41 protein-coding genes, 1 tRNA gene, 3 rRNA genes and 1 riboswitch (1 of these 46 only partly in view) are annotated in these 57,671 nt (G+C 53.0%); of the genes, 29 read left to right on the top strand and 16 right to left on the bottom strand.

Annotation, left to right across the window (positions count from 1 at the left end; translation table 11 throughout):
* The 9 genes from tuf to rpoC all read left to right on the top strand — a co-directional run.
* A protein-coding gene (gene tuf / locus GKC68_RS21450) for an elongation factor Tu (protein WP_013027471.1) crosses the window boundary here: on the top strand, window positions 1-356 show its end. The gene continues 829 nt to the left of window position 1, outside the view; only the last 356 of its 1,185 coding nucleotides appear in the window; the start codon falls outside the window, past its left edge; it ends in the stop codon at window positions 354-356.
* 229 nt (window positions 357-585) lie between these two features.
* Window positions 586-969 (top strand): preprotein translocase subunit SecE, encoded by a 384-nt coding sequence (gene secE / locus GKC68_RS21445; RefSeq protein WP_014606967.1) that lies wholly within the window; start codon window positions 586-588, stop codon window positions 967-969.
* A gap of 1 nt (window position 970) precedes the next feature.
* Complete coding sequence (nusG, locus tag GKC68_RS21440) at window positions 971-1,516, top strand: transcription termination/antitermination protein NusG (protein WP_003848088.1); 546 nt, start codon at window positions 971-973, stop codon at window positions 1,514-1,516.
* Between the two features lie 148 nt (window positions 1,517-1,664).
* Window positions 1,665-2,093, top strand: coding sequence for a 50S ribosomal protein L11 (gene rplK / locus GKC68_RS21435; RefSeq protein WP_006121495.1), 429 nt, complete (start codon window positions 1,665-1,667; stop codon window positions 2,091-2,093).
* Between the two features lie 3 nt (window positions 2,094-2,096).
* Entirely contained in the window at window positions 2,097-2,801 is a 705-nt protein-coding gene (gene rplA, locus GKC68_RS21430) for a 50S ribosomal protein L1 (RefSeq protein ID WP_028722877.1), read from the top strand.
* A gap of 423 nt (window positions 2,802-3,224) precedes the next feature.
* Entirely contained in the window at window positions 3,225-3,722 is a 498-nt protein-coding gene (gene rplJ, locus GKC68_RS21425; RefSeq protein WP_028722878.1) for a 50S ribosomal protein L10, read from the top strand.
* A gap of 63 nt (window positions 3,723-3,785) precedes the next feature.
* Window positions 3,786-4,148, top strand: coding sequence for a 50S ribosomal protein L7/L12 (gene rplL / locus GKC68_RS21420; protein ID WP_009092660.1), 363 nt, complete (start codon window positions 3,786-3,788; stop codon window positions 4,146-4,148).
* A 330-nt stretch (window positions 4,149-4,478) separates the two neighbouring features.
* Window positions 4,479-8,507, top strand: a complete 4,029-nt coding sequence (rpoB, locus tag GKC68_RS21415) for a DNA-directed RNA polymerase subunit beta (RefSeq protein ID WP_089529272.1) — start codon at window positions 4,479-4,481, stop codon at window positions 8,505-8,507.
* A 119-nt stretch (window positions 8,508-8,626) separates the two neighbouring features.
* Complete coding sequence (gene rpoC, locus GKC68_RS21410; protein WP_028722880.1) at window positions 8,627-12,850, top strand: DNA-directed RNA polymerase subunit beta'; 4,224 nt, start codon at window positions 8,627-8,629, stop codon at window positions 12,848-12,850.
* 58 nt (window positions 12,851-12,908) lie between these two features.
* On the opposite strand, the gene GKC68_RS21405 is transcribed toward rpoC, so the two are convergent.
* Window positions 12,909-13,088, bottom strand: a complete 180-nt coding sequence (locus GKC68_RS21405; RefSeq protein WP_110957534.1) for a DUF1127 domain-containing protein — start codon at window positions 13,086-13,088, stop codon at window positions 12,909-12,911.
* A gap of 174 nt (window positions 13,089-13,262) precedes the next feature.
* Between GKC68_RS21405 and GKC68_RS21400 the strand changes: the two genes are divergently transcribed.
* Window positions 13,263-14,786 carry a PLP-dependent aminotransferase family protein gene (locus GKC68_RS21400; RefSeq protein WP_047714176.1) on the top strand — a complete coding sequence of 508 codons (1,524 nt, stop codon included), beginning with the start codon at window positions 13,263-13,265 and terminating at the stop codon, window positions 14,784-14,786.
* A 113-nt stretch (window positions 14,787-14,899) separates the two neighbouring features.
* Here the strand turns inward: GKC68_RS21400 and thiE are convergent, their stop codons facing one another.
* From thiE to GKC68_RS21385, 3 genes are all read right to left on the bottom strand, one after another.
* A complete protein-coding gene (gene thiE, locus GKC68_RS21395; protein WP_047714177.1) occupies window positions 14,900-15,532 on the bottom strand; it encodes a thiamine phosphate synthase in 633 nt (210 codons plus the stop codon).
* A complete protein-coding gene (gene thiC / locus GKC68_RS21390) occupies window positions 15,533-17,455 on the bottom strand; it encodes a phosphomethylpyrimidine synthase ThiC (protein ID WP_013024120.1) in 1,923 nt (640 codons plus the stop codon).
* Between the two features lie 85 nt (window positions 17,456-17,540).
* A riboswitch (TPP riboswitch) is annotated at window positions 17,541-17,639 on the bottom strand.
* Window positions 17,640-17,819: 180 nt separating this feature from the next.
* Window positions 17,820-18,323 carry an Rsd/AlgQ family anti-sigma factor gene (locus GKC68_RS21385; RefSeq protein ID WP_047714178.1) on the bottom strand — a complete coding sequence of 168 codons (504 nt, stop codon included), beginning with the start codon at window positions 18,321-18,323 and terminating at the stop codon, window positions 17,820-17,822.
* 196 nt (window positions 18,324-18,519) lie between these two features.
* Here GKC68_RS21385 and nudC point away from each other — a divergent pair, with 196 nt between their 5' ends.
* The 6 genes from nudC to GKC68_RS21355 all read left to right on the top strand — a co-directional run bounded on the left by nudC (window position 18,520) and on the right by GKC68_RS21355 (window position 22,914).
* On the top strand, window positions 18,520-19,290 hold the full coding sequence (gene nudC / locus GKC68_RS21380) for an NAD(+) diphosphatase (protein ID WP_028722884.1): 771 nt from the start codon (window positions 18,520-18,522) through the stop codon (window positions 19,288-19,290).
* Window positions 19,291-19,330: 40 nt separating this feature from the next.
* Window positions 19,331-20,401: a uroporphyrinogen decarboxylase gene (gene hemE, locus GKC68_RS21375; RefSeq protein ID WP_028722885.1), complete on the top strand. Its 1,071-nt coding sequence runs from the start codon at window positions 19,331-19,333 to the stop codon at window positions 20,399-20,401.
* Window positions 20,401-21,069: a deoxyribonuclease V gene (gene nfi / locus GKC68_RS21370; protein WP_028722886.1), complete on the top strand. Its 669-nt coding sequence runs from the start codon at window positions 20,401-20,403 to the stop codon at window positions 21,067-21,069. The genes hemE and nfi overlap by 1 nt, the downstream gene beginning before the upstream one ends.
* A gap of 62 nt (window positions 21,070-21,131) precedes the next feature.
* Window positions 21,132-21,722: a YjaG family protein gene (locus tag GKC68_RS21365; protein ID WP_028722887.1), complete on the top strand. Its 591-nt coding sequence runs from the start codon at window positions 21,132-21,134 to the stop codon at window positions 21,720-21,722.
* Window positions 21,723-21,910: 188 nt separating this feature from the next.
* Complete coding sequence (gene hupA / locus GKC68_RS21360) at window positions 21,911-22,183, top strand: nucleoid-associated protein HU-alpha (RefSeq protein ID WP_006121511.1); 273 nt, start codon at window positions 21,911-21,913, stop codon at window positions 22,181-22,183.
* Window positions 22,184-22,251: 68 nt separating this feature from the next.
* Entirely contained in the window at window positions 22,252-22,914 is a 663-nt protein-coding gene (locus tag GKC68_RS21355) for a DUF1481 domain-containing protein (RefSeq protein WP_014595039.1), read from the top strand.
* Window positions 22,915-22,950: 36 nt separating this feature from the next.
* On the opposite strand, the gene purD is transcribed toward GKC68_RS21355, so the two are convergent.
* Together purD and purH are read right to left on the bottom strand one after the other, a co-directional pair.
* Window positions 22,951-24,231, bottom strand: coding sequence for a phosphoribosylamine--glycine ligase (gene purD / locus GKC68_RS21350; protein WP_342656487.1), 1,281 nt, complete (start codon window positions 24,229-24,231; stop codon window positions 22,951-22,953).
* Between the two features lie 16 nt (window positions 24,232-24,247).
* Window positions 24,248-25,837 (bottom strand): bifunctional phosphoribosylaminoimidazolecarboxamide formyltransferase/IMP cyclohydrolase, encoded by a 1,590-nt coding sequence (gene purH, locus GKC68_RS21345; RefSeq protein ID WP_047714181.1) that lies wholly within the window; start codon window positions 25,835-25,837, stop codon window positions 24,248-24,250.
* 633 nt (window positions 25,838-26,470) lie between these two features.
* Here purH and GKC68_RS21340 point away from each other — a divergent pair.
* The 5 genes from GKC68_RS21340 (at window position 26,471) to rrf (ending at window position 31,619) form a co-directional block, all read left to right on the top strand.
* Window positions 26,471-28,012 (top strand): 16S ribosomal RNA (locus GKC68_RS21340).
* A 92-nt stretch (window positions 28,013-28,104) separates the two neighbouring features.
* Window positions 28,105-28,179, top strand: a tRNA-Glu gene (locus GKC68_RS21335).
* Between the two features lie 212 nt (window positions 28,180-28,391).
* A 23S ribosomal RNA gene (locus GKC68_RS21330) occupies window positions 28,392-31,295 on the top strand.
* 78 nt (window positions 31,296-31,373) lie between these two features.
* The gene (locus GKC68_RS21325; protein ID WP_158541463.1) at window positions 31,374-31,517 is read left to right on the top strand and encodes a hypothetical protein; all 144 of its coding nucleotides are present in this window, start codon (window positions 31,374-31,376) and stop codon (window positions 31,515-31,517) included.
* A 5S ribosomal RNA gene (gene rrf, locus GKC68_RS21320) occupies window positions 31,504-31,619 on the top strand. Before GKC68_RS21325 ends, rrf begins: the two co-directional genes overlap by 14 nt.
* The 16S, 23S and 5S rRNA genes sit together here with 1 tRNA gene alongside, the layout of an rRNA operon.
* Window positions 31,620-31,992: 373 nt before the next feature.
* On the opposite strand, the gene GKC68_RS21315 is transcribed toward rrf, so the two are convergent.
* Window positions 31,993-32,208, bottom strand: a complete 216-nt coding sequence (locus GKC68_RS21315; protein ID WP_014606960.1) for a DUF1471 domain-containing protein — start codon at window positions 32,206-32,208, stop codon at window positions 31,993-31,995.
* Window positions 32,209-32,807: 599 nt separating this feature from the next.
* On the opposite strand from GKC68_RS21315, the gene GKC68_RS21310 reads away from it, so the two are divergent.
* The 6 genes from GKC68_RS21310 (at window position 32,808) to aceK (ending at window position 40,724) form a co-directional block, all read left to right on the top strand.
* Window positions 32,808-33,878, top strand: a complete 1,071-nt coding sequence (locus tag GKC68_RS21310) for an ABC transporter substrate-binding protein (RefSeq protein WP_047714725.1) — start codon at window positions 32,808-32,810, stop codon at window positions 33,876-33,878.
* A complete protein-coding gene (locus GKC68_RS21305; RefSeq protein WP_247101187.1) occupies window positions 33,847-34,572 on the top strand; it encodes a substrate-binding domain-containing protein in 726 nt (241 codons plus the stop codon). The genes GKC68_RS21310 and GKC68_RS21305 overlap by 32 nt, the downstream gene beginning before the upstream one ends.
* A gap of 179 nt (window positions 34,573-34,751) precedes the next feature.
* Window positions 34,752-35,681: a homoserine O-succinyltransferase gene (metA, locus tag GKC68_RS21300; RefSeq protein ID WP_013024132.1), complete on the top strand. Its 930-nt coding sequence runs from the start codon at window positions 34,752-34,754 to the stop codon at window positions 35,679-35,681.
* A 261-nt stretch (window positions 35,682-35,942) separates the two neighbouring features.
* Complete coding sequence (gene aceB, locus GKC68_RS21295; protein ID WP_342656486.1) at window positions 35,943-37,541, top strand: malate synthase A; 1,599 nt, start codon at window positions 35,943-35,945, stop codon at window positions 37,539-37,541.
* A gap of 17 nt (window positions 37,542-37,558) precedes the next feature.
* Complete coding sequence (aceA, locus tag GKC68_RS21290; protein WP_028721869.1) at window positions 37,559-38,860, top strand: isocitrate lyase; 1,302 nt, start codon at window positions 37,559-37,561, stop codon at window positions 38,858-38,860.
* Between the two features lie 58 nt (window positions 38,861-38,918).
* The gene (gene aceK / locus GKC68_RS21285) at window positions 38,919-40,724 is read left to right on the top strand and encodes a bifunctional isocitrate dehydrogenase kinase/phosphatase (protein WP_110983312.1); all 1,806 of its coding nucleotides are present in this window, start codon (window positions 38,919-38,921) and stop codon (window positions 40,722-40,724) included.
* On the opposite strand, the gene uxuR is transcribed toward aceK, so the two are convergent.
* From uxuR to GKC68_RS21270, 3 genes are all read right to left on the bottom strand, one after another.
* Window positions 40,682-41,452 carry a Uxu operon transcriptional regulator gene (gene uxuR / locus GKC68_RS21280; protein ID WP_247101189.1) on the bottom strand — a complete coding sequence of 257 codons (771 nt, stop codon included), beginning with the start codon at window positions 41,450-41,452 and terminating at the stop codon, window positions 40,682-40,684. The two genes, aceK and uxuR, sit on opposite strands and share 43 nt — an antisense overlap.
* Window positions 41,453-41,658: 206 nt before the next feature.
* Window positions 41,659-42,921, bottom strand: coding sequence for a glucuronide uptake porin UidC (uidC, locus tag GKC68_RS21275; RefSeq protein ID WP_342656485.1), 1,263 nt, complete (start codon window positions 42,919-42,921; stop codon window positions 41,659-41,661).
* Window positions 42,922-43,041: 120 nt separating this feature from the next.
* Window positions 43,042-44,571, bottom strand: a complete 1,530-nt coding sequence (locus GKC68_RS21270; protein ID WP_028721873.1) for an MFS transporter — start codon at window positions 44,569-44,571, stop codon at window positions 43,042-43,044.
* Window positions 44,572-45,162: 591 nt separating this feature from the next.
* Here GKC68_RS21270 and GKC68_RS21265 point away from each other — a divergent pair.
* The gene (locus GKC68_RS21265; RefSeq protein ID WP_342656484.1) at window positions 45,163-46,335 is read left to right on the top strand and encodes a serine hydrolase domain-containing protein; all 1,173 of its coding nucleotides are present in this window, start codon (window positions 45,163-45,165) and stop codon (window positions 46,333-46,335) included.
* A gap of 132 nt (window positions 46,336-46,467) precedes the next feature.
* Here the strand turns inward: GKC68_RS21265 and iclR are convergent, their stop codons facing one another.
* The gene (gene iclR, locus GKC68_RS21260; protein ID WP_014595049.1) at window positions 46,468-47,298 is read right to left on the bottom strand and encodes a glyoxylate bypass operon transcriptional repressor IclR; all 831 of its coding nucleotides are present in this window, start codon (window positions 47,296-47,298) and stop codon (window positions 46,468-46,470) included.
* A 191-nt stretch (window positions 47,299-47,489) separates the two neighbouring features.
* Here iclR and metH point away from each other — a divergent pair, with 191 nt between their 5' ends.
* On the top strand, window positions 47,490-51,173 hold the full coding sequence (gene metH / locus GKC68_RS21255) for a methionine synthase (RefSeq protein ID WP_342656911.1): 3,684 nt from the start codon (window positions 47,490-47,492) through the stop codon (window positions 51,171-51,173).
* A 32-nt stretch (window positions 51,174-51,205) separates the two neighbouring features.
* Here the strand turns inward: metH and GKC68_RS21250 are convergent, their stop codons facing one another.
* The 5 genes from GKC68_RS21250 to pgi all read right to left on the bottom strand — a co-directional run bounded on the left by GKC68_RS21250 (window position 51,206) and on the right by pgi (window position 57,336).
* Window positions 51,206-53,296, bottom strand: coding sequence for a YjbH domain-containing protein (locus GKC68_RS21250; RefSeq protein WP_028722829.1), 2,091 nt, complete (start codon window positions 53,294-53,296; stop codon window positions 51,206-51,208).
* Window positions 53,296-54,039 (bottom strand): capsule biosynthesis GfcC family protein, encoded by a 744-nt coding sequence (locus tag GKC68_RS21245; protein ID WP_342656483.1) that lies wholly within the window; start codon window positions 54,037-54,039, stop codon window positions 53,296-53,298. Before GKC68_RS21245 ends, GKC68_RS21250 begins: the two co-directional genes overlap by 1 nt.
* Window positions 54,036-54,683, bottom strand: coding sequence for a YjbF family lipoprotein (locus GKC68_RS21240; protein WP_342656482.1), 648 nt, complete (start codon window positions 54,681-54,683; stop codon window positions 54,036-54,038). Before GKC68_RS21240 ends, GKC68_RS21245 begins: the two co-directional genes overlap by 4 nt.
* Before the next feature lie 193 nt (window positions 54,684-54,876).
* Window positions 54,877-55,125 carry an exopolysaccharide production protein YjbE gene (gene yjbE / locus GKC68_RS21235; protein ID WP_026020991.1) on the bottom strand — a complete coding sequence of 83 codons (249 nt, stop codon included), beginning with the start codon at window positions 55,123-55,125 and terminating at the stop codon, window positions 54,877-54,879.
* A 564-nt stretch (window positions 55,126-55,689) separates the two neighbouring features.
* The gene (gene pgi / locus GKC68_RS21230) at window positions 55,690-57,336 is read right to left on the bottom strand and encodes a glucose-6-phosphate isomerase (protein WP_342656481.1); all 1,647 of its coding nucleotides are present in this window, start codon (window positions 57,334-57,336) and stop codon (window positions 55,690-55,692) included.
* Window positions 57,337-57,671: the final 335 nt, after the last annotated feature.

Below are 57,671 nucleotides of genomic sequence, written 5' to 3'. Positions count from 1 at the left end.
TTCTGCTGCGCGGTATCAAGCGTGAAGACATCCAGCGTGGTCAGGTTCTGGCGAAGCCAGGCTCAATCAAGCCACACACCAAGTTCGAGTCAGAAGTTTACGTTCTGTCTAAAGACGAAGGTGGCCGCCATACTCCGTTCTTCAAGGGCTACCGTCCACAGTTCTACTTCCGTACCACAGACGTGACCGGTTCAGTAGAGCTGCCAGAAGGCGTTGAAATGGTTATGCCAGGCGACAACATCAAAATGGTTGTTACCCTGATTCACCCAATCGCGATGGACGAAGGTCTGCGCTTCGCAATCCGCGAAGGTGGCCGTACCGTTGGCGCGGGTGTTGTTGCCAAAGTTATCGCTTAATTACCGATAATATTTGACGCAATGCACGTGGAAAGGGCATCATTTGATGCCCTTTTTGTACGCTGTTTCATAGAACCTGACTCATCAGTGATTTTGAACCATAATCATTGCTGAGACAGGCTCTGTTATGCGGCGCCGGATACCGAGTTACGCCCCAAAAGCTCATTCGGTTTGGATGCCTCGCAATGCGGGGCAGAATAGTTTCTGAATTATTGTGGCAGGTTGGTTTATGAGTGCGAATACCGAAGCTCAAGGGAGCGGGCGCGGCCTCGAAGCGCTGAAGTGGGTAGTGGTAGTCTTATTACTGCTTGCGGCGATCGTAGGTAACTACCTCTATCGCGATGTGACGCTGCCTTTACGCGCGTTAGCTGTGGTTGTACTGATTGCGGCAGCAGGCGGCATTGCGCTTTTGACGACAAAAGGCAAAGCAACCGTGGCCTTTGCACGTGAAGCAAGAACCGAAATGCGTAAAGTTATCTGGCCAACCCGCCAGGAAACACTGCATACCACGTTAATCGTTGCCGCGGTTACTGCCGTGATGTCACTGATTTTGTGGGGGCTGGATGGTATTCTGGTCCGTCTGGTATCGTTTATCACTGGCCTGAGGTTCTGAGATGTCTGAAGCTCCAAAGAAACGCTGGTACGTCGTGCAGGCGTTTTCCGGTTTTGAAGGCCGCGTAGCACAGTCGCTGCGTGAGCACATCAAACTGCACAACATGGAAGAGCTGTTTGGCGACGTCATGGTTCCTACAGAAGAAGTTGTTGAGATCCGTGGTGGTCAACGCCGCAAGAGCGAGCGCAAATTCTTCCCTGGCTACGTTCTGGTACAGATGGTAATGAATGACGCCAGCTGGCACCTGGTGCGCAGCGTTCCGCGCGTGATGGGCTTTATTGGCGGTACCTCTGACCGTCCTGCGCCGATTAGCGACAAAGAAGTCGATGCGATTATGAATCGCCTGCAGCAGGTGGGCGACAAGCCGCGTCCAAAAACGCTGTTCGAGCCGGGCGAAATGGTACGTGTCAACGATGGTCCATTTGCCGACTTTAACGGTGTGGTTGAAGATGTGGACTACGAAAAGAGCCGCCTGACGGTTTCTGTTTCCATCTTTGGACGCGCAACGCCAGTCGAACTCGACTTCGGTCAGGTTGAGAAGGGCTAACCTTTTCCGACATACAATTTGGCTGTTGCAGCAGGCGCGAAATTTAACTATAATTTCGCGCCTTTTGTTTTTATGCGCTGGCAACAGCGTGTAAATCGTTACCACGGGGAGCCTTTTACAGGCGCTATAACCCAATTGAGGAATTATCATGGCTAAGAAAGTACAAGCCTACGTCAAGCTGCAGGTTGCAGCTGGTATGGCGAACCCAAGTCCACCGGTTGGTCCAGCTCTGGGTCAGCAGGGTGTTAACATCATGGAATTCTGTAAAGCGTTTAACGCCAAAACAGAATCACTGGAAAAAGGTCTGCCGACTCCAGTTGTTATCACCGTATACAGCGACCGTTCTTTTACCTTTATTACCAAAACGCCTCCGGCTGCCGTTCTGCTGAAAAAAGCAGCAGGCATCAAGTCTGGTTCTGGTAAGCCGAACAAAGATAAAGTCGGTAAAGTGACTCGTGCTCAGGTACGTGAAATCGCAGAAACTAAAGCTGCGGACATGACTGGTTCTGACGTTGAAGCGATGACTCGCTCAATCGAAGGTACTGCTCGTTCCATGGGCCTGGTTGTAGAGGACTAAGAAATGGCTAAGCTGACCAAGCGCATGAGCGTAATTCGCGACAAAGTTGACGCGACCAAGCAGTACGATATTGCTGAAGCAATCGCTTTACTGAAAGAACTGGCTACTGCCAAGTTCGTCGAAAGCGTTGACGTTGCTGTTAACCTCGGCATTGATGCACGTAAATCTGATCAGAACGTCCGCGGTGCGACCGTTCTGCCACACGGTACTGGTCGTTCAGTACGTGTAGCTGTCTTCACCCAGGGCGCAAACGCTGAAGCTGCTAAAGCAGCTGGCGCTGAGCTGGTAGGTATGGAAGACCTGGCCGATCAGATCAAGAAAGGCGAAATGAACTTTGACGTTGTTATTGCATCTCCAGATGCAATGCGCGTTGTTGGCCAGTTAGGCCAGGTTCTGGGTCCACGTGGCCTGATGCCAAACCCGAAAGTTGGTACTGTAACACCTAACGTTGCTGAAGCGGTTAAGAACGCTAAAGCAGGTCAGGTTCGTTATCGTAACGACAAAAACGGCATCATCCACACTACCATCGGTAAAGTGGACTTCGATGCTGACAAACTGAAAGAAAACCTGGAATCTCTGCTGGTTGCGCTGAAAAAAGCAAAACCTGCTCAGGCGAAAGGCGTGTACATCAAGAAAGTTAGCATCTCTACCACCATGGGCGCCGGCGTAGCCGTTGACCAGGCGGGTCTGAGCGCAGCGGCAAACTAATTGCTGCTTGAAACGGGCGAAAAATTCACCTAGAATCTTACGCCCGTTGTTCTGCATTAATGCAGACGTTGATGTGGGTTATTCAGAACGTGGTAAGACGGTGGCCGGGTCAGCAACCTGAAGCACAGTGAACTGTGCGGCGGGTGAGGGTAAAGACAGCCAGCGCAATGCGGTTTGAGTAGTAACACACGACACAAATTTTAGGTTGGAGCCAGGCCTTATCCTGGCCTCCGTCCAAGACCGCAGGAGCGGAACATCCTCGGATGTAATGCTTAATCCCCTGCGTAGACGGTGACAGAACCAAAAGATTTTTTCTTAACTGGATTCTGCTCACCGTGTATTAGCGCTTATTTTCCTTCGGGCGAGTGAGTGAAGTGAGTTCCGGGGAAATCCTTCCCCGGTCAAATCCAGGAGCTAAAGCTAATGGCATTAAATCTTCAAGACAAACAAGCGATTGTTGCTGAAGTCAGCGAAGTAGCCAAAGGTGCGCTTTCAGCGGTTGTTGCGGATTCTCGTGGCGTTACCGTTGATAAAATGACCGAACTGCGTAAAGCAGGTCGTGAAGCTGGCGTTTACATGCGTGTTGTTCGTAACACCCTGCTGCGCCGCGTCGTTGAAGGTACTCAGTTCGAGTGCCTGAAAGACACGTTTGTTGGTCCGACCCTGATTGCATATTCTTTGGAACACCCGGGCGCTGCTGCTCGTCTGTTCAAAGATTTCGCGAAAGCGAATGCAAAATTCGAGGTCAAAGCTGCAGCCTTTGAAGGTGAGCTGATCACGGCGGCCAATATTGACCGTCTGGCAACTCTGCCGACCTACGAAGAAGCACTGGCACGTCTGATGTCGACCATGAAAGAAGCCGCTGCCGGCAAACTGGTTCGCACTCTGGCTGCTGTTCGCGATGCAAAAGAAGCGGCTTAAGGCCTCTCTTTTCTTCGCACTTGCTAACGTATAAACTTTTTCTGATTCTTAGGAACAATTGTTATGTCTATTACTAAAGACCAAATTCTGGAAGCCGTTGCTGCTATGTCCGTAATGGAAGTAGTTGAGCTGGTTTCTGCTATGGAAGAAAAATTCGGCGTTTCTGCTGCTGCTGCTGTAGCTGTTGCTGCTGGCCCAGCTGAAGCTGTTGAAGAGAAAACTGAATTCGACGTCGTTCTGAAAGCTGTTGGCGCGAACAAAGTTGCAGTAATCAAAGCCGTACGTACCGCAACTGGTCTGGGCCTGAAAGAAGCCAAAGATCTGGTTGAAGCAACTGGCGTGATCAAAGAAGGCATCAGCAAAGATGACGCAGCTGCACTTGAAGCTGCTCTGAAAGAAGCTGGCGCTGAAGTTGAAGTTAAGTAAGACAACCCTCGGGTTGCAGTCTGAGTAGTTTCAGACTGATGGCTGGTGACTTTTTGGTCACCAGCCTTTTTGCGCTCCAGGGCCTCAATGGGGTTTCGCACTGTTTGTCCATTGTTGCTCATCAATATCTTTCTCTATCGACGACTTAATATACTGCTTTCCCGTGCGGGTTCCCTGCCCACGCTGAAGCAATGAAATGATTTAAGCGTGATAGAAAGAGGTATTGCACGTACTGCAGAGCAGTGCGTGAATCAAACAAAATCGTGTTGCATGAACTGTCCTGTCAGGACGGACAGCGTGGGTCGACTTGTCAGCTAGCTGAGGAACCCTATGGTTTACTCCTATACCGAGAAAAAACGTATTCGTAAGGATTTTGGTAAACGTCCGCAAGTTTTGGACATACCTTATCTCCTTTCTATCCAGCTTGATTCGTTTCAGAAGTTTATCGAGCAAGATCCAGAAGGTCAGTACGGACTGGAAGCTGCCTTCCGCTCTGTATTCCCTATTGCGAGCTACAGCGGCAACTCTGAGTTGCAGTATGTCAGCTATCGCTTAGGTGAACCTGTCTTTGACGTGAAAGAGTGTCAGATCCGTGGCGTGACCTATTCGGCACCGCTGCGCGTCAAACTGCGTCTGGTGATCTATGAGCGCGAAGCGCCAGAAGGCACAGTAAAAGACATTAAAGAACAAGAAGTCTACATGGGTGAAATTCCACTCATGACAGACAACGGTACCTTTGTTATCAACGGTACTGAACGTGTTATCGTTTCTCAGCTGCATCGTAGTCCTGGCGTGTTCTTTGACAGCGATAAGGGTAAAACCCACTCCTCGGGTAAAGTGCTGTATAACGCACGTATCATCCCTTACCGTGGTTCATGGCTCGACTTCGAGTTTGACCCGAAAGACAACCTTTTCGTCCGTATTGACCGTCGTCGTAAGCTGCCGGCCAGTATCATTCTGCGCGCACTGCATTACACCACTGCTCAAATTCTCGACGTATTCTTCGAGAAAGTGGTGTATGAAATTCGTGACAACAAGCTGCAGATGGAACTGGTGCCAGAGCGCCTGCGCGGTGAAACCGCGACCTTCGATATCGAATCGAATGGCACGGTCTACGTTGAGAAAGGGCGTCGCATCACTGCGCGTCATATTCGTCAGCTGGAAAAAGACGGTATCCAACACATTGAAGTCCCAGTGGAATACATCGCGGGCAAAGTGGTCTCTAAAGACTACATCGATGAGAATACCGGTGAGCTGATCGTTGCGGCCAACATGGAACTGTCGCTGGATCTGCTGGCGAAGCTGAGCCAGTCGGGTCACAAGCGCATTGAAACGCTGTTCACCAACGATTTGGATCACGGCCCATACATCTCCGAGACGCTGCGCGTTGACCCAACCAACGATCGCCTGAGTGCACTGGTTGAGATCTATCGCATGATGCGTCCTGGTGAGCCGCCAACGCGTGAAGCTGCAGAGAACCTGTTTGAGAACCTGTTCTTCTCTGAAGATCGTTACGATCTTTCTGCAGTTGGCCGCATGAAGTTCAACCGTTCATTGCTGCGTGATGAGATCGAAGGTTCAGGTATCCTGAGCAAAGAAGACATCATCGAAGTGATGAAAAAACTGATCGACATCCGTAACGGTAAAGGCGAAGTGGACGATATCGACCACCTCGGTAACCGTCGTATTCGTTCAGTCGGTGAAATGGCTGAAAACCAGTTCCGCGTCGGTCTGGTCCGTGTAGAGCGTGCAGTGAAAGAGCGTCTTTCTCTGGGCGATCTCGATACGCTGATGCCACAGGACATGATCAACGCCAAGCCAATTTCGGCGGCGGTGAAAGAGTTCTTTGGTTCCAGCCAGCTGTCTCAGTTTATGGATCAGAACAACCCCTTGTCAGAGATTACGCACAAGCGTCGTATCTCTGCTCTCGGCCCGGGTGGTTTAACCCGTGAGCGTGCCGGCTTCGAAGTGCGTGACGTACATCCAACGCACTACGGTCGTGTCTGCCCAATCGAAACCCCTGAAGGTCCGAACATCGGTCTGATCAACTCCTTGTCTGTGTACGCGCAGACGAACGAGTACGGTTTCCTGGAAACTCCTTATCGTCGCGTCATCGACGGCGTGGTTTCCGATGAAATTCATTACCTTTCTGCAATCGAAGAAGGCAACTACGTTATCGCGCAGGCGAACACCAATCTGTCAGAAGAAGGTGCGTTCGTTGATGACCTGGTCACCTGCCGTAGCAAAGGTGAATCGAGCCTGTTCAGCCGCGATCAGGTTGACTACATGGACGTTTCGACCCAACAGGTCGTCTCTGTCGGTGCGTCACTGATCCCGTTCCTGGAACACGATGATGCTAACCGTGCCCTGATGGGTGCGAACATGCAACGTCAGGCCGTTCCTACTCTGCGTGCCGATAAGCCGCTGGTAGGTACCGGTATGGAGCGCGCTGTAGCCGTTGACTCCGGTGTCACCGCTGTTGCGAAACGTGGCGGTACCGTTCAGTACGTTGATGCATCACGTATCGTTATCAAAGTTAACGAAGACGAGATGTACCCGGGCGAAGCGGGTATCGACATCTACAACCTGACCAAATACACCCGTTCTAACCAGAACACCTGTATTAATCAGATGCCGTGTGTTTCTCTGGGTGAGCCCGTTGAACGTGGTGATGTGCTGGCTGACGGCCCGTCTACCGATCTCGGTGAGCTGGCGCTGGGTCAGAACATGCGCGTCGCGTTCATGCCGTGGAACGGTTATAACTTCGAAGACTCCATCTTAGTCTCCGAGCGCGTGGTGCAGGAAGATCGCTTCACCACCATCCACATTCAGGAACTGGCCTGTGTGTCTCGTGACACCAAGCTGGGGCCAGAAGAGATCACAGCTGACATCCCGAACGTGGGCGAAGCTGCACTCTCTAAACTGGATGAGTCCGGTATCGTTTATATCGGCGCTGAAGTGACCGGCGGTGACATTCTGGTTGGTAAGGTGACGCCAAAAGGCGAAACCCAGCTAACGCCAGAAGAGAAACTGCTGCGTGCGATCTTCGGTGAGAAAGCGTCTGACGTTAAAGACTCTTCTCTGCGTGTGCCGAACGGTGTTTCCGGTACCGTTATCGACGTCCAGGTCTTCACCCGCGATGGCGTGGAAAAAGACAAACGTGCGCTGGAAATCGAAGAGATGCAGCTGAAGCAGGCCAAGAAAGACCTGTCTGAAGAGCTGCAGATTCTGGAAGCGGGCCTGTTCAGCCGTATCCAGTCTGTCCTGATTTCTGGTGGCGTTGAAGCAGACAAACTGGACAAGCTGCCGCGTGAGCGTTGGCTGGAACTGGGTCTGACTGACGAAGCCAAGCAAAACCAGCTTGAGCAGCTGGCAGAGCAGTACGACGAACTGAAGCACGAGTTTGAGAAAAAACTCGAAGGCAAGCGTCGTAAAATTACCCAAGGCGATGATCTGGCACCTGGCGTGCTGAAAATCGTTAAGGTTTATCTGGCCGTTAAACGTCAGATTCAGCCTGGTGATAAGATGGCAGGTCGTCACGGTAACAAAGGTGTTATCTCTAAGATCAACCCGATCGAAGACATGCCTTACGATGAGAACGGTACGCCGGTCGATATCGTACTGAACCCGCTGGGCGTACCTTCACGTATGAACATCGGTCAGATCCTTGAGACTCACCTGGGGATGGCAGCGAAAGGTATCGGCGAGAAAATCAACGCGATGCTGAAGAAGCAGGAAGAAGTCGCCAAACTGCGCGAATTCATCCAGCGTGCTTACGATCTGGGCACAGATGTGCGTCAGAAAGTTGACCTGAATACCTTTAGCGATGACGAAGTTCTGCGTCTGGCTGAAAACCTGAAAAAAGGTATGCCGATCGCCACGCCAGTGTTTGATGGTGCGAAAGAGAGCGAAATCAAAGAGCTGTTAGAGCTCGGCGGTCTGCCTTCTTCCGGTCAGATTACCCTGTTTGATGGTCGCACTGGTGAGCAGTTCGAACGTCAGGTAACCGTTGGTTATATGTACATGCTGAAACTCAACCACCTGGTTGATGACAAGATGCACGCACGTTCTACCGGTTCCTACAGCCTCGTTACTCAGCAGCCGCTGGGTGGTAAGGCACAGTTCGGTGGTCAGCGCTTCGGTGAGATGGAAGTATGGGCACTGGAAGCATACGGTGCGGCATATACCCTCCAGGAAATGCTTACCGTTAAGTCTGATGACGTCAACGGCCGTACCAAGATGTATAAGAACATCGTGGATGGCAACCATCAGATGGAACCTGGCATGCCAGAATCGTTCAACGTACTGTTGAAAGAGATTCGCTCGCTGGGTATCAACATCGAGCTGGAAGACGAGTAACCCTCAGTAGCAGGCCTCGGCCTGTAAGCGCAGGGTTAACGCGCTCGCATTTGTACTGGTTATGGGGCGTTCAATTTCGGTTGGACGCCCCTGAGTCTCACTCCGACGGGAGCTAATCCGTGAAAGACTTACTTAAGTTTCTGAAAGCGCAAACTAAGACCGAAGAGTTTGATGCGATCAAAATTGCGCTGGCTTCGCCAGACATGATCCGTTCATGGTCTTTTGGTGAAGTTAAAAAGCCGGAAACCATTAACTACCGTACCTTCAAGCCAGAGCGTGACGGTCTTTTCTGTGCCCGTATTTTTGGACCGGTAAAAGATTACGAATGCCTGTGCGGTAAGTACAAGCGTTTAAAACATCGTGGCGTAATCTGTGAAAAGTGTGGCGTAGAAGTTACACAGACCAAAGTACGTCGTGAGCGCATGGGCCACATTGAGCTGGCATCACCGACTGCGCACATTTGGTTCCTGAAATCACTGCCATCGCGTATCGGCTTGCTGCTGGATATGCCGCTGCGTGATATCGAGCGCGTGCTGTACTTCGAATCTTATGTTGTGATCGAAGGCGGCATGACCAACCTGGAAAAACGTCAGATTCTGACGGAAGAGCAGTACCTTGACGCGCTGGAAGAGTTCGGTGACGAATTCGACGCGAAAATGGGTGCAGAAGCTATCCAGGCGCTGCTGAAAAATATGGATCTGGAGCAAGAGTGCGAGCAGCTGCGTGAAGAGCTGAACGAAACCAACTCCGAGACCAAGCGTAAAAAACTGACCAAGCGTATCAAGCTGCTGGAAGCGTTCGTTCAGTCTGGTAACAAGCCAGAGTGGATGATCCTGACCGTTCTGCCGGTTCTGCCGCCAGATCTGCGTCCGCTGGTACCGCTGGATGGTGGTCGTTTCGCTACATCGGATCTGAACGATCTGTATCGTCGCGTGATCAACCGTAACAACCGTCTGAAACGCCTGCTGGATCTGGCTGCGCCAGATATCATCGTGCGTAACGAAAAACGTATGCTGCAGGAAGCGGTTGATGCCCTGCTGGATAACGGTCGTCGCGGTCGTGCGATCACCGGTTCTAACAAACGTCCTCTGAAATCTTTGGCCGATATGATCAAAGGTAAGCAGGGTCGTTTCCGTCAGAACCTGCTCGGTAAGCGTGTTGACTACTCCGGTCGTTCTGTAATCACCGTAGGTCCATACCTGCGTCTGCATCAGTGCGGTCTGCCGAAGAAAATGGCACTGGAGCTGTTCAAACCGTTCATTTACGGCAAGCTGGAACTGCGTGGCCTGGCCACCACCATCAAAGCCGCTAAGAAAATGGTTGAGCGTGAAGAAGCTGTCGTTTGGGACATCCTGGACGAAGTCATCCGTGAACACCCGGTCCTGCTAAACCGTGCACCAACGCTGCACCGTTTAGGTATTCAGGCCTTTGAACCGGTTCTGATCGAAGGTAAAGCAATCCAGCTTCACCCGCTGGTTTGTGCGGCCTATAACGCCGACTTCGATGGTGACCAGATGGCTGTTCACGTACCGCTGACGCTGGAAGCCCAGTTGGAAGCGCGTGCGCTGATGATGTCGACCAACAACATTCTGTCACCGGCGAACGGCGAACCAATCATCGTTCCTTCACAGGACGTTGTACTGGGTCTGTACTATATGACCCGCGACAAAGTGAATGCCAAAGGTGAAGGCATGGTGCTGACCGGCCCGAAAGAAGCTGAGCGTGTATATCGCGCTGGCCTGGCCGAGCTGCATGCGCGCGTTAAAGTGCGTATCACTGAGTACAGCAAAAACGAGCAGGATGAGTTCGTTGCGAAAACCAGCTTGATCGACACCACCATTGGTCGTTCGATTCTGTGGATGATCGTACCGAAAGGTCTGCCTTTCTCCATCGTCAACCAGGCGCTGGGTAAAAAGGCTATCTCTAAAATGCTGAACACCTGTTATCGCATTTTGGGCCTGAAGCCGACCGTTATCTTTGCTGACCAGACCATGTACACCGGTTTCGCCTACGCCGCCCGTTCAGGTGCGTCTGTGGGTATCGACGACATGGTTATCCCAGCCAAGAAAGTGGAAATCATCTCTGAAGCGGAAGCCGAAGTGGCCGAAATTCAGGAACAGTTCCAGTCTGGTCTGGTTACCGCCGGCGAACGTTACAACAAAGTCATCGATATCTGGGCTGCCGCGAACGAGCGCGTAGCGAAGGCGATGATGGAAAACCTCTCAACCGAGACCGTGATTAACCGTGACGGCGAAGAAGAGAAACAGGTTTCCTTTAACAGCATCTTTATGATGGCCGACTCCGGTGCGCGTGGTTCTGCTGCACAGATTCGTCAGCTGGCCGGTATGCGTGGTCTGATGGCTAAGCCAGATGGCTCCATCATTGAAACGCCTATCACCGCGAACTTCCGTGAAGGTCTGAACGTACTTCAGTACTTCATCTCGACGCACGGTGCACGTAAAGGTCTGGCGGATACCGCACTGAAAACCGCGAACTCCGGTTATCTGACGCGTCGTCTGGTTGACGTTGCGCAGGATCTGGTTGTGACCGAAGACGACTGTGGTACACACGAAGGCATCATGATGACGCCGGTCATCGAAGGTGGCGACGTGAAAGAACCGCTGCGTGAGCGTGTTCTGGGTCGTGTGACTGCGGAAGACGTGCTGAAGCCTGGTACGGCTGACATTCTGGTTCCACGTAACACCCTGCTTGATGAGCACTGGTGTGACGTGCTGGAACTGAACTCAGTAGACAGCGTGAAAGTGCGTTCTGTTGTTGGTTGTGAAACCGACTTTGGTGTGTGTGCGCATTGCTATGGTCGCGACCTGGCACGTGGTCACATCATCAACAAAGGCGAAGCAATCGGTGTTATCGCGGCACAGTCCATCGGTGAGCCGGGTACACAGCTGACGATGCGTACGTTCCACATCGGTGGTGCGGCATCACGTGCGGCTGCTGAATCCAGCATTCAGGTGAAGAACAAAGGTACCATCAAGCTGACCAATGCCAAGTCGGTAACGAACTCGGCAGGCAAGCTGGTGATCACCTCGCGTAACGTTGAACTGAAAATGATCGACGAATTTGGCCGTACGAAAGAGAGCTATAAAGTTCCTTACGGTGCGACCATGGCGAAAGGTGATGGTGAGCAGGTTGCTGCGGGCGAAACCGTTGCAAACTGGGATCCGCATACCATGCCGGTTATCACGGAAGTGGGCGGTTTCATTCGCTTCACCGACATGATCGACGGTCAGACCATTACGCGTCAGACTGACGACTTAACCGGTCTGTCATCGCTGGTGGTCCTGGATTCTGCTGAGCGTACCTCAGGTGGTAAAGACCTGCGTCCAGCCCTGAAAATCGTTGATGCCAGCGGCAATGATGTTCTGATCCCAGGTACCGATATGCCTGCTCAGTACTTCCTGCCAGGCAAAGCGATTGTACAGCTGGAAGATGGCGTGAAGATCAGCTCGGGTGATACCCTGGCGCGTGTTCCGCAGGAATCGGGCGGTACCAAGGATATTACCGGTGGTCTGCCACGCGTTGCTGACCTGTTCGAAGCGCGTCGTCCGAAAGAGCCAGCAATTCTGGCGGAGATCAGCGGCATCATCTCCTTCGGTAAAGAAACCAAAGGTAAGCGTCGTCTGGTGATTACACCGTTGGATGGTAGCGATCCGTACGAAGAGATGATTCCGAAATGGCGTCAGCTGAACGTGTTCGAAGGTGAACGTGTTGAGCGCGGTGACGTGGTTTCCGATGGCCCAGAGTCACCACATGACATCCTGCGTTTACGTGGCGTGCATGCGGTTACTCGTTACATCACTAACGAAGTGCAGGAAGTTTACCGTCTGCAAGGCGTTAAGATTAACGACAAGCACATCGAAGTCATCGTTCGTCAGATGCTGCGTAAAGCAACCATCATGAGCGCGGGTAGCACCGAGTTCCTGGAAGGTGAGCAGGCTGAATTCTCTCGCATCAAGATCTCTAACCGTGAACTTGAAGCGAACGGAAAAGTTGGCGCAACCTTCATGCGTGACCTGCTGGGTATCACTAAAGCGTCACTGGCAACCGAATCGTTCATCTCTGCTGCATCGTTCCAGGAAACTACACGTGTCCTGACTGAAGCGGCAGTAGCAGGCAAGCGCGATGAACTGCGCGGTCTGAAAGAGAACGTGATCGTGGGTCGTCTGATCCCGGCTGGTACCGGTTACGCTTATCACCAGGATCGTATGCGTCGTCGTGCGGCAGGCGAAGTGCCGGCTGCACCGCAGGTGACTGCTGACGAAGCATCCGCAAGCCTGGCGGAGTTACTGAACGCTGGTCTGGGCGGTAACAACGACGAGTAATCGTCAAACGCCTGATAAAAAACCCTGCTCTGGCAGGGTTTTTTTTATCTTTAAGCCATCAGTAAATATCGTGTCGGTTTAACCCAATGTCTTTTAACTGATAATCGCTAAGCCTGGACAAAATAGCGCGGGTTTCCCGCTGGCATTGCCAGCGTCGTATGTTCCTCCAGACAATGCGCAAGAACCGAAACGGTCTTATGGCAAATGGCGCAGCCGCGCGGTTTTCTTCATATCCCATGATCCTGCCCCTCGTTGTTTGTCTGAGAAACATTTTCACGTAGACCGCCTGTTCGATACAGATTCACACAGAACAAATATTTAACATACAGATTGCGCGTTGACGCATCTGAATGGTAGAAATAGCGTGAATCTGTACCGCTTTGCAGGGCAGTAAATTTTCATAAGGCATACAATGACGCGTTATCAACATTTAGCCATGCTGCTGGAAAAGCGCATTGCGCAGGGGCTGTATCGGCACGGAGAACGGTTGCCCTCGGTGCGCAGCCTGAGTGCTGAACACGGTGTCAGTATTAGCACCGTGCAACAGGCCTATTATTTGCTGGAGCAGAAACAGTTGATCATCCCGCAGTCCCGTTCGGGCTATTACGTCGCGCCGCATAAAGCGATGCCGCCCATTCCGGCTCTGACCCGACCGGTACAGCGCCCGGTGGAAATTACGCAGTGGGATGCGGTATTTGATCTGCTTAACAGCCGGCTGGAAGATGATATATTGCAGTTGGGCAGCGGCATGCCGGATCTCACACAGTCAACCCTGAAGCCGCTCTGGAAAGCGTTTAGTCGGCAGGCACAGAAGCAGGAAAGTACGCTGCTGAATTACGATAATCTGTATGGTGTGACCTGCCTGCGAGAGCAGATCGCCCGGCTGATGATTGACAGTGGCTGTCAGCTCAGCCATGAAGATATTGTCATTACGACGGGTTGCCATGAAGCCCTGTCTGTTTCCATTCGCGCTGTCTGCCAGCCTGGCGATATCATCGCCGTAGAATCACCATCCTTTCACGGTATCATGCAAACGTTGCGCGGTTTTGGCATTCGCGCCATTGAGATTCCCACCGATGCGGTAACGGGCATCAGCCTTGAAGCGTTAGAGCTGGCCTTTGATCAGTGGCCGATCAAGGCCGTCGTGGTGGTGCCCAACTGTAATAACCCACTTGGTTTCATCATGCCAGAGAAGCGCAAGCGCGCCCTGTTGGCCTTAGCGCAACGTTTTGACGCCGCGATTATTGAAGACGATGTCTATGGCGAGTTGGCCTGGGAGTATCCACGGCCTTCATCCATTAAATCGATGGATGAAGACGGGCGCGTATTGTTATGCAGTTCATTTTCAAAAACGCTGGCGCCGGGTCTGCGCGTAGGCTGGGTGGCGCCGGGGCGCTACCGCGATCGGGTATTGCATATGAAATACATTGGAACCGGCTCTACTGCGACTCAGCCTCAGCACGCAGTTGCAGAGTTTATTCAACAGGGGCATTACCTGACCCATCTGCGGCGGATGCGTCAGGTTTACCAACACAACTACGAAACCTTTATTTGCTGGGTACGGCACTATTTCCCCTGTGGAATCTGCGTCACGCGACCTCAGGGGGGATTTCTGATGTGGATTGAATTGCCAGAAGCCTTTGACGCCGTGCAACTTAATAATACGTTGCGGGCGTCCGGGATACAGGTTGCTGTGGGTTCGCTGTTTTCCGCCTCGGGCAAATATCGCAACTGCCTGCGCCTGAACTATGCCTTGCCTGCCAGCGATAAAGTTGAAAGGGCCCTGGCGATAACGGGCAGAGCTGTTGAGCTGGCGATGGCGGCATGTGTCCACGATCGGCCAAGGGCACATACCTCAGTTCCTGTGGGTGAGGAGCAGGGCCAGAAAGAGGAGGGAACTGGCCCTGGTCCGGCTATCCCGGCCGGACACCAGTGACTTTAAAGGACATAAAAAAGCCGCGCCAGTAGCAATCTTCATTGCCGTGCGCGGCTTTCCAGTTTTTATTTGCCTGTTGCACGACGTGCGAGTTTAACTGCGCGGCAGTGCGATTAATGCCCGGATTCGGGCTCTGTAAGCCTTAACAGTTCATGCGTTGCTGCCCGCCAGTCCTTTGCCTGCGTAATGGCGCTCACCACGGCGATGCTGCCGACACCGGTTTCCATCACCGCTGGTACGCGGTCTATGCTGATGCCTCCGATCGCGACTGTTGAGATGCCCTGTAACCGCCCCAGGTGGCGTTTAAGTTCTGCCAGGCCCTGAGGGGAGGATGGCATCACTTTCGTCTGGGTAGGAAAAATATGTCCCAGTGCAATATAGGAAGGGCGCAGTGCCAGCGCCCGATCCAGCTCTGCATCATCATGAGTTGAAAGTCCCAGCCGCAAGCCTGCGTGCAGGATCTGCTGCAGGTTAGCGACCTCTAAATCTTCCTGACCCAGATGGACGCCATAAGCCTGGTGTTTAATCGCCAGTTGCCAGTAATCATTGATAAACAGACGTGCCTGATAGCGCTTACCTGCGGCGATAGCCCGAATGATCATGGGTTCAACCACCTCGTCCGGCTGATCTTTGATCCGAAGCTGAAGGGTTCGCACACCGGCTTCCAGCAGGCGCTCTATCCATTCCACGCTGTCAACGACCGGATACAGCCCCAGACGTGATGCGGTTGCGGGAAAGGCGTTCATTTATTCCTCCTTTATTGCGGTCGCAGGGTGATACAGCTCACCGCCGCGCTCACGAAAATGATCAGACATTTTCGCCATCCCCACCTCAATCGCCTGAGCTTCGGCTTCCTGCCTTGCGGCGTAGTCACGCACTTCCTGGGTAATTTTCATTGAGCAAAATTTGGGGCCGCACATAGAGCAGAAATGGGCCACCTTACCAGACTCCTGCGGCAGGGTTTCATCGTGATAAGCCCGCGCGGTATGCGGATCCAGTGCCAGGTTAAACTGATCTTCCCAGCGAAACTCAAAACGTGCTTTGGACATCGCATTGTCACGGATCTGCGCGCCCGGATGACCCTTGGCCAGATCGGCTGCGTGCGCAGCGATCTTGTACGTAATTAAGCCCTGTTTAACATCTTCCTTGTTTGGCAGACCTAAATGCTCTTTGGGCGTGACGTAGCACAGCATGGCGCAGCCGAACCAGCCAATCATTGCGGCACCAATGCCGGAGGTAAAGTGATCGTAACCCGGAGCAATATCAGTGGTGAGGGGGCCCAGAGTGTAAAACGGCGCTTCATGGCAATGTTCCAGTTGTTCGGTCATGTTGCGACGGATCATTTGCATGGGAATATGGCCGGGGCCCTCAATCATCACCTGCACGTCGTATTCCCAGGCAATTTTCGTCAGCTCACCTAAGGTGTGCAGTTCCGCAAACTGCGCTTCGTCATTGGCATCCTGAATCGATCCCGGTCGCAGACCGTCACCCAGTGATAATGAGATGTCGTATGCCGCACAAATTTCACAGATATCGCGGAAGTGCTCATACAGGAAGCTTTCTCTGTGATGCGACAGGCACCACTTCGCCATAATGGAACCACCCCGCGAGACAATCCCAGTCAGGCGTTTCGCGGTCATGGGCACATAGCGCAGCAGCACGCCTGCATGAATCGTAAAATAATCCACGCCCTGCTCGGCCTGTTCCAGCAACGTGTCGCGGAAAATTTCCCAGTTCAGATCTTCTGCCACACCGTTAACTTTCTCAAGCGCCTGATAGATCGGTACCGTGCCGATAGGCACCGGGCTGTTACGCAAAATCCATTCACGGGTTTCGTGGATATAGCGGCCGGTGGAAAGATCCATGACGGTATCGGCGCCCCAACGCGTTGACCATACCAGCTTTTCAACCTCTTCTTCAATTGAGGAGGTCACGGCTGAGTTGCCGATATTGGCATTCACTTTCACCAGAAAATTACGCCCGATGATCATGGGTTCGGATTCGGGATGGTTGATATTTGCCGGAATAATAGCGCGCCCGGCAGCCACTTCCTGACGCACAAACTCAGGGGTAATATTTTCTGGCAGATGGGCGCCAAAACTGTGCCCTGGATGCTGCTGCAGCAGCACCTCGCCGCGGATGCGTTCCCGGCCCATATTTTCCCGCAGCGCGATAAACTCCATCTCCGGTGTGATTATGCCCCGGCGAGCATAATGGAGCTGGGTAACGCAGTGGCCTGCTTTCGCACGGCGTGGTGTGGGCAGGTGTTCAAAACGCAAGTGATCCAGGCCGTCATCGGCCAGCCGCTGTTGCGTGTAGGCAGAGCTGATTTGCACCAAATTTTCGCTGTCATTCCGCTCTTCAATCCAGCGCGCCCGCAGTTTATCCAGCCCCCGATGCACGTCGATTTGTGCGGCGGGATCGCCGTAGGCACCGGCCGTATCGTAAACCGGAACGGGCTCATTCTCCTCATAAACCGGCGCTTCTTTACTGCCGCTGGTCAGGGTCGGGCTGAGTTGAATTTCCCGCATTGGGACACGGATATCGTCGCGGCTACCGGTGAGCCAGATACGTTTTGAATTAGGAAAGGCACTGCCGCCCTGAAGAGAGTCAATGAATTCCTGTGCCTGAGCACGTTGTTCGCGACGGGTCGTTTTAGCAGTAGACATAGCAATATTCCAGTAAAAGGGAAGGTTGCTTGTCCGGAGTTCGGAAGGAGTAACGGCACTGCTGACACCCTTCGGTGGCGTACCGTATAAATTTACTCTTGTTCCCTTCGCAGGTTCTAACCTGATCAGGTTCCGCGGATCCCGAATTAACGGTCTCAGCCCTTAGGCACTCCGACAAGATGAGGTTTCAACGATTTCGCTACTGCGCCTGCCCGGCTTCACCCGGGAAAAAGGGATGGCATGGACAGCGCGCGTAGGTGACGTGTCAACCGTAAACACCGACTACGTTCGGCGTTAAACGTAAAGCCCACTCAGCATAAGGGGGCTTTTTGCTAATCACAAGTCTTTTACAATCGGTCAGGTTTTAGGCGGGGCGGGCAATTTCGCTGTCGTTAGCCACTGGCGGAGTCAGGTGATTATCCCATGCCATCTGGATGAGTTTGTCCTCAAGCGTAAAGCGTCCTTCCAGGGCTTCTCCGACCTCCGATAGCGCATTCTGAAAGGCGACGTAGTTATCGTCATCAATCGCCTGCTGCAGGTGTCCGTCATACAGCTTCATCAGTTGTTCGGTGTTGGCTTCCAGTGAGGGGTAAATCTGCGTTGCTGCCAACAGCGGACTGGTACCGTCCATTTCTCCGATCAGGCGTTGATAGAGGCTGAAGTGGCCGGATGAAAGGTAATCGACCAGATTGTGGCAAAAGTTATCAAGCGCCTGTTCATCCAGACGCGTCAGTGCCTCTTTCTTCGGCTTGATACCGACCAAATGGTAATAAGAAACCAGTAACTGGCGGCGAGCGGCCAGCCATGAATCGACCAGTTCATTACTGCCACCTACGCGTTGGGTCAGAACGTCTAACTGGTTGAGCATAGTTAACTCCGTATGCGTTATGCACCTTCATATTTCAGATTAGCGATGTGCCAATTGCGCTTGTTCTCCGCGAACCTGTCGGGATAAATAAGCGTGCTGTCGTCTTGCAACCAGAATTATTTGGGTATAGTTGTTCATCTACACACTTAACATCGGGACTTCAGCGTGCGGGTTGACGCTAAGGATGACGAAATAAATGCAATGCGAAATTTCAAGCGTAGACGCTGGATGGTGGATTGTCAGTAGTGAACAGAAAATTTGGTTACCGCAAGGAGACCTGCCTCACGGTAATGCGCAGCATTTTGGCCTGACGGGTCATCAGGGGCGCGTGATTGGTGAATGGCAGGGGGAGAATGTCTGGCTGATTTGCGAAACACGTTCGTCAGATATGCTGTCGTTGCGGCAGTTGCTTAACGAAGATCCGGGCCTGTTTCAGCTGGCAGGGCGCGGTGTACAGCTGGCCGAGTTTTATCGCTCTCACCGCTGGTGTGGCTACTGCGGCCATGAGATGCACGCCAGCAAGCGTGAATTTGCCTGCCTGTGCAGCCACTGCCGTGAACGCTACTATCCACAGATTGCGCCCTGCATTATCGTCGCCATTCGCCGGGGGGACGAGATCCTGCTGGCTAACCATGCGCGCCAGCGTAATAACATTTACACTGTGCTGGCCGGTTTCGTCGAAGTCGGCGAAACCATTGAACAGGCCGTCGCGCGCGAGGTAATGGAAGAGAGCAACGTGCGTGTCAGGAATGTCCGCTATGTCACATCGCAGCCCTGGCCTTTCCCGCAGTCTCTGATGATGGCGTTTATGGCAGAATATGATGGCGGCGAGTTACAACATGACGGCAAAGAGCTACTGGACGCCGGATGGTTCCGCTTTGATGCGCTGCCTCTACTGCCGCCGCCCGGTACCGTCGCCCGTCGATTAATTGAAGATACGGTGGCCCTCTGCCGCGCTGAGGCGTGAGAGTGCTACACTACTCGCTTGATACCGAGAGAGTCCTGAGATGAGTGAACTGAAGAACGACCGTTATTTGCGCGCCCTGTTACGCCAGCCTGTAGATGTCACCCCCGTATGGATGATGCGGCAAGCCGGGCGTTATTTGCCGGAATATAAAGCGACGCGTGCCCAGGCAGGCGATTTTATGTCGCTGTGCAAAAATGCCGAACTGGCCTGCGAAGTCACCCTGCAACCCCTGCGTCGCTTCAAGCTGGATGCGGCGATCCTCTTCAGTGATATTCTCACCATCCCTGATGCGATGGGGCTGGGTTTATACTTCGAAACAGGCGAAGGCCCGTGCTTCTCCAACCCGATTACCTGCCGTGCTGATGTCGATCGCCTGCCGGTGCCCGATCCTGAACAGGAGCTGGGTTACGTGATGAATGCGGTACGCACCATCCGTAAAAACCTCAACGGCGAAGTCCCATTGATTGGCTTCTCAGGCAGCCCCTGGACGCTGGCGACCTATATGGTTGAAGGGGGAAGCAGCAAAGCCTTCACCAAAATCAAAAAAATGATGTATGCCGAGCCTGCCACGCTGCACGCCATGTTGGATAAGCTGGCCGACAGTGTCATCCTCTATCTTAATGCTCAAATCCGCGCCGGTGCGCAGTCGGTGATGGTCTTTGACACCTGGGGCGGCGTGTTAACCGGCAACGACTATCGTGAGTTCTCGCTTTACTACATGCATAAAATTGTCGATAGCGTGCTTCATGAGAACGAAGGCCGTCGTGTGCCCATCACCTTGTTTACCAAGAATGGTGGCCAGTGGCTGGAAGCCATTGCTGAAACGGGCTGTGATGCACTAGGTCTGGACTGGACTATTGATATCAGCGAAGCCCGCCGCCGTGTCGGCCACAAAGTTGCTTTGCAGGGCAACATGGACCCTTCCATGCTTTACGCCCCCCCGGCGCGAATCGAGCAGGAAGTGGCAACGATTCTGGAAGGATTCGGTAAGGGTGAAGGCCACGTCTTCAATCTGGGACACGGCATCCATCAGGATGTTCCACCCGAGCATGCCGGCGTATTTGTTGAGGCGGTGCACCGTCTGTCACGCCAGTATCATTCGGCGTCATAATGGATATCGCCGCTCTTCGCGCGGAGCAACGCCAGCGGGCCGCTGAAGTCGTGCTGCAGGATGATTTTGACGTGCTGCCGCCACGCTTTATTGGTGGCGCAGATGTCGGTTTTGAGCAGGAAGGCGCTGTGACGCGTGCGGCACTGGTTATTCTTGAGTACCCGTCCATGAAGCTGGTGGAACACCGCATTGCGCGCATTGACACCACCATGCCTTACATTCCGGGCTTTCTCTCTTTCCGTGAGTATCCAGCCCTGTTAGCGGCATGGAACATGCTGGAGCAGAAACCGGACCTGTTATTTGTCGACGGTCACGGCATCTCACATCCGCGCCGGCTTGGTGTCGCGTCGCATTTTGGGTTGATGGTGGATGTTCCCACTATCGGTGTTGCGAAAAAGCGTCTGTGCGGGCACGTTGAGGCGCTGGATGAAACGCCCGGCAGTCGGCAGCCGTTGATGGATAAAGGAGAACAAATTGGCTGGGTATGGCGCAGCAAGGCACGCTGTAACCCGCTGTTTGTTGCCACCGGACACCGCGTCAGTCTCGACAGCGCTCTGGAATGGGTGGAAAAGTGCACACAGGGCTACCGTTTACCGGAGCCCACGCGCTGGGCGGATGCTGTGGCATCTCGCCGACCCGCATTTCTGCGCTGGCAAAGCGCGCTTTAACACTGTTTGTATGGCGCTTTTGGGTTACACTGCCGCCAGCGAAACGAATAAGAGCTCTGTGTATGTTACAAAACCCTGTACATCTGCGTCTGGCAAAGCTGGAAAGCTGGCAACACCTGACGTTTATGGCTTGCCTGTGCGAGCGCATGTATCCCAACTATGTGGCTTTTTGCCAGCAAACCGAGTTTGCCGATCCTGCACTTTACCGCCGTATTCTGGATCTGATTTGGGAAACGCTGACGGTTAAAGATGCGAAGATCAATTTTGACAGCCAGCTGGAAAAGCTTGAAGCGGTGATTCCCGATGGCGATGCGTTTGAGGTTTACGGTGTCTATCCGGCCATTGATGCCTGCGTGGCATTGAGTGAAGTGCTGCATTCGCTGTTAAGCGGGGACACGCTTGAACATGCGATTGAAGTCAGCAAGACTTCGATCACCACCGTTGCCATCCTGGAAATGACTCACGAAGGTCGCGAAATGACCGATGAAGAGCTACGAGAAAATCAGGCTGTCATCGACGAATGGGACCTGCAATGGGAGATTTTTCGCCTGCTCGCGGATTGTGAAGAGCGAGACCTCGAATTGATAAAAGGTCTGCGATCTGACCTGCGTGAGGCGGGAATTAGTAACATCGGTATAAAAATTCAGCAATAAGGCGAGAAAACGTGACTTCAGGCCTTAATTAGCGCGCCTGAAGGCTTCACATCAGCCCCCAGTCTGGTCTACATTTGGGGGGCTGAAAATTGTGGCTATCGGTGCGTGCAGGCTGAAGAGTGCCCGAAGCTGGCTTTTCCCTCGCACTCGTTGCTTAGCAAGCGATAAATACACTTTAAGGATAACTTATGAACAAGACTCAACTGATTGATGTGATCGCAGAAAAAGCTGACCTGTCTAAAACCCAGGCCAAGGCAGCGCTGGAATCTACTCTGGCTGCAATCACTGAGTCTCTGAAAGAGGGTGATGCTGTACAACTGGTTGGTTTTGGTACTTTTAAAGTGAACCACCGCGCTGAGCGTACCGGTCGTAACCCACAGACTGGCAAAGAAATCAAAATCGCTGCGGCAAACGTACCTGCATTCGTGTCTGGTAAAGCTCTGAAAGACGCCGTTAAGTAAGACGTCGCACTGCGGTAACGTTTTAAAACAGGGGCGGTTTCGCCCCTTTTGTTTAGGGGCCAGCCACCATGACTACGCTGTTTCAGCGATTATCAGCCCTGCTTCTCTCCTCATTTCTCATTGGGTGTAGTTCAACACCCGACATTCCGGCTTTCTCGGCCAGCGGTTATCTCGCCGATCGCGGCAGTGTCCGTATCTGGCGCAAAAATACCGATCATCACTCGGTACATATTCGTACGCTCTATAATCCGTTCAACAGCGAAAAAAGTGAAATTACGGACTATCGCTGGCTCGGCGATGATCTGATCAGCGTGGAACGCCAGGTGAAAGGCGAAAAGCCAGACGACGTTACGCTACGCTTTGATCAAGGCGGCAATCTCAATTTTATGCAGCGCCAGCTCGCGACGCGCCGTGAGGCAGTCAGTCCGGATGCGGTTGAGCTTTACAAGTTTGATGCACAACGTATGCGTGAAGTCAGCGATGCGTTGTTAAGTGGGCGGGTGTTTCTGAAACAAGGACACTGGTCAGGTGGAAGCGTTGTGACAACCTGTGAGGGCCAGCAGGTGACGCCGGCTTTCGACAGTTATGCACTGCAGACGCTTACGCACTACCGCCGTGATAAGGCGGAACCCTTGATGATTTCATGGCTGGAGGCGCCTGAAGGCGTGCAGTTGCTGCGTGTGACTCAAAAAGATGAATGCGCGGATGCGCCGGATGAGGCGAATTTCTGAGGCAATAAAAAGGGGCACTGGGTGCCCCTATGATCATTATTTACGGTTAATGGCGCGATAGCCGATGTCGCGTCGACAGAAACTGCCTTGCCATGAAATCGGCTTAGCCAGTTCGTAAGCCCGTTTCTGTGCGGCAGCAACATCATCGCCTAGCGCGGTGACGCAAAGAACCCGCCCACCGTTCGTCAAAACCCGATTCTCTTCAAGGCGCGTCCCTGCGTGGAAAACTTTGCCGTCGGCAACCTCTTCCAGCGGCAGACCGTGAATCTGATCGCCGTTGTTGTATGAGCCGGGATAGCCCCCGGCCGCCAGCACCACGCCCAGTGAAGGGCGGGGATCCCATTGTGAGTCTTTTTGATCGAGCTTGCCTTCACAGGCGGCCAGACAAAGATCCACCAGATCCGACTGCAGGCGCAGCATAATGGGTTGTGTTTCGGGATCGCCGAAGCGGCAGTTGAATTCGATGACTTTAGGCTGACCCGCTTGATCGATCATCAGCCCGGCATATAAAAAGCCCGTATAGACATTGCCTTCGGCGGCCATGCCACGTACGGTTGGCCAGATAACCTGATCCATAACGCGCTGGTGGATTTCATCGGTCACCACCGGGGCAGGGGAATAAGCACCCATTCCTCCCGTATTCGGCCCGGTATCGCCGTCACCCACTCGTTTATGGTCCTGGCTGGTGGCCATTGGCAACACATTCTCGCCATCAACCATCACGATAAAGCTGGCTTCTTCGCCGTCCAGAAACTCTTCAATCACGATACGGTGCCCGGCATCACCAAACGCATTGCCCGCCAGCATATCCTGCACGGCATCTTCCGCTTCCTGCAGCGTCATGGCCACAATCACGCCTTTACCGGCAGCCAGCCCGTCAGCTTTGATGACAATCGGCGCACCTTTTTCACGCAGATAAGCCAGCGCAGGGGCGACGTCGGTGAAGTTTTGGTACTCGGCACTGGGGATGTTGTGACGTGCAAGAAAGTCCTTGGTGAATGCTTTAGACCCTTCCAATTGCGCGGCGGCCTGAGTTGGACCAAAGATTTTCAATCCGGCGTCGCGGAATGCATCAACCACGCCTGCCACTAACGGCGCTTCAGGGCCGACAATGGTGAGATCAATCTGTTCACGTTGAGCGAAGGCCAGCAAAGCGGCAATATCGGTGGGGGCAATATCGACGTTCTGCAACGCGGGTTCCAGCGCTGTGCCCGCATTACCCGGTGCGACAAAAATGGTTTCTGCCAGCGGCGACTGCGCCGCTTTCCAGGCCAGTGCGTGTTCACGTCCGCCGTTACCGATGATTAAAATTTTCATAAAGGGCTCCACAGAATTAATGGCGGAAGTGACGCATGTCGGTAAAGATCATGGCAATACCATGTTCATCCGCTGCCGCAATCACTTCATCGTCGCGGATAGAACCGCCAGGCTGAATCACACAGCTTACGCCCACGGCAGCAGCGGCATCAATGCCATCCCGGAACGGGAAGAACGCATCGGAAGCCATCGCGGACCCTTTTACTTCCAGACCTTCATCACCCGCTTTGATTCCTGCAATTTTGGCAGAGTAGACGCGGCTCATCTGACCAGCACCTATGCCGATGGTCATATTGTCGCGCGCATAGACAATGGCGTTGGACTTAACGAATTTCGCCACTTTCCAACAGAACAGGGCATCACGCAGTTCCTGCTCAGAAGGTTGGCGCTTGCTGACGACGCGCAACTGGCTGGCATCGACCATACCGAGGTCGCGATCCTGAACCAGCAGACCGCCATTCACCCGTTTAAAATCAAGGGCAGCCACACGGCCCTGCCAGTCACCGCATACCAGCACGCGGACGTTTTGTTTTGACGCGGTCACCTTCAGCGCAGCTTCCGTTGCAGCAGGAGCGATGATGACTTCAACAAACTGTCGGCTGATGATGGCCTGGGCTGTCGCCTCATCCAGTTCGCGGTTAAAGGCAATGATGCCGCCGAAGGCCGATGTCGGGTCAGTCTGATAGGCACGCTCATAAGCTGCCAGAATTGACTCACCCACCGCAACACCGCAAGGATTGGCGTGTTTGACAATGACGCAGGCGGGCTCAACAAACTCTTTCACGCACTCAAGCGCGGCATCGGTATCCGCAATGTTGTTATAAGAGAGTGCCTTGCCCTGCACCTGGCTGGCGGTAGCGACCGAGGCTTCCTGCACATTCTCTTCTATATAGAAGGCGGCGTCCTGATGGCTGTTCTCGCCATAGCGCATATCCTGCTTCTTAATAAAGTTGAGATTGAGGGTGCGCGGGAAGCGGCCGGCTGGTTGGCTGGTTTCACCATGATAGGCAGGAACCAGAGTACCGAAGTAGTTAGCGATCATGCTGTCGTACGCGGCGGTATGTTCAAACGCTTTGATTGCCAGGTTGAAGCGGGTTTCGAGCGTCAGTGAGTTCTGATTGGCGTCCAGCTCAGCGATAATGGCCGGATAATCGCTGCTCTTAACGACAATCGCCACGTCTTTGTGATTCTTGGCCGCCGAGCGCACCATTGTCGGGCCGCCAATATCAATGTTCTCAACGGCGTCTTCCAGTGAGCAATCTGGTTTTGCGACGGTTTGGGCAAAGGGATAAAGATTGACGACCACCATATCAATCGGACTGATCGCGTGCTGCGCCATCACCGCATCATCTTGTCCACGACGTCCTAAAATGCCGCCATGGACTTTTGGGTGCAGTGTTTTAACACGTCCATCCATCATTTCCGGGAAGCCGGTGTAGTCAGACACTTCTGTGACGGGAAGTCCCGCCTCTGCGAGCAGGCGAGCGGTACCACCTGTGGAGAGCAGCTCAACACCGCGCTGAGAGAGTGCCTGAGCAAATTCGAGGATGCCGGCTTTATCAGAAACACTGAGCAGGGCGCGGCGTAAAGGACGAGGTTGTTGCATGGTGGTTTTATCCCTTGGCTTTGATTCGCGTAAATAAGAGCGTTACATCAAGCTTGCGTGTTTGCTTTTCTCTATATAGAGCAGCAAAAGCGTAAAAACTTCAGGTAACGCCCCGAAAAGGGGCATCCATTGCGTTGCGGGGCATTGTAGCGAAAACGTTTGCGTGATGCTCGTCTAAATTTGATGCGGTCGGGAATGTGGATAACTTTGTGCGTAACTGCGTATAAGGCGGGGTTTTGCTGTGGAATGCAGCGAACAGTCATTTTTATTGAATTTAGCCCTTGTCAGCCAGAGAGAACTCCCTATAATGCGCCTCCATCGACACGGCACAACGGCTTACGGAATGCGGTGTTGAGAGGGTTCAGGAGACTGAACCGCCGGAGAAAAACTTCTGAAAAAAGAGGTTGACTCTGAAGGAGGAAAGCGTAATATACGCCACCTCGCGACAGACGGTTAACCCGCTGTTCGCACTGCTCTTTAACAATTTATCAGACAATCTGTGTGGGCACTCGCAGGATTGATATCAGCGTCTCCGGACGTAAAAAATATCAAGTCTTAAGAGTGAACACGTAATAAATTCATTACGACGTTTTCCTTGAGCATCGCTGAACTGGTTTCAGCAAATCAAACTTTAAATTGAAGAGTTTGATCATGGCTCAGATTGAACGCTGGCGGCAGGCCTAACACATGCAAGTCGGACGGTAGCACAGAGGAGCTTGCTCCTCGGGTGACGAGTGGCGGACGGGTGAGTAATGTCTGGGGATCTGCCCGATAGAGGGGGATAACCACTGGAAACGGTGGCTAATACCGCATAACGTCGCAAGACCAAAGAGGGGGACCTTCGGGCCTCTCACTATCGGATGAACCCAGATGGGATTAGCTAGTAGGCGGGGTAATGGCCCACCTAGGCGACGATCCCTAGCTGGTCTGAGAGGATGACCAGCCACACTGGAACTGAGACACGGTCCAGACTCCTACGGGAGGCAGCAGTGGGGAATATTGCACAATGGGCGCAAGCCTGATGCAGCCATGCCGCGTGTATGAAGAAGGCCTTCGGGTTGTAAAGTACTTTCAGCGGGGAGGAAGGCAACAAGGTTAATAACCTTGTTGATTGACGTTACCCGCAGAAGAAGCACCGGCTAACTCCGTGCCAGCAGCCGCGGTAATACGGAGGGTGCAAGCGTTAATCGGAATTACTGGGCGTAAAGCGCACGCAGGCGGTCTGTTAAGTCAGATGTGAAATCCCCGGGCTTAACCTGGGAACTGCATTTGAAACTGGCAGGCTTGAGTCTCGTAGAGGGGGGTAGAATTCCAGGTGTAGCGGTGAAATGCGTAGAGATCTGGAGGAATACCGGTGGCGAAGGCGGCCCCCTGGACGAAGACTGACGCTCAGGTGCGAAAGCGTGGGGAGCAAACAGGATTAGATACCCTGGTAGTCCACGCCGTAAACGATGTCGACTTGGAGGTTGTTCCCTTGAGGAGTGGCTTCCGGAGCTAACGCGTTAAGTCGACCGCCTGGGGAGTACGGCCGCAAGGTTAAAACTCAAATGAATTGACGGGGGCCCGCACAAGCGGTGGAGCATGTGGTTTAATTCGATGCAACGCGAAGAACCTTACCTACTCTTGACATCCACGGAATTCGGCAGAGATGCCTTAGTGCCTTCGGGAACCGTGAGACAGGTGCTGCATGGCTGTCGTCAGCTCGTGTTGTGAAATGTTGGGTTAAGTCCCGCAACGAGCGCAACCCTTATCCTTTGTTGCCAGCGATTCGGTCGGGAACTCAAAGGAGACTGCCGGTGATAAACCGGAGGAAGGTGGGGATGACGTCAAGTCATCATGGCCCTTACGAGTAGGGCTACACACGTGCTACAATGGCGCATACAAAGAGAAGCGACCTCGCGAGAGCAAGCGGACCTCATAAAGTGCGTCGTAGTCCGGATCGGAGTCTGCAACTCGACTCCGTGAAGTCGGAATCGCTAGTAATCGTGGATCAGAATGCCACGGTGAATACGTTCCCGGGCCTTGTACACACCGCCCGTCACACCATGGGAGTGGGTTGCAAAAGAAGTAGGTAGCTTAACCTTCGGGAGGGCGCTTACCACTTTGTGATTCATGACTGGGGTGAAGTCGTAACAAGGTAACCGTAGGGGAACCTGCGGTTGGATCACCTCCTTACCTGAAGATACTTTCCCGCGAAGTGCTCACACAGATTGTCTGATAGAAAGATAAAGAAGCAAGACGGCTGCGAAGTCGAGACACGCGTACGTGTCCCCTTCGTCTAGCGGTTAGGACTCCGCCCTTTCACGGCGGCAACAGGGGTTCGAATCCCCTAGGGGACGCCACTTGCTTGGTGACAGGTGAAAGGTGTCTCCACAAAGTATCTCAAAACTGGCCTCAGGGTCACGTTTGAGATATTTGCTCTTTAACAATCCGGAACAAGCTGAAAATTTGAAACGACACAGGGTCGCATTCTTCCGTAATAAAGAATGATGACAATGTGTTCGAGTCTCTCAAAAGCTCATGACACGCAGCGTAAAACGCCTGTGGGTTGTGAGGTTAAGCGACTAAGCGTACACGGTGGATGCCCTGGCAGTCAGAGGCGATGAAGGGCGTGCTAATCTGCGATAAGCGCCGGTAAGGTGATATGAACCGCTACAACCGGCGATACCCGAATGGGGAAACCCAGTGTGATTCGTCACACTATCATGCAGTGAATACATAGCTGTATGAGGCGAACCGGGGGAACTGAAACATCTAAGTACCCCGAGGAAAAGAAATCAACCGAGATTCCCCCAGTAGCGGCGAGCGAACGGGGAGGAGCCCAGAACCATCATCAGCTTGTGCATCAGTGGAAGCGTCTGGAAAGTCGCAGGGTACAGGGTGATACTCCCGTACACAAAGGTGCACAGGCTGTGAGTTCGATGAGTAAGGCGGGACACGTGGTATCCTGTCTGAATATGGGGGGACCATCCTCCAAGGCTAAATACTCCTGACTGACCGATAGTGAACCAGTACCGTGAGGGAAAGGCGAAAAGAACCCCGGCGAGGGGAGTGAAACAGAACCTGAAACCGTGTACGTACAAGCAGTGGGAGCACCTTCGTGGTGTGACTGCGTACCTTTTGTATAATGGGTCAGCGACTTATATTCTGTAGCAAGGTTAACCGTATAGGGGAGCCGCAGGGAAACCGAGTCTTAACTGGGCGTTAAGTTGCAGGGTATAGACCCGAAACCCGGTGATCTAGCCATGGGCAGGTTGAAGGTTGGGTAACACTAACTGGAGGACCGAACCGACTAATGTTGAAAAATTAGCGGATGACCTGTGGCTGGGGGTGAAAGGCCAATCAAACCGGGAGATAGCTGGTTCTCCCCGAAAGCTATTTAGGTAGCGCCTCGTGAACTCATCTCCGGGGGTAGAGCACTGTTTCGGCTAGGGGGCCATCCCGGCTTACCAACCCGATGCAAACTGCGAATACCGGAGAATGTTATCACGGGAGACACACGGCGGGTGCTAACGTCCGTCGTGAAGAGGGAAACAACCCAGACCGCCAGCTAAGGTCCCAAAGTCATGGTTAAGTGGGAAACGATGTGGGAAGGCCCAGACAGCCAGGATGTTGGCTTAGAAGCAGCCATCATTTAAAGAAAGCGTAATAGCTCACTGGTCGAGTCGGCCTGCGCGGAAGATGTAACGGGGCTAAACCATGCACCGAAGCTGCGGCAGCGACACTATGTGTTGTTGGGTAGGGGAGCGTTCTGTAAGCCGTCGAAGGTGGCCTGTGAGGGCTGCTGGAGGTATCAGAAGTGCGAATGCTGACATAAGTAACGATAAACAAGGTGAAAAACCTTGTCGCCGGAAGACCAAGGGTTCCTGTTCAACGTTAATCGGAGCAGGGTGAGTCGACCCCTAAGGCGAGGCCGAAAGGCGTAGTCGATGGGAAACAGGTTAATATTCCTGTACTTGGTGTTACTGCGAAGGGGGGACGGAGAAGGCTATATCAGCCGGGCGACGGTTGTCCCGGTTTAAGCGTGTAGGTGTGTGTTCCAGGCAAATCCGGTTCACTTTACACTGAGGCGTGACGACGAGGCACTACGGTGCTGAAGTGATAAATGCCCTGCTTCCAGGAAAAGCCTCTAAGCATCAGGTAACACAAAATCGTACCCCAAACCGACACAGGTGGTCAGGTAGAGAATACCCAGGCGCTTGAGAGAACTCGGGTGAAGGAACTAGGCAAAATGGTGCCGTAACTTCGGGAGAAGGCACGCTGTCGGTAGGTGAAACCCCTCGCGGGTGGAGCTGAAGGCAGTCGAAGATACCAGCTGGCTGCAACTGTTTATTAAAAACACAGCACTGTGCAAACACGAAAGTGGACGTATACGGTGTGACGCCTGCCCGGTGCCGGAAGGTTAATTGATGGGGTTATCCGTAAGGAGAAGCTCTTGATCGAAGCCCCGGTAAACGGCGGCCGTAACTATAACGGTCCTAAGGTAGCGAAATTCCTTGTCGGGTAAGTTCCGACCTGCACGAATGGCGTAATGATGGCCAGGCTGTCTCCACCCGAGACTCAGTGAAATTGAAATCGCTGTGAAGATGCAGTGTACCCGCGGCAAGACGGAAAGACCCCGTGAACCTTTACTACAGCTTGACACTGAACACTGAGCCTTGATGTGTAGGATAGGTGGGAGGCTTTGAAGCGTGGACGCCAGTCTGCGTGGAGCCGGCCTTGAAATACCACCCTTTAATGTTTGGTGTTCTAACGTAGGCCCGTAATCCGGGCTGCGGACAGTGTCTGGTGGGTAGTTTGACTGGGGCGGTCTCCTCCCAAAGCGTAACGGAGGAGCACGAAGGTTGGCTAATCCTGGTCGGACATCAGGAGGTTAGTGCAATGGCATAAGCCAGCTTGACTGCGAGAGTGACGGCTCGAGCAGGTGCGAAAGCAGGTCATAGTGATCCGGTGGTTCTGAATGGAAGGGCCATCGCTCAACGGATAAAAGGTACTCCGGGGATAACAGGCTGATACCGCCCAAGAGTTCATATCGACGGCGGTGTTTGGCACCTCGATGTCGGCTCATCACATCCTGGGGCTGAAGTAGGTCCCAAGGGTACGGCTGTTCGCCGTTTAAAGTGGTACGCGAGCTGGGTTTAGAACGTCGTGAGACAGTTCGGTCCCTATCTGCCGTGGGCGCTGGAGAATTGAGGGGGGTTGCTCCTAGTACGAGAGGACCGGAGTGAACGCACCGCTGGTGTCCGGGTTGTCACGCCAGTGGCACTGCCCGGTAGCTAAGTGCGGAAAAGATAAGTGCTGAAAGCATCTAAGCACGAAACTTGCCCCGAGATGAGTTCTCCCTGAGCCTTTAAGGCTCCTGAAGGGACGTTGAAGACGACGACGTTGATAGGCCGGGTGTGTAAGCGCAGCGATGCGTTGAGCTTACCGGTACTAATGACCCGTGAGGCTTAACCTTACAACGCCAGAGGCGTTTTGGTTGAGAGACAGAAGAATTTTCAGCATTGTTTCCCGGATAAAGAATCTGCGGAAACGCATGATTTTGCGGCGTGACAAGGCGCAGAGCGAAGACATCAGCGGGAGCATACAGAAGTATGTGACCGGTGTGGCTGAGCGATGGCAACGCGGTCACGGTGTAAAAGAGGCGTTTCGGCACAAAGAATTTGCCTGGCGGCTGTAGCGCGGTGGTCCCACCTGACCCCATGCCGAACTCAGAAGTGAAACGCCGTAGCGCCGATGGTAGTGTGGGGTCTCCCCATGCGAGAGTAGGGAACTGCCAGGCATCAAACAAGTGAAGAAGCCCTGAACTGACGTTCAGGGCTTTTTTACGTCTGCGATCTGCCGGATAACCCCTGGTCTCTGCGCCGTTCCGGGCCGGATGCCTACCTTTACCGGCGTTTAGCGCGCAAGGGTGAACCTGCAGCAGGGCACGGGTGCAGTGGCGGAGCGACGTAAAACACAGGCACGTCATCTTGTACGCGCCAGGCAGGCTATTATCAGTAGGCATCTTAAAAAATGCCTTAAAATCGTTGAAGATCGTCTGGTTGAGTTGGATAAGATGGGCAGCATTAATTAAAGAAAAAAAAAGACCAGCTATTTTAAAAACGCGGAATGCGTTTAAAAACAGCCGGTCGCGTGCTTTTTTAGCGCCGTTATTATTTATATAACTCAGCGGTTACGTGGGCATAATTATTGGTGTCTGCACTGATAACTCTAAAATGATCGCCTTGTTGTTTCGCCTGTCTGGCAATTTTAGAGACCGCGCCATCCAGTGTTAATGAAGTGGCAGAGACGGTTTGTGCAAAACAACCGAAAGACATCAATGAAAATGCCACGGCAGCAGCAGCTGACGTTACTTTATTGATTTTCATAATATTACCCCTTTATTTCAGTTGATGAAGGAGTCTGTCTGGCTCCGTTAAAATTAAACTAGCAGAGTATGTGCAGTTTTAAATTAACGCCCTGTGCTCTAATTAATATCAAGCTGCTAGCATTATTTTCAGTGTGTAAAAGAGAATATCAGCAGGTTAAATCTGTAGGGATTTAATACTGGAATAATATAACTATACACTGGAATATCTTTCAGCCTGATTGTTTACAGCGCATAGTGAGATGCACTTTTCAGCTATGCCTGCTGACCAGCTCGTAATCTAAAAAACCGTCAAATCGTCCGCACAGTGATTTATCTGACCTTCGCCTGTACAGCCTGAGTACGATCACAAAGCCCTGACCACCCAGGGCGAAGCTGTATCCCGCTGTCAGCTGTCAACATGATTCCGTTAAAGGCCTGTTCAGCAGACTTATTGGTTTTAGCGCCTCCGTTCTCTTTTTACCTTTCTGGTGTTTCGGTGACGCCGATCCGGACACCGGGTAAAGGAGTACAGCAGCGGTCAGGTATGCGCATCAAGAGGCTACCTGGCGCCGGATAAGCGCTATATAATCTATTGCATTACGCTTCGGGGAAACCTCATTGAATACAACATTAAAGCGCCTGACGCTTGCAGGCATAGTGACGCTTACCGCCTTAAACAGTTATGCCAGCCGTGTTGTGACCGATCAAATTGGCCGCACCGTTACGATTCCAGATCGGGTTGACCGTGTGGTCGTGCTTCAGCATCAAACGCTGAATCTCCTGGTGCAGTTAAACGCGACAGATAAAATCGTAGGGATTCTCGCTAACTGGAAGCAGCAGCTAGGGGACAATTACGCGACGCTGGTACCTCAACTGACGCATAAAGCGCTGCTGGGTGATTTAACCCACGTGGATTTGGAAAAGCTGGTTGCGCTGCATCCACAGGTGGTATTTGTCACTAACTATGCGCCAAAAGAGATGATTGACCAAATCTCTGCATTGGGTATTCCGGTCCTGGCAATTTCATTGCGCCATGACGAGGCCGGACAGCAGGATGAGATCAACCCCAATATGCAAAACGAAGATCAGGCGTACGACCTGGGTATAAGAGAGGGGATTACGCTGATTGGGGAAGTCGTCAACAGGCAGCAGCAGGCCAAAGCGTTAATCTCAGCGGCATTCGCCGGTCGTCAGATCGTCACCGACCGTCTCAAAAATATTCCTGAGCAGCAGCGTGTTCGCGCCTATATGGCTAATCCCGATCTGACCACCTATGGAGCGGGTAAATATACCGGCCTGATGATGGCGCATGCCGGTGCCCTTAACGTGGCGGCCTCGTCGATTCAGGGATTCAGGCAGGTCAGCATGGAGCAGGTTGTCGTATGGAACCCACAGGTCATCTTCGTGCAGGACCGCTATCCCCAAGTGGTAAAGGAGATTCAACAGAATCCCCTTTGGCGAACCATTGATGCAGTGAAACATCACCGGGTATGGCTGATGCCTGAGTATGCCAAGGCATGGGGCTATCCCATGCCGGAGGCCATAGGGTTAGGTGAACTGTGGATGGCGAAGAAACTCTACCCTGATAAATTCCGCGACATCGATATGCAGCAGCAGGCTAATCGCTGGTATCAACGGTTCTACCGGACGTCATACCATGAGAAATCTACAGGTTCTGGCAGCAGGTAGCCTACGTGACGTGTGGAAGATGCTCATGACGGCCTTCCATGCCGAATCCGGCTTAACAGCAAATACTCTGTACGGGCCAGCCGGTCTGCTGCGTCAGCGCATTGAACAGGGTGAAATATGCGACCTGTTTGTTTCGGCTGACCTACAGCATCCAGAAAAGCTGCGCCAACAAGGCCTGGCAGATCATACCGGCCATTTTACAAATAACAGGCTTTGCCTGACGGCTAAACGTGATTGCGTCATTGAACAGGACGACTGGCTGTCGCTATTACGCCGTGAGGATTTGCGGCTGGGAACCTCAACGCCGCTTTGCGATCCCGCAGGTGATTACACCCTGCTGTTGTTTGACCATATCGAACAGCACCATCCCGGTTGTGGCGATGCACTCAGGCAAAGAGCGATCGCTATGGTTGGCGGACCAGGCAGCTTGCCTGTGCCTGCGGGTGACCTGGCAGCACAGTGGATTATCAATACGGGCCATGCTGAGCTGTTTATCGGTTACGCCAGCTATGCGCCTCGCCTGGCTCGTTTTTCCCAGCTTCGGGTTTTTAACATTCCTTCCGCTTACAATGTCCAGGCACGATACGGCTGGGCCACGCTGTCCGCCGCGGCCAGGCCGCTCGCGGCATTCCTGGGTTCCGATACGGCGCAACAGATTTTACGCCAGTACGGTTTTCTGTCCCTCAGCCAGTGACAGAACAGGCTTTCAATTTCTTTTTCGCAGGGGCGCGCTTAGCGAGATGTCACATCTCTGCCCGCGCCTTGAAACTTTTTCACCTGTTGATATGCAGACTCGACATTTAGCCTTTAACTGGTTATCTTTGGCTGTCTGGATGTCTAAACGTATATATGGTTACTAGAGGTGATTAAGCTATGCCAATCAGGGTCCCCGATGAATTACCGGCAGTGAATTTTTTACGTAACGAAAACGTCTTTGTGATGACGTCGTCACGTGCCAGTGTTCAGGAGATCCGTCCGCTTAAAGTGCTGGTTCTTAATCTCATGCCCAAGAAGATTGAGACGGAAAACCAGTTTCTGCGCTTACTCTCTAACTCACCGCTGCAGATCGATATCCAGCTACTGCGCATCGACAGCCGGGAGTCGCGGAATACACCCAGCGATCATCTCAACAACTTCTACTGCAATTTTAACGATATTCAGCACGACAACTACGACGGCTTAATCGTGACAGGTGCGCCGCTTGGCCTTGTTGAATTTAACGATGTGGCTTACTGGCCGCAGATAAAACAGGTGCTAGAGTGGGCGAAAGATCATGTTACCTCAACGCTGTTTGTCTGTTGGGCCGTCCAGGCGGCATTAAACATTTTATATGGTATTCCTAAACAGACCCGGCAGACTAAACTGGCGGGCGTCTTTGAGCATCAAATACTGCATCCCCATTCCTTACTCACGCGGGGATTCGACGATAATTTCCTCGCTCCCCATTCACGTTACGCTGATTTCCCGACGCAGCTCATCACGGATTATACCGATCTGGAATTATTTGCTGAATCGGAACAAACCGGCGCGTATCTGATGGCGAGCAAAGACAAAAGGCTGGCGTTTGTGACCGGGCATCCGGAGTACGATGCACTGACGCTGGCGGGAGAGTTTCAACGCGACTATGAAGCCGGGCTGAATCCTGAAGTACCCTATAACTATTTCCCACAGGATAATCCGCAGCTTACACCGCGCGCCACCTGGCGTAGCCATGGCAACCTGCTGTTTTCAAACTGGCTGAATTATTACGTCTACCAGATTACGCCGTTTGATCTGCGCCATATGAATCCCACGCTGGAATAATCCTTTTTAGCGACAACTGAACCGTGTTAGCCGCTGGCAGCACGGTTTTTTTTCGTCTGTAAAACGTGAGTGAAAAGTATTACCTGTTAAAAAATAAAATAAATCATTTATTAATCATGATGATAGGTCGTTTATTTATTAAAAATGGAAATAGTTTTTGATTTTAAAATTAAAATGAATATGCTCTGATCCTGTAGCTCAATAATTACCCTATCTGTGGATCATCCATGTTGATCCGCCTGAAAACAGGAGAGAGCAGACATGACAGACTCGGTTATCAACAGTGAATTACTTTTCAGTAAACCCTTTAGCGATGCGGAAAAGCAGTTGCTTACTCCCGATGCCATCGCTTTTCTGCAGGAACTGGTGACGCGTTTTGCACCCCGGCGTGAGACATTGTTAGCCGCACGTCAGGTCCGGCAAAAAGAGTACGATTCCGGCGGGTTACCGGACTTTGATATGGAAACGGTTTCCATAAGAGAGCAAGCGTGGACGATTCGTGGTATTCCGGCTGATTTACAGGATCGTCGCGTTGAGATCACCGGTCCGCCCGATCGCAAAATGGTGATTAACGCCTTGAATGCTAACGTAAAAGTGTTTATGGCCGACTTTGAGGACTCGCTGGCACCTTGCTGGGAGAAACTCATTGACGGACAGCAAACCTTACGGGAAGCCGTGGCGGGAACGCTGCGCTATACCAGCGAGAACGGAAAAATCTATCAGCTACGGGCCGATCCTGCGGTATTGATGTGCCGGGTACGTGGACTGCATCTGTCTGAAAAACATGTCAGCTGGCAGGGCAATGCGATTCCCGGTGGTCTGTTTGATTTTGCACTCTACTTTTTTCATAACGCGGAAGCCTTACTGGCAAAAGGCAGTGGTCCCTATTTTTATCTGCCTAAAACTGAGAGCTGGCAGGAAGTTGCGTGGTGGCGGGATATCTTTAGCTTTGCCGAGGATCGTTTTGATCTGGCTCGCGGCACCATAAAAGCCACCGTATTGATCGAAACGCTACCGGCGGTATTCCAGATGAATGAGATCCTGTGGAATCTGCGGGATCATATCGTGGGGCTGAACTGTGGCCGCTGGGATTATATTTTCAGCTACATCAAGACGCTGCGCGAACATGCCGATCGGATTCTGCCCGACCGGCAGTCTGTAACCATGGCTCAGCCGTTTCTGGATGCTTACTCACGACTGCTGATCCAAACCTGCCATCGCCGTGGTGCTTTTGCTATGGGCGGCATGTCAGCCCTGATCCCCAGCAAGGACAGCGCGCGCAATGAATGGGTGCTGCAGCGCGTCACTGAAGATAAACAGCGTGAAGCTAACAACGGACATGACGGGACCTGGATAGCGCATCCCGGTCTGGCAGACACGGCGATGTCGGTGTTCAACGCCGTGTTAGGCGAGCGTCCCAATCAGCTGCAGGTTCTGCGGCTGGATGACAGCCCGATAACGGCAGAGCAGCTTCTGGCACCTTGTGAAGGTGACAGAACCGAAGCGGGCATGCGCGCTAACATTCGTGTGGCGTTGCAGTATCTGGAAGCCTGGATTAGCGGCAATGGCTGTGTCCCCATCGATGGCCTGATGGAAGATGCGGCAACTGCAGAAATTGCCCGGACTTCAATCTGGCAATGGATCCGCCATCAGAAATCGTTGCTCGATGGACAGCCGGTTACGGCCGCGCTCTTCCAGCAGCTGCTGAACGATGAGCTGCAAACGCTACAGATGCATCTGGGCGATAAGACATTCAGTTCCGGTCGTTATGAGGAAGCGGCGCGCCTGATGGCGCAGATCACAACCCAGGACGAACTGGTTTCCTTTCTGACTCTGCCAGGCTACCGCCTGCTTCCCTGACTTAAGGAGCCGTTGCCATGACACGTACTCAACATATTCAGCAACTCGAAAAACAGTGGCAGAACGCGCGCTGGCAGGGCATTACCCGCCCGTACAGCGCAGAGGAAGTGATTAACCTGCGGGGCTCTGTTGTGCCGGCCTGTACTCTGGCAGAGCGGGGGGCGGTGAAGCTTTGGTCGCTGCTCAATGGCGACGCTAAAAAAGGCTATATCAACAGTCTGGGAGCATTAACGGGCGGTCAGGCTCTGCAACAGGCAAAGGCCGGTATAGAAGCGATCTACCTGTCTGGCTGGCAGGTCGCTGCCGATGCCAACGTAGCAGGGCAAATGTATCCGGATCAGTCGCTTTATCCGGTCAACTCCGTGCCTGAGGTGGTCACCCGTATTAATCAGACATTCCAGCGCGCCGATCAGATTCAGTGGGCTAACGGCACAGAACCGGGAGACAGCCGCTATATCGACTATTTTCTGCCTATTGTCGCTGATGCAGAAGCGGGCTTTGGTGGCGTGCTGAATGCGTTTGAACTGATGAAGTCATTGATCAGCGCAGGCGCGGCGGCCGTGCATTTTGAAGATCAACTGGCGGCGGTGAAGAAATGCGGTCATATGGGCGGTAAGGTGCTGGTGCCAACCCAGGAGGCGATACAGAAGCTGGTGGCGGCGCGTCTGGCTGCTGATGTCATGGGCGTACCCACGATCCTGCTGGCGCGGACCGATGCGGATGCCGCAGACCTGATCACGTCTGACTGTGACGAATACGACCGCCCCTTTATACGCGGCGACCGCACGGCGGAAGGTTTTTTCCGCACCAACGCCGGCATTGAGCAGGCAATCAGCCGTGGACTGGCTTACGCCCCTTACGCCGATGTCCTTTGGTGTGAAACCTCCACCCCGGATTTGGCCATGGCCCAGCGTTTTGCCGATGCGATTCACGCCCGCTATCCAGGCAAGCTGCTGGCTTACAACTGTTCGCCTTCGTTTAACTGGAAAAAGAATCTGGATGACAAAACCATTGCGGCCTTCCAGCAGGCGCTCAGTGACATGGGCTATCGCTTTCAGTTCATCACGCTGGCGGGCATCCACAGCATGTGGTTCAACATGTTCGATCTTGCGCACGCTTACGCTCAGGGCGAAGGCATGCGCCATTATGTGGAAAAAGTTCAGCAGCCGGAGTTTGCTGCGCGAGAACGGGGTTACAGCTTTTCATCGCATCAGCAGGAGGTCGGAACAGGCTATTTCGATCAGGTGACCAACACGATTCAGGGCGGCAAGTCATCGGTGACGGCCCTGACAGGGTCCACCGAGGAGCATCAGTTTTGAGTTGAGTCTGTGTCTTTCCCGCCCAGCATCTGCGGGCGGGCTTTTTCAGGAGTGAATCATGCCGCCACGCGAATCACTGATTGCTCACACCATTCTGCAGGGTTTTGACGCGCAGTATGGCCGTTTTCTCGATATTACCGCAGGCGCACAACAGCGTTTTGAACAGGCCGAATGGCAGGCGGTACAGCAGGCGATGAAGGCGCGTATTCATCTTTATGATCATCACGTGGCATTAGTCGCCGATCAACTGCGCGTGCTGAACGGGGCGGCACACTGGGACGATGACTTTTGGCTGACGATTAAAAGCCATTACGAAACCCTGTTGCCCGGCTATCCGCGCTACGAAATTGCCGAGAGCTTCTTTAATTCGGTGTACTGCCGGTTGCATGGCCATAATGCACTGCAGCCGAAACGCCTGTTTATTTTCAGCTCTCAGCCAGCCTCAACGCAAACTTCCCCTGCGCGCCCTCTGGCGCGAACCTACTTGCCACATCAGGGCTGGCAAGCGCTGTTCCATCAGGTACTGCGCGACCTGCCTTTAACGCTGCCATGGCAGGACCAGGCGCGCGATGAGGCGTGGATTTACCGTCATTTGCACGAGCAGTTTTCCGCCGCCCAGTTGGCGCAGGGCTGGCTGGATGTTTGCAGTGAGCTTTTTTTTCGCAACAAAACCGCCTGGATTGTTGCCCGGCTGCACCTGCCCGACGGTATATTTCCCTGTCTGTTGCCGATTCAGCGCAGCGATAGGGGCGAACTGTGGATTGATACCTGCCTCACGGACGTCAATGACGCGAGCATCGTGTTTGGCTTTGCCCGCGCTTATTTCATGGTCTATGCGCCGCTGCCGGCGGCGCTGGTGGCCTGGCTCAAACCTGTATTGCCGGGTAAAACGCTGGCAGAGCGCTATATGGCTATCGGCTGTCAAAAACATGGCAAAACGGAAAGCTATCGGGAATATCTCCAGGCGCTGGCGCAAACCGACGCCGCGTTTGAGATCGCACCGGGTATTCGAGGCATGGTGATGCTGGTGTTCACATTACCGGGCTTTGATCGGGTATTTAAAGTCATCAAAGATCGGTTTGCACCGCAAAAAGAGGTCACAGAAATGCAGGTCAGGGCCTGTTATCAGCAGGTCAAAGAGCACGACCGCGTGGGGCGCATGGCCGATACACAGGCTTTTGAACAGTTTGCGTTGCCGCTCGCGCGTATCGCTCCCGCGCTACTTGAGGAATTTCAACACACGATTGCCGGAAAGATACGTATTGAGGGCGATCGCCTGATCATCAGCCACCTCTGGCTGGAACGTCGGATGCAGCCCCTGAATCTTTACCTGGCGCAGGCCAGTGAAAACCAGCGCCAGCATGCCATTGAAGAGTATGGCAATGCGATCAAACAACTGGCTGCCGCCAACATCTTTCCCGGCGATATGCTGTTTAAAAACTTTGGCATCACCCGACACGGGCGCGTCGTGTTTTACGATTACGATGAAATCCGCCCTATGCAGGAACTCAATTTTCGTGAGGTTCCTCAGGCGCGATATGAAGAAGATGAGCTCAGTGCGGAGCCCTGGTACAGCGTAGGGCCGGATGACGTCTTTCCTGAAACCTTTCGCTATGCGTTATGCAGCGAGCCTGCCACAGGCGCACTACTGCAACAGCGGCATCCGGAAATTTTTGAGGCGAGCTGGTGGCGTGCACAACAGCAGCGCATCGCTCAGGGGCATATTGAGGACGTGATCGCCTGGCAGCATGCCCAGCGTTTCTGCATCCGATACGGCAGCACGTTGACAACGTCGTCGCGCTTGCCTGCTATTGCAGGCATTCAGCCGTCCGTTTTTGCCAGCGGCCATGAATCAAACAGATAACCATCAAAATCAAGGTCATCAACATTGGAAAACTCCAGCAGGCGCTGTTTCACGTTTTCAAGATGCTGCCACATCGCCAGCTTTGCAGCGCGTGCGTCCTTCTTGATGAGTGCAGCAAGAATCTGTCGGTGATCGATCAACCATGCTTTACGATAAAGCGTATCGCCCAGGTGACTGTGCAACTGAATCCACATTGGGTTATTTTCACGCCATTGCCAGGACTGGCGAAACAGTTCGACCAGCATGCTGTTATGCGTGGCTTCGGCAATGGCAAGATGAAAATGCATGTCACCGCTCTCTGAGTTTTCCAGCGAGCAGCTTGCCAGTTCGCGCTCTTCTAACAGCAGGGCCTGGCGCATTTTGACGATATCTTCTCGCGTGGCCTGAAGCGCGGCGAATTCGGCGATATTACTTTCCAGTAGCTGTCGTGCCTGAAGCTGTTCAAACGGGCCGGCATCGTTGCAAAAATGCGTGTTCACTTCTTCAATACGTAATGGGTTTTTGTGCTCCACCACATAAATACCAGCACCGCGTCTGACTTCGATTAGCCCTTCAATTTCCAGCATAATCAACGCCTCGCGAACCACGGTGCGACTGACGTCGAGCATGTCAGCAATTTCACGTTCTGGCGGCAAGCGCTGACCCGAGCGGTAAGGCGTCTCCAGAATCAGTTGCCGGATTTTCATACCCACTTGCTGATAGGGCCGCTGCTGAGAGACAGACCTCATAATTATGCTCCCGTCAGATACCGTTCCGGCGAAAACTATATCACCCAACGGGTAAGGTAACAGGATTTTGCGCACGTTAAGATAAACTGGTTGACCAGATAAAAAGAAAATATATCCTTTATTTAACAATTGGTTGCGGTTTTTATTAAAAGTGACATCATGCGATGCCACTTTTGAAACAGCTGTGCGACATAATGGATGCGTCGTTACTTCAACATAAAATCGTATTGCACGCCGGTTTTCACATCCCAGTAATAAAGTTTATCGCCCAGCGCGCTGCCGGGCCGCTTCTCTCTGGCACGGTCAGCAGCCACGTACATATTCAGTCCTTTGAATGGCCCATCGGTAACGTTATACATCACTGCTCCCATGAGTCCGAGCCCGTTAATTTTAGTATTACGCTGCTTGTCTTCGTAACCTCTGGTAATAATTGGCCCCAGCATGACACCGACGTTTTGATTTAAGAAATACTGCCCGCCAAACTGCGCGGAGAACATGTTTTCCTTGTTGCGGTCGATGCTCAGGGAGTCGGGATAGCCAATATCGGTGTAGACAATGCGCCCATCGATATCATGGGTCAGTTTGCCCACGGCGCCGAACAATCTTGCCTTAGCAAAAGAGTAGGTTAAGCGCCCGGAAATTAAGGCGGTCTCGTGATGGTAACTAAGAGGCTTACTCATCCCTTCTACCTGACCATAAAATCCCATAAGCTCCCATTTCAGCGCGTGGTCGTTAGAAAAGGTATGCGTTTTTTCGAAAATGCTCTGCACCTGTGTTGAGACATCTTGCTGATAAGACGCCCCCAACGAATAGCGTGACGCGGCATCGTGCCATGATCCCACCAAATAGCCGCGTCCCCGGCGGGGATGATACTGACCTGTTGCGCTGTCAATCACCCCTTCATCACGCACGCCGGTTGCTGAATCGACATAGTAGAAGGCGCGTTTACGCCACATCGACCAGAATTCCAGGTTTTCCGTTGCCTCAAAACGGGCCAGGACGCCTTCAGAAATCGTCTGTATCGTGCGAGACGAATTATCGGCAATCAGGGGAATGCGGTAGGGGAGACTGCCGTAACCATAGTCGGTACCAAACCGCCCAATGGTTAAGTAGAGATTATCGGCGGGTTTAAGCTTGACCGCGCCGACTGCCACGCCAAAACTATCGTGCCCATCCAGATAGTAGCGGGTGCTCCAGCCGTCTTTCGCCCCCAGTTTGTAAACGTAATAGGCACCCGCGCTGATACCAATAAAGTCAGAATAGTAGCGGGTGTTCACATCAATGAGTCCGCCTTGTACCCAGGCGTAGATATCACGCCCGCTACCTGCACTCGGCTTATCTGCTCGTCGAAAATCATTCTTTAAACGAATTCTTAAACTGTCTTCATTATCATTGATGGCTGCGGCGTACAGCAGCGAGGGACACAGCAGCAAAGCGATGGCCATGCAGCGAAAAAAACGTGTGTTCATAAAGGAATCCCTGGCGTATTAAGTATTTTCATTACGTTCAGGCGCAGGCAGAACGGGCTGCTATCCAATGGGATCAGCCATGCGTAACGTGCAACCCACTCAAGAACTGGCCTGGTTGAATTAAGGGCGTGCGTTATTATCCTGCTGCCACACCTGTTCATAGTCGTAGCCGGTCAGGGCCTTCACCACGACTTTGGTTTCGGGTGTACAGTCGGCTTTATTCCCGCCGGCCTTAAGACGATCAATTTCTTTCACCAGAACCCGATGCGTTTCACGGGTCAGCTTAAATTTGAAGGTCATATATAAGCTGATGAGTAATAAACCACCGGTGCCAAAGACCAGCAGACCAGTAATTGCATTCAGCGCACTTTCTGGCTGAATTAACTGCCCTTTAACGAAATGACTGTGCTCCAGTACGGCACCGACCATCATAATTGCGACGGCCACAGTACTTTTACGCATCAGCGTCATCACGCCAGCAAAGACGCCTTCACGCCGTTGACGTGTAACCATTTCATCCACATCAGGAATAAAGCTGTAAATATTCCAGGGGATAAAATAAAGCCCAGCGCGGCCAAAACCTAACAGAACAAATACCAACGTGGTGAGCCACCAGGAAGACACAGCGCTATGGCCGATATACATCAAAATGAGATAACCGAGTACAGCAAAAATACACAGATAAGAAATACGCATGGCCAGGGCGGGCCTGATATTCAGCTTGTCCAGCATAAACATGAAAAGCAGCGTTGCGGGAATGGATACGGAGGTGGCAATCGAAAGATAGGCTGACGCGTTTGCCGCATCCAGACTCAGGCCATATACGACGAAATAAACGAACACCGCTATGAAAATATCCAGCGCCGTAAAAGATGAAATATAGATAATCAAGTGCTGTCTGAATATTTTGATTTTGAAGGTGGTGGCCAGCTCGATAAACATATTTTTCAGGTGGGATATCAGTCCAATACTCGGCCCGGCGTTAAGTCGCTCAAACTCTTCGGGGTTCATGTCTTTCGATTCCCAGGTACAGGACCAGGTAATCAGCACCACAATAAAAAACAGGCATGAAAACAGAATGCCGGTGTAGGTGTATGTCAGGGCAGAGTCCTGACCAAAATACTGGATCATAATGCCCGGTACTGAGGCGGTGAGGAAGGTGCCCACCTGTGAAAACGTCAGGCGGATTGCCGCCATACGGGTTCTCTCACCAAAATCGTTGGTCATCTCTGCCGCCAGGGTTTCCCAGGGCACCAACACCATCGCCACCAGTAACTCAACCGCGAGATAGGTCCCAAGATAGTACCAGTAGCTCATGTCGCTGACCCAGACCAGCGCATAGATAAACATCAGCGGTGCGCTGATGAGCAGGAAGAAGCGGCGTCGGCCAAAACGTTTACCGAGGCGGGTGCTGCCAAACTTATCGGTGATATAGCCCATTATCGGGCTGAGAATAGCGTCAATGATGCGGGCAATAGCAAAAATGGAGCTCGCCTCGAGCATCGAAAGACCACAAAATGTCGTATAGAAAAAAAGCAACCATGTCCCAATTAGCGCCATGGAGCCACCGCCAAAAATATCGGTAATGCCATAGCCTATTGCGGTGCCCGTGCCCACCTTCCTGCGTGGCGGTATTGTTGTTGTCATCATAATGTTCCCTTGATTAATTCAGCGTAACAGTCAGAAAACATCTTCAGGTTGTTATGCGATCGTGAAGATGAAGAGAATTATTCTTTAGTTAATTTGTAATGGGAGAAACGGTTAAATTGGATCGGCGCTTTGTTTAAATAATTGTTCCTCCTTTTTTATTTTTTGTTGGCTTTAATGTTTGAAATAATTGGTTTGTTCAGGTTTCGACATTTAATATCGAATGAACTTTATTTTGGTTAACCAGTGTTAAGGGTGGTTAAGTCAACACAGTGAAGGCTATGTTGATTATCTGTCAGTGTATTTTTTTGTCTGTAGTGCGAACGCATGGTAATCAGTCTGCTATTTTAAAAAAAAGAGGTTGATCACAAATCCCCTGGATGTCCATAAGTTAGACTTAAAGTCAACTTTTGGTTGACCAATTAAGTGATTGAAATGTCTTATTACGTGAGAAGGATGTTGTTTGATGTGGGTCTTATTTGGGGTTTTTGTTAAGCAAGGTGGCGAGTAATATATAAAATCTATTCGCCTCGTTATGTATAAAAGCAATCAAAATAACGCTTTTTATTTTTTTAAATATTCAAGGAATCGATAATGATTTATTTTACATCAGGACCTGTTCCATCCTCTGCAAAACTTGAAACCGCTATGGATGCGGTTATCGATCAGGCGATTGATGCACAGCGCATTGTCGGTTGTACGGTGATGGTAGCTAAAGCCGGCGAGTTAATGTATCAGCGAGCGGCGGGTCTGGCTGACAGAGAGCAGAAGAAAAGCATGGCGCTGGATGCGATTTTCCGCCTTGCCTCGCTGACCAAACCCATCGTGAGCCTCACGGCAATGCGCCTGATCGAACAAGGGTACATGAGTCTGGATGACGATATTACGCGCTGGCTGCCCGATTTCCGTCCCTGCCTGGAAGAGGGGCAACCTGCAACCATCCTGGTGCGACATCTTCTGAGTCACATGTCAGGTTTACGGTACCGTTATTCCGCGCCGGCTGATTCCCTTTATCACACCCTGAACGTGTCTGATGGGATCGACTATCAACCGGGGTTATCCATTGAAGAGAATCTACAACGCCTGGCAGGCACTCCGCTGCAGTTTAAACCGGGCAGCGGCTGGCGTTATTCCCTGGGCATTGATGTTTTGGGCGAAATCATGGTGCGGGCAACCGGTAAGCGTTTGCCGGATCTGGTGAGTCATGCGGTCACGGAACCGCTTGGGATGAAAGATACGCTGTTTACCGTCCGGGATAAGGCGCGTTTAACCAGGGTGTACACCGATGACAGCCCGGTGCCCACGGCGATAGGTGAGAATCAACGCATACCTTTCGGTGAGGGCGCAGCCATTTTCTGTCCTGACCGTATTCTTAAACCCGATGCCTGGCCGTGCGCCGGCGGGGGAATGGCAGGGACAGCCCCCGATTTCATGCAATTGCTGGAAACGATCCGGCGACAGGGCGCCCCGCTGGTTACGCGCGACAGCTTTGACTTTATGACGCAGGAACACGTAGCCGCGAAATATGCCACGCAGGGACCGGGATGGGGATTTGGTGTGGGCTGGGCACTGCTTGCCGATCCCGATGCGGCCGGGTCGCCTCAGTCAGCGGGCACGCTGTCGTGGAGCGGCGCTTACGGCCATACCTGGTTTGTTGATCGCCAAGAAGAACTGTGTGTACTGGCCATGACAAACACGACGCCGGAAGGGGTAAACGGTCAGTTCCCCGTGATGCTTCGCGATGCCGTATATAGCGGTCTTGCGTAGTTGATTGTTGGACTGACGGCGGGCGCCCCCTTCCAGGGCGGCGCTGGCCAGTCCACAGGCTGTTTCTTATAAAGGCTGCGGTTGAGAAAGCATCAAGAGCGCGCCGGCGTTATCGGGCGGGGCGGCATTTCTTTAACGGCCACTGTACGCCAGGGTGACCTGACGGGCTTCGCGGATGACCAGCGCGCCCAGTTCGGTGATGCGGTCGTCCGTCATACGGGCAATAGGCCCAGAGATGGAAAGCGCCGCAAATGGCTCGCCGTGCTCATCGTAAATGGGGGCCGCCACGCAACGCAAACCGAGCGCATGTTCTTCGTCATCGAAAGAAAATCCCCGCGTCCGGATCTGTGCCAGATTGGTTTTCAGACTCTGAGGTGACATCAGCGTATTGGGCGTGTAGTAATGCAGGCCTTTCTGATGCAGCAGAGCGGTAACCTGTTCGTCGCTGAGATGCGCCAGAAAAGCTTTACCTGCGCCCGATGCATGCATTGGCAGTTTGCCGCCGATCGGTGCAGACATGCGCATCAGTTGCGTACACTGTACCTGATCGATAATCACCGCCTGAAAATCGCTGAGGTCCAGCACCGCCAGATTGACCGTTTCACCCGAGTTTTCCATCAGCGTACGCAGCACCGGGTGGACCAGCGCCAGCAGGTTCCGGCTCTGTAAAAAACTGCTGCCAACCACAAACGCATGTGCCCCCATGGTCCAGTAGCCTAAATCGCCCTCCTGGCGCACAAACCCCTGCTGCTGCATAGTGGTCAGCAAGCGATGTGTTGTGGAGTTAGGCAATCCGGCCTGCTGCGCGAGTTCGGTAAGCGCGACGCTGCCATGTGAATTCGCGATCAACTCCAGCAGCGTTAACCCTCGGGTCAGTGACTGAACCTGACCGCCTGCGGGCGCAGAGGGGGCAGGGGTGCCACGGGGTTTTTTTCCGCGTTTGGCGGCGACGGGCGTTGCCATTCTGTTTCTCCTTTTCACATAGTGGAAACCATTTTCGTTTTAATCAGCCTGAATGCAAACGCTGGCGTGCTGGTCAGACCTGATAATCACTTCCCTGAAATTCTCCACGAAGGTTACTTTGAGGCATCATGGCCTTATGCAAGAATGACTGGCTGGTATTTCACCAGCGCATTGACGTGGATGAGACAACCGTGAGCAATCTGACCGACGCGCTGCATCAGCAACTTGCCCAACGCATTATGGTATTAGACGGTGGAATGGGCACCATGATCCAGAGCTATAAACTGGACGAACACGATTTCCGTGGCAGCCGTTTTGCTGACTGGCCCTGCGATCTCAAAGGCAATAACGACCTGCTGGTGCTAAGCAAACCAGAGGTGATCCGCGAGATCCATGATGCGTATCTGGCCGCCGGCGCGGACATTCTCGAAACCAATACCTTTAATGCCACCCCCATCGCGATGGCAGACTACCAGATGGAAGCCCTGTCGGCAGAGATTAACTTTGCGGCCGCGAAGCTGGCGCGTACCTGCGCAGATGCGTGGACGGCAAAAACGCCAGATAAACCGCGCTATGTCGCGGGCGTACTGGGCCCCACCAACCGTACCTGCTCGATCTCACCCGATGTTAACGATCCGGCATTCCGTAATATCACCTTTAATCAGTTGGTGGACGCCTATCGTGAGTCCACCCGGGCGCTGGTGGAAGGTGGTTGCCACATCATCATGATTGAAACGGTATTCGATACGCTCAACGCCAAAGCGGCTGTTTTTGCGGTGAAAGCAGAGATGGAAGCCCTCGGCGTGGTGCTGCCGTTGATGATCTCCGGCACCATCACCGATGCTTCAGGCCGCACGCTTTCCGGACAAACTACCGAAGCCTTTTATAATTCGTTGCGCCATGCAGAACCCTTATCCTTTGGTCTGAACTGCGCACTGGGGCCGGATGAACTACGTCAGTATGTCGCTGAGCTGTCACGCATCGCCGAAGGCTATGTTACTGCCCACCCCAATGCCGGTTTGCCCAACGCCTTCGGCGAATACGATCTCGATGCAGAGGTGATGGCGCAACAGATTGGGGAATGGGCCAACGCCGGATTTCTGAACATTGTTGGCGGCTGCTGCGGCACCACGCCACAGCACATCGCTGCCATCGCGGCGGCCGTGGCAGACGTTGCGCCACGTCAGCGCCCCAAATTGCCCGTTGCCTGCCGTCTTTCGGGTCTTGAACCGCTGAATATCAGTGCAGAATCGTTATTTGTGAACGTGGGAGAACGCACCAATGTTACCGGCTCTGCTAAATTTAAGCGCCTGATTAAAGAAGATAAATACCATGAGGCGCTGGAGATCGCGTTACAACAGGTTGAGAGCGGTGCCCAGATTATTGATATCAATATGGATGAGGGAATGCTGGATGCGGAAGCCGCGATGGTGCGTTTCCTCAACCTGATTGCGGGTGAGCCCGATATTGCCCGCGTGCCCATTATGATCGACTCCTCGAAATGGGAGGTGATTGAGAAAGGGCTGCAGTGTATTCAGGGAAAAGGCATCGTCAACTCCGTCTCAATGAAAGAAGGTGAGGCCGTATTTATCCACCATGCCCGCCTTGTTCGCCGCTACGGGGCCGCCATGGTGGTGATGGCCTTCGATGAGGTGGGGCAGGCCGATACGCGTGAGCGGAAGATTGAGATCTGTCGCCGCGCCTACCAGATCCTGACGCAACAGGTGGGGTTTCCGCCTGAGGACATCATTTTCGATCCCAATATTTTTGCCGTTGCGACCGGTATCGACGAACACAACAACTACGCGATGGATTTTATTGGCGCCTGCGAAGACATTAAACGTGAACTGCCCCATGCGATGATCTCGGGTGGCGTATCTAACGTCTCGTTCTCGTTCCGGGGCAACGATCCGGTTCGTGAGGCGATTCACGCGGTGTTTCTCTACTACGCCATCCGTAACGGTATGGACATGGGAATCGTGAACGCCGGGCAGTTGGCCATTTATGACGACCTGTCTGACGAACTGCGTGAGTCCGTTGAGGACGTGATCCTTAACCGGCGCGCCGACGGCACTGAGCGATTACTGGCGCTGGCGGAAAAATACCGCCGCAATAAAAGCGACAGTGCGGATGAAAAGCAGCAGGTTGAATGGCGCGGCTGGGACGTAGTAAAACGGCTGGAATACGCACTGGTCAAAGGCATCACCGAGTTTATTGAACAGGACACGGAAGAAGCCCGTCAGCAGGCCGCGCGCCCGATAGACGTAATTGAAGGGCCGCTGATGTCCGGCATGAATGTGGTGGGGGATCTGTTTGGTGAAGGCAAAATGTTCCTGCCGCAGGTCGTGAAATCGGCCCGCGTGATGAAACAGGCCGTCGCCTGGCTTGAACCCTACATTCAGGCCAGTAAAGAAGCCGGACGCAGCAACGGCAGGGTGGTGCTGGCAACGGTAAAAGGCGACGTCCACGACATTGGCAAAAACATTGTTGGCGTGGTCCTGCAGTGCAATAACTATGAGATTATCGACCTCGGCGTGATGGTGCCGGGCGAGAAAATCCTCAAGACCGCGCGCGAAGTGAAGGCTGACATCATTGGTCTTTCCGGGCTCATCACGCCGTCGCTGGATGAAATGGTCAACATGGCGAAAGAGATGGAGCGTCAGGGATTTACGCTGCCGCTGTTGATTGGTGGCGCCACCACGTCTAAAGCCCATACCGCCGTGAAAATCGAACAGCACTACAGCGGGCCCACCGTTTATGTGCAAAACGCCTCGCGCACGGTGGGTGTCGTGTCATCCCTGCTATCGGATACCCTCAGGGATGACTTCGTCGCGCGCACCCGCAAAGAATATGAAACCGTGCGTATTCAGCATGCGCGTAAAAAACCGCGCACGCCGCCGGTCTCACTCAGCGCTGCGCGCGACAACGCGACGAAAATTGACTGGGACAGCTATACACCGCCCGTCGCGAAGCACGTCGGTGTCAGGCCCGTCGACGCGGGCATTGACGTGCTGCGCAATTACATCGACTGGACGCCCTTTTTTATGACCTGGTCGCTGGCTGGCAAATACCCGCGCATCCTGGAGGATGAGGTCGTGGGCGATGAAGCGAAACGACTGTTTGCCGACGCTAACGCGATGCTGGATAAGCTGAGTGACGAAAAAGCGCTGACGCCACGCGGCGTGGTCGGCCTGTTCCCGGCTAATGGCGTGGGCGACGATATTCATATCTTTGCGGATGAGCAGCGCGATACGCTGCTGAGCATCAGCCACCATCTGCGGCAGCAAACGGAAAAAACCGACTTTGCCAACTACTGTCTGGCCGATTTTGTGGCGCCGAAAAGCAGCGGTAAAGCTGATTATATCGGGGCTTTTGCCGTGACGGGCGGGCTGGAAGAAGATGCGCTGGCCGAGGCTTACGATAAGCAGCAGGACGACTACAACAAGATTATGGTCAAAGCCATTGCGGACCGCTTAGCCGAGGCCTTCGCCGAATATCTGCACGAACAGGTGCGCAAAACGATTTGGGGTTTTGCGCCCGATGAGCACCTCAGTAATGAGGCGCTCATCCGCGAAAATTATCAGGGCATTCGCCCGGCGCCGGGCTATCCGGCCTGTCCGGAACACACCGAAAAAGCCACTATCTGGGCGCTGCTGGATGTGGAAACGCATACGGGTATGAAACTCACGGAGTCTTTTGCCATGTGGCCAGGCGCCTCGGTATCAGGCTGGTACTTCAGCCACCCAGACAGCCGCTACTTCGCCGTGGCGCAGATTCAGCGCGATCAGGTTGAGGACTATGCGGCGCGTAAGCGCATGTCGGTAAGCGAAGTGGAGCGCTGGCTGGCCCCTAATCTGGGTTACGACGCCGACTGAAAAAACAAGGCAGCCTGATGGCTGCCTCTTTTTTAGTTAAACCGGGCGTCACGGTCCGAGGTCATGTCATACAGCTGGTACTTCCTTCCCAGCATCTGGCCACCATCACGGGTGAGCGGTACCCAGTTAATCTGCGCACGGCCACGGGTTGGCGTAACGGTAAACAGATCCATGGGGATGGAGATATAGAAGCCTTTAGTAAAGTCACCTTCGCCATACTGTTGCGATGATACGTTAGTTTTTGTGGCATAAACGCCAACCATCACGCCACTGTCGAAGCGCTTAGAGAGATCAATGGTGACGCCTTTATCCTTCGCCAGATACTGCCCGACGCTGGCTTTCACTAAGACGTTCTCCATAAACCAGGGACGCCAGTAGCCGGTAAGATTACCGGTCGGCGCTTCGTAACGGGTGAATCTCATCATGTCATTCCAGTCACGCTGGCGCACATAGTTAGCATCCACGCCAACGGCCCAGTTGCTGTCTACCGGACGATAGAGGACTTCGCCGCCTACGCCGCCATACATGGTTTCCAGATAGCCGCCGTAGACCTGGCCATAGAATCCATTACCCAAATAATCCATGTAGTTGGCTTGCAGATCGTTAACGTAAACGTTGTTTTCAACGTAGTCGCGAATGTGCGTACGTACGCGTGGCAGCGTGGAATCCGCAGGTGCGCCATTGTAGTTAAACTTGTTGTAGTTGTTCGCAACGTTAGCAAACAGGCTACCGCCTACCAGCAAGTGATCGGTGAGCCAGTAATCGACGTTGCCCATCACGCCAACCTGGTACAGATAGAAACTTTCCGGGCCGCCCACAGACTGGTTAAGTACCGGCGACAGGCTGTAACTCAGGCGCTCTTTGCGAATAAACATGCCCTGCTCGGTAGACTCCGGATCAACCGGATCTGTGCGGACCTGTTGTAACGGCTTCTCATGCCCTAATGGATAACCCCCCAGCTCGTTGCGCAGGCTGGCAACGGAGGTTTCTGTCGTGACCTGAGGCATGTTGTAACGCGACTCCGTCACGTTTATGGTCTCAATACCGTCTGGGAGATGATTCATGATGATGCGGTTCGCGCGATCCACACCTTCACGCGTGTCACGGTATTTGGTTTGCTCGCCTGATACGTACAGCGTGCTGCCTTTGGTCTGGATTTTTGGACCTGCCAGGCCCGCGTTGGACTTCAGTTCAGACAGCTGATTACCTGTCACCGTGGTTTCCAGCAGCTTAGGTTGCGGGTTCGGATTGTAAGCAGGTTTCGGACTGTCGATATGATCCTGATGCATATCGTTGAAGTTGGTGCGAATGGTGAAGCCGAACATAAAAGTATTGCCGCGCTCATAGCTGGCATTGATATCGGCCCAGTCAGTGACGCGGTAGATTGCGCCGACGTTGACCTTGCTGCGCTGCGGCAGGCGTCCGGCGAAATCATCCTTGTAATCGTTACCTTCGTATTCCACCTTCAGGCGCAGCGGCTGCCAGGGCGTCTGGTATTCTATCCCGCCAAATACCGCCGAAGGGCCGTGGAACATCTGCGAGCCATTGATCGATCCCGCCTGACCGACGCCGGGACGCTGACAGTAGCTGTCGCTGTAAGAACAGAAGGGATTTTTCACGGTTCCGCTGTTGCCCAGATAGCCCCAGCCCATACCCAACGTAAAGTCGAACGGCCCCCAGGCTTTGGTGGCGACCAGGTACTCGCTGTCGAACAGGCCGGTGCCGCCCAGATCGCGGGTACCAAACGAGACCTCCGGCAGCCAGTAACCTTCCTGCCACAGGCGCAGCTTCAGGTCGAAAGCTTTATCTTTATAGCTTTGGTTGCCGCTGAAACTTTCCACCGCGCTGTAACGCCGGGTGCGCACATCGGTATAACGCACGGTTGTTTCCAGCCAGGGAAAAAGCTGCAGTGAAGCAGAATAGTAGCGATACTGATCATTATCGCGGAAGTTCAGGCTAAATTCGCCCTCTTTCGCCATACGCGCGGTGGGCACCTGCATCAGGCCCACGCCGCCAAAATCAGACTGCGAAGGCGTTACCGGCGCAGCATACATTTCCGCATGGGCCTGACAGGCGCTTGCCACAGAAACAGCCAACAGGCTGAGAAGATAACGTTTTTTCATCAGTCTGGTATCCGGTGAGTCAGAACAGAAACAAGGCGATCATTCAGGTCTTTAAACGCGCCTGGCAGGCTCCACGACGAGAAGCCCGTCATAATGATGCTGCCGGGTTCGGGTTCAACGTGGCGGTGATTCCAGTAGGCCACAGGCGCTTCCCGCGTCGTGCCGTCCGGCGCAATCACAATCGCGATATTACGTTCTGCTCCAGCCTGGCGGGGGTGCTCGCTCAGGTAATCCCGTACGGATTTCCCTGGCTGCCAGTTCACGGCACCGGCGCCTGCGATGGGGCCAAACAACAGGACGCTGGTGCTGGGCTGGGTAAGGTAGAGGTCGTAGCTGCCTTCCAGGCGGCGGTTATCCATCGTGTGCAGACGGATCCAGTCGGGATCCAGAGAGGTGAACTGCCGCCCGGTCACCCGGATACCGCTTAACTGACGAATAACGGCATCAATGGCCGCAGCCTGATCTCCGCTACTGTCGGCACGCCAGGCGCGCAACTGTGCCAGCGTTTGCTGATACTGCTGCTGCGCGACTGCCGTAGCCCCGCGCTCGGCAATAACGGCGCGTCGCCAGTCAGTCTGTGTCATCAGCGCGGGCTGAGTCACCAGCTGTGCCAGGTTTTCCACCTGGTTAACCTGTACGCTCTGGGTATCGTGGGGGGCATGCACGGTAACCTGACCTGCGGCCTGAGCGGCCAGGGTGGTGAGCAGGCTCATTCCTGCCAACAAGCGTGTTATGTTTTTCATGATTTTGCCGGCTTCAGAATGGTGATATCAACAGGGAATGCATCGGCAGCCAGCATTTGTCGGGACTGCACGACCTGACCGCTACTGTTGTCGATCCAGAACGTGTTTTGCCACTCGCGACCCAGGCTGTCGATATGAAGCTGCTCATGCCAGACGCGGCAGGCAATGCGGTTCCCCGCAATATCCAGCACCTCGTCATCGCCCCGCGTGAAGGTTGAGCTCAGGGTACCGCTATGGACGTTGCCCTGAACGGTCCACTGAACAATTCGCCTCCAGCTGTCTCCGTTGCTGAGGTGCAGGCCTTTAGCCAGCGGATCCTGCTGTAAATTACTGACGTCTGTCAGATTGTCAGGCAGGCCCAGCGTTTTGATCAGCCTGCCATGTGCGGTAACCAGCATCGATTGATCGCGAGTGACCCACTTTTGCTGGCCATTTTCGTTATAACCCAGCACGACAAAAATACGCTGGCCATCATTGATTCGGGCATACAGGCTGGCATAGGGCAGATTATCAATCTGCTGAGGCGTGACGGTGACATCTTCTGGCCCTTCAATGGCCATTATCACGGTCTGTTCGAGTCCTTTTTGCGTTTGTGTACAGGCCTGCAGCAGCAGGCAAACGAGCAGCAGCGGAAGTTGGCGCACAATGTGTCCCTGATAAATGATGCCAAAGTAAAAATAACCACACGAAAGTGTGGTTATGTTTAAAGCTCCCATACCCTTACTCGTTCAGGCTGCCGACGCTGTGGCATCCTGATAGCGACTCATTTACCTGCGCAAACGAATCGTGATATGCGCGTTCGCAGCCTTGCTACAGCCCGAATGAGCAGGGTACCCATCAACGCGTGGTGCCCGTTGTGGTTGTGGTTGTTGTACCAGTATTTGCCCCGTCACCACCGCCAGAAGCGGCAACACCGAGTCCTACTAACGCGCCGAGCACCCCGATACCCACAGCGGTCGTCGTACCTGCGGACATGGTGCCCGCCTGTGCGCCCGCTGCAGCACCAGCTTCTTCCGGCGCGGCAAACGCACTGGAAGAGACGGCTACGTAAAGTAATGCCAGACCGGCAATCATGCGTTTTTTCATAACAACACCTACATTGAGTGAATGAAGGATTGCTATCCGACATTTTTGCACAACAGCATAAACCGTTGACGCAAAGCCGAGGGACAGGCCCATTACGGGCGCGTCCAGTATAGGGCAACAAAATACCAGAGTTCAGTAATGTAAAAACCTGTCAGTCTGTGGGGGCGTAAACGGGCTTAATTAAGCAAATTCAGCGTTAACTTATTTTAAAGGCATGGGTTTATCTTGAAAGGCCGGATATTTGTCTGCCAGGACTGAGAAAGCAAAGCGGTTTCTACTTATTTAGTATTCTTTGGTACGGAATAAGAATTATCGGAATTTCCTTACGCGTGGTGAAATTAAATAACATTATAAAACAACAGGTAAGAATGAACTGCGTGCCGTTTTAGGGCCATTTTTAATAAGATTGTCATGATTTAACCCCGGCTAACTTCGGATTTGCCTCAGCCTATTTTAAGAATTATCCAATCCGTATAACGACTTTTCAGATAAAAAGCGGGTTGCACTCTCCATCATAGAATAAAAAAGGCGACTAAATAGCCGCCTTTTTGTGCCTGGGGAAATTTAACGCCAACGCTTGTAGCGATTAATTAAGGCATTAGTGGAGCTGTCATGACTGGTAATATCACTGTCATTTTCGAGCTCTGGCAGAATACGGTTTGCCAGTTGTTTGCCCAGCTCAACGCCCCACTGATCGAAGGTAAAGATGTTCAGAATGGCACCCTGGGTGAAGATTTTATGTTCATACAGGGCAATCAGGGCACCCAGGCTAAACGGCGTGATTTCGCGTAACAAAATAGAGTTAGTGGGCCGGTTACCTTCAAACACTTTAAACGGCACAATATGCGCGACCGACTCGGCAGACTTGCCGGCGTCGGTGAACTCTTTCAGAACCACGTCACGCGATTTACCAAAGGCCAGGGCCTCCGTCTGGGCAAAGAAGTTAGACAGCAGTTTAGGATGGTGATCGGCAAGCGCATTGTGGCTCACCGCAGGGGCGATAAAGTCGCACGGGACCAGTTTGGTGCCCTGATGAATCAGCTGGTAAAACGCGTGCTGGCCGTTAGTACCCGGTTCGCCCCAGATAATCGGGCCTGTCTGATAGGTAACAGGCTGGCCTGCACGGTCAATGTATTTACCGTTCGATTCCATATTTCCCTGTTGGAAATAGGCCGCGAAGCGATGCATATATTGGTCGTACGGCAGGATGGCTTCTGTTTCGGCACCGAAGAAGTTGTTGTACCAGATCCCGATCAGTGCCAGCAGCACCGGAAGATTCTGCTCCGCTGGCGTGGTTGAGAAGTGCTTATCCATGGCGTGCGCGCCGCTCAGCAGCTGCTCAAAATTATCGAAGCCAATAGAAAGGATAATTGACAGACCGATTGCTGACCACAGTGAATAGCGACCGCCTACCCAGTCCCAGAATTCGAACATGTTGTCCGTATCAATACCAAATTCGCCTACCGCTTTGGCGTTAGTGGAGAGCGCAGCAAAGTGCTTTGCAACGTGCTGTTGATCGCCGGCGGTTTTCAGGAACCAGTCACGCGCACTGTGGGCATTGGTCATGGTTTCCTGGGTGGTGAAGGTTTTAGAGGCGACCAGGAACAGCGTGGTTTCAGGACTCAGATCTTTCAGCGTTTCGGCAATGTGGGTGCCATCGACGTTAGACACAAAATGCATGTTCAGGTGATTTTTATACGGACGCAGCGCTTCCGTCACCATGAAGGGCCCGAGGTCAGAGCCACCGATACCGATGTTCACCACGTCCGTAATGGGTTTTCCGGTATAGCCTTTCCAGTCACCGCCGATAATGCGTTCGGAAAAGCCTTTCATTTTTTCCAGCACGGCGTTGACTTCAGGCATGACATCTTTGCCATCAACGATAATCGGCGTATTACTGCGGTTACGCAGCGCGACGTGCAGCACGGCGCGATCTTCAGTGCGGTTAATCTTCTCACCCGAGAACATAGACTTGATCGCACCGCTTAAATCGGTCTCTTTTGCCAGTGCCTGAAGCTTGTCGAGAGTTTCCTGAGTAATGCGGTTTTTCGAAAAATCCACCAGCATCTGGTCGTCAAAGGTGGCTGAGAATTTAGCAAAACGATCGGCATCCTGGGCAAACAGGTCGGCAATTTTCGCCGTTTTCATCTGTTCATAGTGCTCTTGCAGCGCTTTCCAGGCTGCGGTTTGGGTCGGATTGATATTTTTCATGGCAACACTCTTGTTGATATTAAGAACCGTCATTCCATCGGGGTCGCATCGTACCCGGTTAGCATTTCAGTATGACCACAGTTGCAACTGAAAGGAAAATTTTGTCTGCACCATAAAGGCACCATGATGAAAACACGCTGTTTTACGGTCAATAATGCGGCAAGATTTCAGTCTGATTCCATGGTGGAGAGGCTGAAAAGTATGGCCTGTTAGCAGACCGCATACCTTGTGCCACATCAGAAAGTGGTGGCGTTGCTGAAGCCATTAAGCACTGTAGTCGCTGCATTAGGGCAAAATTTGTTATCCGGTGCGCTCTGCATGAAAAATTGTCCCAC

The sequence above is a fragment of the Pantoea sp. RSPAM1 genome, assembly GCF_038816185.1.
GTDB lineage: Bacteria > Pseudomonadota > Gammaproteobacteria > Enterobacterales > Enterobacteriaceae > Pantoea > Pantoea ananatis.
The sequence above is the reverse complement of the archived record's forward strand: the minus strand, read 5'-3'. Positions and strand labels throughout refer to the sequence as shown.

Excerpts from the sequence above, each read along its gene's own strand:
- GKC68_RS21265 (WP_342656484.1), top strand. The coding sequence starts at position 45,163 with ATGATTTATTTTACATCAGGACCTGTTCCATCCTCTGCAAAACTTGAA.
- aceA (WP_028721869.1), top strand. The coding sequence starts at position 37,559 with ATGACACGTACTCAACATATTCAGCAACTCGAAAAACAGTGGCAGAAC.
- aceB (WP_342656486.1), top strand. The coding sequence starts at position 35,943 with ATGACAGACTCGGTTATCAACAGTGAATTACTTTTCAGTAAACCCTTT.
- hemE (WP_028722885.1), top strand. The coding sequence starts at position 19,331 with ATGAGTGAACTGAAGAACGACCGTTATTTGCGCGCCCTGTTACGCCAG.
- nudC (WP_028722884.1), top strand. The coding sequence starts at position 18,520 with ATGCAATGCGAAATTTCAAGCGTAGACGCTGGATGGTGGATTGTCAGT.
- GKC68_RS21355 (WP_014595039.1), top strand. The coding sequence starts at position 22,252 with ATGACTACGCTGTTTCAGCGATTATCAGCCCTGCTTCTCTCCTCATTT.
- GKC68_RS21245 (WP_342656483.1), bottom strand. The coding sequence starts at position 54,039 with ATGAAAAACATAACACGCTTGTTGGCAGGAATGAGCCTGCTCACCACC.
- purD (WP_342656487.1), bottom strand. The coding sequence starts at position 24,231 with ATGAAAATTTTAATCATCGGTAACGGCGGACGTGAACACGCACTGGCC.
- nfi (WP_028722886.1), top strand. The coding sequence starts at position 20,401 with ATGGATATCGCCGCTCTTCGCGCGGAGCAACGCCAGCGGGCCGCTGAA.
- secE (WP_014606967.1), top strand. The coding sequence starts at position 586 with ATGAGTGCGAATACCGAAGCTCAAGGGAGCGGGCGCGGCCTCGAAGCG.
- rplJ (WP_028722878.1), top strand. The coding sequence starts at position 3,225 with ATGGCATTAAATCTTCAAGACAAACAAGCGATTGTTGCTGAAGTCAGC.
- rpoB (WP_089529272.1), top strand. The coding sequence starts at position 4,479 with ATGGTTTACTCCTATACCGAGAAAAAACGTATTCGTAAGGATTTTGGT.
- uxuR (WP_247101189.1), bottom strand. The coding sequence starts at position 41,452 with ATGAGGTCTGTCTCTCAGCAGCGGCCCTATCAGCAAGTGGGTATGAAA.
- yjbE (WP_026020991.1), bottom strand. The coding sequence starts at position 55,125 with ATGAAAAAACGCATGATTGCCGGTCTGGCATTACTTTACGTAGCCGTC.
- purH (WP_047714181.1), bottom strand. The coding sequence starts at position 25,837 with ATGCAACAACCTCGTCCTTTACGCCGCGCCCTGCTCAGTGTTTCTGAT.
- thiE (WP_047714177.1), bottom strand. The coding sequence starts at position 15,532 with ATGAACGCCTTTCCCGCAACCGCATCACGTCTGGGGCTGTATCCGGTC.
- GKC68_RS21400 (WP_047714176.1), top strand. The coding sequence starts at position 13,263 with ATGACGCGTTATCAACATTTAGCCATGCTGCTGGAAAAGCGCATTGCG.
- hupA (WP_006121511.1), top strand. The coding sequence starts at position 21,911 with ATGAACAAGACTCAACTGATTGATGTGATCGCAGAAAAAGCTGACCTG.
- GKC68_RS21325 (WP_158541463.1), top strand. The coding sequence starts at position 31,374 with ATGATTTTGCGGCGTGACAAGGCGCAGAGCGAAGACATCAGCGGGAGC.
- GKC68_RS21405 (WP_110957534.1), bottom strand. The coding sequence starts at position 13,088 with ATGGGATATGAAGAAAACCGCGCGGCTGCGCCATTTGCCATAAGACCG.
- GKC68_RS21315 (WP_014606960.1), bottom strand. The coding sequence starts at position 32,208 with ATGAAAATCAATAAAGTAACGTCAGCTGCTGCTGCCGTGGCATTTTCA.
- GKC68_RS21305 (WP_247101187.1), top strand. The coding sequence starts at position 33,847 with ATGAGAAATCTACAGGTTCTGGCAGCAGGTAGCCTACGTGACGTGTGG.
- GKC68_RS21385 (WP_047714178.1), bottom strand. The coding sequence starts at position 18,323 with ATGCTCAACCAGTTAGACGTTCTGACCCAACGCGTAGGTGGCAGTAAT.
- rplK (WP_006121495.1), top strand. The coding sequence starts at position 1,665 with ATGGCTAAGAAAGTACAAGCCTACGTCAAGCTGCAGGTTGCAGCTGGT.
- GKC68_RS21250 (WP_028722829.1), bottom strand. The coding sequence starts at position 53,296 with ATGAAAAAACGTTATCTTCTCAGCCTGTTGGCTGTTTCTGTGGCAAGC.
- nusG (WP_003848088.1), top strand. The coding sequence starts at position 971 with ATGTCTGAAGCTCCAAAGAAACGCTGGTACGTCGTGCAGGCGTTTTCC.
- pgi (WP_342656481.1), bottom strand. The coding sequence starts at position 57,336 with ATGAAAAATATCAATCCGACCCAAACCGCAGCCTGGAAAGCGCTGCAA.
- rplL (WP_009092660.1), top strand. The coding sequence starts at position 3,786 with ATGTCTATTACTAAAGACCAAATTCTGGAAGCCGTTGCTGCTATGTCC.
- thiC (WP_013024120.1), bottom strand. The coding sequence starts at position 17,455 with ATGTCTACTGCTAAAACGACCCGTCGCGAACAACGTGCTCAGGCACAG.
- rplA (WP_028722877.1), top strand. The coding sequence starts at position 2,097 with ATGGCTAAGCTGACCAAGCGCATGAGCGTAATTCGCGACAAAGTTGAC.
- GKC68_RS21270 (WP_028721873.1), bottom strand. The coding sequence starts at position 44,571 with ATGATGACAACAACAATACCGCCACGCAGGAAGGTGGGCACGGGCACC.
- aceK (WP_110983312.1), top strand. The coding sequence starts at position 38,919 with ATGCCGCCACGCGAATCACTGATTGCTCACACCATTCTGCAGGGTTTT.
- iclR (WP_014595049.1), bottom strand. The coding sequence starts at position 47,298 with ATGGCAACGCCCGTCGCCGCCAAACGCGGAAAAAAACCCCGTGGCACC.
- GKC68_RS21365 (WP_028722887.1), top strand. The coding sequence starts at position 21,132 with ATGTTACAAAACCCTGTACATCTGCGTCTGGCAAAGCTGGAAAGCTGG.
- uidC (WP_342656485.1), bottom strand. The coding sequence starts at position 42,921 with ATGAACACACGTTTTTTTCGCTGCATGGCCATCGCTTTGCTGCTGTGT.
- metA (WP_013024132.1), top strand. The coding sequence starts at position 34,752 with ATGCCAATCAGGGTCCCCGATGAATTACCGGCAGTGAATTTTTTACGT.